Annotated in this window: 50 protein-coding genes, 1 tRNA gene and 1 pseudogene (1 of these 52 running past the window's edge); 32 read left to right on the top strand and 20 right to left on the bottom strand. The window is 71.9% G+C overall.

The window, feature by feature from the left end:
• Positions 1–301, bottom strand: partial view of a hypothetical protein gene (locus tag AF1_RS11320; RefSeq protein ID WP_067796284.1) — the 5' portion only. It extends 128 nt beyond the left edge of the window; the window shows 301 of its 429 coding nt (coding positions 1–301); the start codon lies at positions 299–301; its stop codon lies off the left edge, out of view.
• Positions 298–846 carry a DUF2231 domain-containing protein gene (locus AF1_RS11315; RefSeq protein WP_067796281.1) on the bottom strand — a complete coding sequence of 183 codons (549 nt, stop codon included), beginning with the start codon at positions 844–846 and terminating at the stop codon, positions 298–300. The genes AF1_RS11320 and AF1_RS11315 overlap by 4 nt, the downstream gene beginning before the upstream one ends.
• Before the next feature lie 136 nt (positions 847–982).
• Between AF1_RS11315 and AF1_RS11310 the strand changes: the two genes are divergently transcribed.
• Complete coding sequence (locus AF1_RS11310; protein ID WP_174548845.1) at positions 983–1,681, top strand: helix-turn-helix transcriptional regulator; 699 nt, start codon at positions 983–985, stop codon at positions 1,679–1,681.
• 46 nt (positions 1,682–1,727) lie between these two features.
• Here the strand turns inward: AF1_RS11310 and AF1_RS11305 are convergent, their stop codons facing one another.
• From AF1_RS11305 to AF1_RS11295, 3 genes and pseudogenes are all read right to left on the bottom strand, one after another.
• Positions 1,728–2,156 carry a MarR family winged helix-turn-helix transcriptional regulator gene (locus AF1_RS11305; protein WP_067796276.1) on the bottom strand — a complete coding sequence of 143 codons (429 nt, stop codon included), beginning with the start codon at positions 2,154–2,156 and terminating at the stop codon, positions 1,728–1,730.
• A 9-nt stretch (positions 2,157–2,165) separates the two neighbouring features.
• Positions 2,166–2,681 carry a hypothetical protein gene (locus tag AF1_RS11300; RefSeq protein ID WP_131732505.1) on the bottom strand — a complete coding sequence of 172 codons (516 nt, stop codon included), beginning with the start codon at positions 2,679–2,681 and terminating at the stop codon, positions 2,166–2,168.
• A gap of 307 nt (positions 2,682–2,988) precedes the next feature.
• A pseudogene (locus tag AF1_RS11295) lies at positions 2,989–6,474 on the bottom strand (indolepyruvate ferredoxin oxidoreductase family protein); the annotation flags it as partial.
• Between the two features lie 99 nt (positions 6,475–6,573).
• On the opposite strand from AF1_RS11295, the gene AF1_RS11290 reads away from it, so the two are divergent.
• Positions 6,574–7,056 carry an Lrp/AsnC family transcriptional regulator gene (locus AF1_RS11290; RefSeq protein ID WP_067796269.1) on the top strand — a complete coding sequence of 161 codons (483 nt, stop codon included), beginning with the start codon at positions 6,574–6,576 and terminating at the stop codon, positions 7,054–7,056.
• Here AF1_RS11290 and AF1_RS35640 read toward each other — a convergent pair whose 3' ends face one another.
• From AF1_RS35640 to AF1_RS11270, 4 genes are all read right to left on the bottom strand, one after another.
• On the bottom strand, positions 7,057–7,854 hold the full coding sequence (locus tag AF1_RS35640) for a N,N-dimethylformamidase beta subunit family domain-containing protein (RefSeq protein WP_308417536.1): 798 nt from the start codon (positions 7,852–7,854) through the stop codon (positions 7,057–7,059).
• Positions 7,748–8,575: a N,N-dimethylformamidase beta subunit family domain-containing protein gene (locus AF1_RS35635; protein WP_174548844.1), complete on the bottom strand. Its 828-nt coding sequence runs from the start codon at positions 8,573–8,575 to the stop codon at positions 7,748–7,750. Before AF1_RS35635 ends, AF1_RS35640 begins: the two co-directional genes overlap by 107 nt.
• Positions 8,576–8,792: 217 nt before the next feature.
• Positions 8,793–9,860: an acetate/propionate family kinase gene (locus tag AF1_RS11275; protein WP_067796260.1), complete on the bottom strand. Its 1,068-nt coding sequence runs from the start codon at positions 9,858–9,860 to the stop codon at positions 8,793–8,795.
• Between the two features lie 16 nt (positions 9,861–9,876).
• Positions 9,877–12,234 (bottom strand): phosphoketolase family protein, encoded by a 2,358-nt coding sequence (locus AF1_RS11270; protein WP_067796256.1) that lies wholly within the window; start codon positions 12,232–12,234, stop codon positions 9,877–9,879.
• A 484-nt stretch (positions 12,235–12,718) separates the two neighbouring features.
• On the opposite strand from AF1_RS11270, the gene AF1_RS11265 reads away from it, so the two are divergent.
• Complete coding sequence (locus tag AF1_RS11265; RefSeq protein WP_067796252.1) at positions 12,719–14,026, top strand: amidase; 1,308 nt, start codon at positions 12,719–12,721, stop codon at positions 14,024–14,026.
• Here AF1_RS11265 and AF1_RS11260 read toward each other — a convergent pair.
• From AF1_RS11260 to AF1_RS11245, 4 genes are all read right to left on the bottom strand, one after another.
• Positions 14,023–16,719, bottom strand: coding sequence for an AAA family ATPase (locus AF1_RS11260; protein ID WP_067796249.1), 2,697 nt, complete (start codon positions 16,717–16,719; stop codon positions 14,023–14,025). The two genes, AF1_RS11265 and AF1_RS11260, sit on opposite strands and share 4 nt — an antisense overlap.
• A 90-nt stretch (positions 16,720–16,809) precedes the next feature.
• On the bottom strand, positions 16,810–17,076 hold the full coding sequence (locus AF1_RS11255) for a serine hydrolase (RefSeq protein ID WP_067796246.1): 267 nt from the start codon (positions 17,074–17,076) through the stop codon (positions 16,810–16,812).
• Between the two features lie 59 nt (positions 17,077–17,135).
• A complete protein-coding gene (locus AF1_RS11250) occupies positions 17,136–18,170 on the bottom strand; it encodes a magnesium transporter CorA family protein (RefSeq protein ID WP_084262778.1) in 1,035 nt (344 codons plus the stop codon).
• A gap of 79 nt (positions 18,171–18,249) precedes the next feature.
• Complete coding sequence (locus tag AF1_RS11245; RefSeq protein WP_207393990.1) at positions 18,250–19,257, bottom strand: LacI family DNA-binding transcriptional regulator; 1,008 nt, start codon at positions 19,255–19,257, stop codon at positions 18,250–18,252.
• Between the two features lie 88 nt (positions 19,258–19,345).
• On the opposite strand from AF1_RS11245, the gene AF1_RS11240 reads away from it, so the two are divergent.
• Positions 19,346–20,563: an MFS transporter gene (locus tag AF1_RS11240; protein WP_242608714.1), complete on the top strand. Its 1,218-nt coding sequence runs from the start codon at positions 19,346–19,348 to the stop codon at positions 20,561–20,563.
• 7 nt (positions 20,564–20,570) lie between these two features.
• On the opposite strand, the gene AF1_RS11235 is transcribed toward AF1_RS11240, so the two are convergent.
• Positions 20,571–22,256, bottom strand: a complete 1,686-nt coding sequence (locus tag AF1_RS11235; protein WP_067796240.1) for a dolichyl-phosphate-mannose--protein mannosyltransferase — start codon at positions 22,254–22,256, stop codon at positions 20,571–20,573.
• Positions 22,257–22,354: 98 nt separating this feature from the next.
• On the opposite strand from AF1_RS11235, the gene rsmI reads away from it, so the two are divergent.
• Together rsmI and AF1_RS11225 are read left to right on the top strand one after the other, a co-directional pair.
• The gene (gene rsmI / locus AF1_RS11230; RefSeq protein ID WP_067796237.1) at positions 22,355–23,191 is read left to right on the top strand and encodes a 16S rRNA (cytidine(1402)-2'-O)-methyltransferase; all 837 of its coding nucleotides are present in this window, start codon (positions 22,355–22,357) and stop codon (positions 23,189–23,191) included.
• 155 nt (positions 23,192–23,346) lie between these two features.
• A complete protein-coding gene (locus AF1_RS11225; RefSeq protein WP_067796234.1) occupies positions 23,347–23,649 on the top strand; it encodes a hypothetical protein in 303 nt (100 codons plus the stop codon).
• A gap of 31 nt (positions 23,650–23,680) precedes the next feature.
• Here AF1_RS11225 and AF1_RS11220 read toward each other — a convergent pair whose 3' ends face one another.
• Positions 23,681–25,492 (bottom strand): glycosyltransferase family 39 protein, encoded by a 1,812-nt coding sequence (locus tag AF1_RS11220; RefSeq protein WP_242608715.1) that lies wholly within the window; start codon positions 25,490–25,492, stop codon positions 23,681–23,683.
• A 311-nt stretch (positions 25,493–25,803) separates the two neighbouring features.
• Between AF1_RS11220 and AF1_RS11215 the strand changes: the two genes are divergently transcribed.
• The gene (locus AF1_RS11215; RefSeq protein WP_242608716.1) at positions 25,804–27,108 is read left to right on the top strand and encodes a glycosyltransferase family 2 protein; all 1,305 of its coding nucleotides are present in this window, start codon (positions 25,804–25,806) and stop codon (positions 27,106–27,108) included.
• A gap of 94 nt (positions 27,109–27,202) precedes the next feature.
• A complete protein-coding gene (locus tag AF1_RS11210; protein ID WP_067796228.1) occupies positions 27,203–29,059 on the top strand; it encodes a hypothetical protein in 1,857 nt (618 codons plus the stop codon).
• On the opposite strand, the gene AF1_RS11205 is transcribed toward AF1_RS11210, so the two are convergent.
• Positions 29,056–30,672 carry an ArnT family glycosyltransferase gene (locus AF1_RS11205; RefSeq protein WP_131732506.1) on the bottom strand — a complete coding sequence of 539 codons (1,617 nt, stop codon included), beginning with the start codon at positions 30,670–30,672 and terminating at the stop codon, positions 29,056–29,058. The genes AF1_RS11210 and AF1_RS11205 overlap by 4 nt on opposite strands.
• A gap of 134 nt (positions 30,673–30,806) precedes the next feature.
• On the opposite strand from AF1_RS11205, the gene metG reads away from it, so the two are divergent.
• From metG to AF1_RS11160, 10 genes are all read left to right on the top strand, one after another.
• Positions 30,807–32,600 (top strand): methionine--tRNA ligase, encoded by a 1,794-nt coding sequence (gene metG, locus AF1_RS11200; RefSeq protein WP_067796225.1) that lies wholly within the window; start codon positions 30,807–30,809, stop codon positions 32,598–32,600.
• The gene (locus tag AF1_RS11195) at positions 32,597–33,421 is read left to right on the top strand and encodes a TatD family hydrolase (protein WP_067796222.1); all 825 of its coding nucleotides are present in this window, start codon (positions 32,597–32,599) and stop codon (positions 33,419–33,421) included. The genes metG and AF1_RS11195 overlap by 4 nt, the downstream gene beginning before the upstream one ends.
• 192 nt (positions 33,422–33,613) lie before the next feature.
• Positions 33,614–34,414 (top strand): transglycosylase family protein, encoded by an 801-nt coding sequence (locus AF1_RS11190; protein ID WP_242608717.1) that lies wholly within the window; start codon positions 33,614–33,616, stop codon positions 34,412–34,414.
• Between the two features lie 17 nt (positions 34,415–34,431).
• Positions 34,432–35,313, top strand: coding sequence for a 16S rRNA (adenine(1518)-N(6)/adenine(1519)-N(6))-dimethyltransferase RsmA (rsmA, locus tag AF1_RS11185; RefSeq protein WP_067796217.1), 882 nt, complete (start codon positions 34,432–34,434; stop codon positions 35,311–35,313).
• Between the two features lie 69 nt (positions 35,314–35,382).
• Positions 35,383–36,495 (top strand): glycoside hydrolase family 26 protein, encoded by a 1,113-nt coding sequence (locus AF1_RS11180; protein ID WP_242608718.1) that lies wholly within the window; start codon positions 35,383–35,385, stop codon positions 36,493–36,495.
• Positions 36,496–36,570: 75 nt separating this feature from the next.
• Positions 36,571–37,491: a 4-(cytidine 5'-diphospho)-2-C-methyl-D-erythritol kinase gene (locus tag AF1_RS11175; protein ID WP_131732509.1), complete on the top strand. Its 921-nt coding sequence runs from the start codon at positions 36,571–36,573 to the stop codon at positions 37,489–37,491.
• Between the two features lie 121 nt (positions 37,492–37,612).
• Positions 37,613–37,753 carry a hypothetical protein gene (locus AF1_RS34240; protein ID WP_157419168.1) on the top strand — a complete coding sequence of 47 codons (141 nt, stop codon included), beginning with the start codon at positions 37,613–37,615 and terminating at the stop codon, positions 37,751–37,753.
• Positions 37,754–37,803: 50 nt separating this feature from the next.
• On the top strand, positions 37,804–38,058 hold the full coding sequence (locus AF1_RS11170; RefSeq protein ID WP_067796211.1) for a hypothetical protein: 255 nt from the start codon (positions 37,804–37,806) through the stop codon (positions 38,056–38,058).
• A gap of 61 nt (positions 38,059–38,119) precedes the next feature.
• Entirely contained in the window at positions 38,120–39,877 is a 1,758-nt protein-coding gene (locus AF1_RS11165) for an ABC-F family ATP-binding cassette domain-containing protein (RefSeq protein ID WP_067796208.1), read from the top strand.
• 48 nt (positions 39,878–39,925) lie between these two features.
• Entirely contained in the window at positions 39,926–41,041 is a 1,116-nt protein-coding gene (locus tag AF1_RS11160; RefSeq protein ID WP_067796204.1) for an amidase, read from the top strand.
• Here the strand turns inward: AF1_RS11160 and AF1_RS11155 are convergent.
• Complete coding sequence (locus tag AF1_RS11155) at positions 41,038–41,529, bottom strand: MarR family winged helix-turn-helix transcriptional regulator (protein ID WP_067796201.1); 492 nt, start codon at positions 41,527–41,529, stop codon at positions 41,038–41,040. The two genes, AF1_RS11160 and AF1_RS11155, sit on opposite strands and share 4 nt — an antisense overlap.
• 207 nt (positions 41,530–41,736) lie before the next feature.
• Between AF1_RS11155 and AF1_RS11150 the strand changes: the two genes are divergently transcribed.
• A complete protein-coding gene (locus tag AF1_RS11150; RefSeq protein ID WP_067796198.1) occupies positions 41,737–42,531 on the top strand; it encodes a trans-aconitate 2-methyltransferase in 795 nt (264 codons plus the stop codon).
• Between the two features lie 310 nt (positions 42,532–42,841).
• Positions 42,842–43,204: a VOC family protein gene (locus tag AF1_RS11145; RefSeq protein WP_067796195.1), complete on the top strand. Its 363-nt coding sequence runs from the start codon at positions 42,842–42,844 to the stop codon at positions 43,202–43,204.
• Here AF1_RS11145 and AF1_RS11140 read toward each other — a convergent pair.
• Positions 43,196–43,942: a TetR/AcrR family transcriptional regulator gene (locus tag AF1_RS11140; protein WP_067796193.1), complete on the bottom strand. Its 747-nt coding sequence runs from the start codon at positions 43,940–43,942 to the stop codon at positions 43,196–43,198. The genes AF1_RS11145 and AF1_RS11140 overlap by 9 nt on opposite strands.
• A 53-nt stretch (positions 43,943–43,995) precedes the next feature.
• Positions 43,996–44,949 carry an acyl-CoA desaturase gene (locus AF1_RS11135; protein ID WP_067796189.1) on the bottom strand — a complete coding sequence of 318 codons (954 nt, stop codon included), beginning with the start codon at positions 44,947–44,949 and terminating at the stop codon, positions 43,996–43,998.
• A 529-nt stretch (positions 44,950–45,478) separates the two neighbouring features.
• Between AF1_RS11135 and AF1_RS11130 the strand changes: the two genes are divergently transcribed.
• Complete coding sequence (locus AF1_RS11130) at positions 45,479–46,108, top strand: hypothetical protein (RefSeq protein WP_131732507.1); 630 nt, start codon at positions 45,479–45,481, stop codon at positions 46,106–46,108.
• A gap of 3 nt (positions 46,109–46,111) precedes the next feature.
• Positions 46,112–46,345 (top strand): hypothetical protein, encoded by a 234-nt coding sequence (locus AF1_RS33165; protein WP_084262774.1) that lies wholly within the window; start codon positions 46,112–46,114, stop codon positions 46,343–46,345.
• Here the strand turns inward: AF1_RS33165 and AF1_RS11125 are convergent.
• A tRNA-Gln gene (locus AF1_RS11125) sits at positions 46,316–46,386 on the bottom strand. The two genes, AF1_RS33165 and AF1_RS11125, sit on opposite strands and share 30 nt — an antisense overlap.
• Before the next feature lie 237 nt (positions 46,387–46,623).
• Between AF1_RS11125 and glmU the strand changes: the two genes are divergently transcribed.
• The 10 genes from glmU to AF1_RS11075 all read left to right on the top strand — a co-directional run.
• Complete coding sequence (gene glmU / locus AF1_RS11120; RefSeq protein WP_255218795.1) at positions 46,624–48,075, top strand: bifunctional UDP-N-acetylglucosamine diphosphorylase/glucosamine-1-phosphate N-acetyltransferase GlmU; 1,452 nt, start codon at positions 46,624–46,626, stop codon at positions 48,073–48,075.
• Positions 48,076–48,239: 164 nt separating this feature from the next.
• Complete coding sequence (locus AF1_RS11115) at positions 48,240–49,220, top strand: ribose-phosphate diphosphokinase (RefSeq protein WP_084262773.1); 981 nt, start codon at positions 48,240–48,242, stop codon at positions 49,218–49,220.
• A 241-nt stretch (positions 49,221–49,461) separates the two neighbouring features.
• Positions 49,462–50,088 (top strand): 50S ribosomal protein L25/general stress protein Ctc, encoded by a 627-nt coding sequence (locus tag AF1_RS11110; protein ID WP_067796178.1) that lies wholly within the window; start codon positions 49,462–49,464, stop codon positions 50,086–50,088.
• A gap of 95 nt (positions 50,089–50,183) precedes the next feature.
• Entirely contained in the window at positions 50,184–50,759 is a 576-nt protein-coding gene (pth, locus tag AF1_RS11105; RefSeq protein WP_067796174.1) for an aminoacyl-tRNA hydrolase, read from the top strand.
• A gap of 253 nt (positions 50,760–51,012) precedes the next feature.
• Positions 51,013–52,491: a sugar transferase gene (locus AF1_RS11100; RefSeq protein ID WP_067796171.1), complete on the top strand. Its 1,479-nt coding sequence runs from the start codon at positions 51,013–51,015 to the stop codon at positions 52,489–52,491.
• An 84-nt stretch (positions 52,492–52,575) separates the two neighbouring features.
• The gene (locus AF1_RS11095; RefSeq protein WP_067796168.1) at positions 52,576–53,559 is read left to right on the top strand and encodes an inositol monophosphatase family protein; all 984 of its coding nucleotides are present in this window, start codon (positions 52,576–52,578) and stop codon (positions 53,557–53,559) included.
• A gap of 108 nt (positions 53,560–53,667) precedes the next feature.
• Entirely contained in the window at positions 53,668–54,585 is a 918-nt protein-coding gene (gene cysD / locus AF1_RS11090) for a sulfate adenylyltransferase subunit CysD (RefSeq protein WP_067796165.1), read from the top strand.
• 29 nt (positions 54,586–54,614) lie between these two features.
• The gene (locus AF1_RS11085) at positions 54,615–55,877 is read left to right on the top strand and encodes a sulfate adenylyltransferase subunit 1 (protein WP_067796289.1); all 1,263 of its coding nucleotides are present in this window, start codon (positions 54,615–54,617) and stop codon (positions 55,875–55,877) included.
• Positions 55,878–55,945: 68 nt separating this feature from the next.
• Complete coding sequence (locus AF1_RS11080) at positions 55,946–56,842, top strand: glycosyltransferase family 2 protein (protein WP_067796162.1); 897 nt, start codon at positions 55,946–55,948, stop codon at positions 56,840–56,842.
• Positions 56,843–56,935: 93 nt separating this feature from the next.
• Positions 56,936–57,671 (top strand): hypothetical protein (locus AF1_RS11075; RefSeq protein WP_217999813.1); only part of this gene is annotated, 736 nt, incomplete at its 3' end.

The following is a 57,671-nucleotide window of genomic DNA, read 5'->3' as shown; positions in this document are numbered from 1 at the left end:
CCTCGGGGCGGACGGACGGGGTGCGCGTCACGGCCAGCCAGCGGAAGAACATCACGAAGCCGAGCAGCGCGACCGGCAGCAGGATGCCGAACGCCGTCCAGGCGAGGGCGCCCGCGTCGGTGAACACGTAGATCACCCAGACGACGAGCCCGGCGGCGGCGAGCAGGAAGTGGCCGAAGATCACCGGGACGGGGAGGCGGGAGGTCCCGCCCCGCACGCCACCGCGGGCGATCCAGGTGCCGAGCATGTAGAAGCCGCCCAGGGCGGTGATCAGCCAGGTGGCGAGTGCGGCGATGGTCATGGTGTCTCTCCTTGGTCGGCGGTGGGACGGGGTGCGGGCCGGTTCGTGGTGAAGCCTTCGGCCTGGGTGTTCTCGTCGGCGACGCGGACGCCGTAGCGGTAGGCGAGCCTCCCGCCCAGGAACCCCGACACCGCGAGGCCCGCGAGGGCCACGGCCGACAGGGCGATGCGGCCCGGGGCGACCGGTCCGGTGACGTCCCCGAGCCGCCAGCCGAAGCCGCCCACGTAGGCGAGGGTCACGGTGAGGTTCAGGGACATGTGGACGAGCGCGGTGCGGAAGGCGCGCGTCCCCGGCGGGACGGCGAGCAGGTCGAGGAACCCGGTCGCGGCGGCGGCGAGCGCGCCCGCGACGCCGAGGCCGATGAGCCACAGCGAGCCCTTGGCCAGGAAGTCCGGGTCGTGGGCCACGTGCGAGGCGATGTCGAACACGAGGCTGCCCACCCATGCCCCGATCGGCACCGTCACGAGGATCGGGTGCAGGGGGTGGCCGTAGCCGCCGGCGAGCGCGCTCACCGGCCGTTTCGACTGCTGCTGCGGATCGTCCATGACGACCTCCTATTTCACCAACAAGTATTGGTTTTATAGCAGTGTCACGTCAACGATGGGAAGGCAAGATGGGGTCTTGTCTTGTTTGGACCAGATTTTTTGGGTGTTATGGTGATCGCACGCTAGGGTGGGTGGCGTGACTTCGGACTCCGCCGGGCTGGAGGCGGCCGCGATCCTCAGCGACGACCTGCGGCGCCGGATGTACGCGTTCATCCGCGCGGCGAAGGCGCCGGTGACCCGGGACGAGGCCGCCGCGAGCGTCGGCATCTCGCGCAAGCTGGCCGCGTTCCATCTCGACAAGCTCGTGGACGCGGGGCTGCTGTGCGCCCGCTATGCCAACCCGTCCGGTGTCCGGCGGGTCGGCCGGGCGCCCAAGGTGTACGAGCCGTCCGGGGTCGACGTGCGGGTCAGCATCCCGCAGCGCGAGCACGGGCTGCTCGCGAGCATCCTGCTGGACGCCGTCCGCGGGCAGGAGCCGGGGGAGAGCGCACGGGACGCGGCACTGCGGGCCGCCGGGGAACGCGGGCGGGCGCTCGGCGCGGCGCGGAGCCGTCCCGTCCGGGGCGGGCGGCTCGGCACCGAACGCGCGCTCACCTGCGCGGCGGAGATCCTGGAACGGCACGGGTTCGAGCCCGACCGGGAGGGCCCGGCGCGGCTGCGGCTGCGCAACTGCCCGTTCCACCCGATGGCCGAGGACGACCCCGACCTGGTCTGCGGCGTCAACCACGCCTTCCTGGCGGGGATGGTGGACGGCCTGGGAGCGCCCTCCGTCGAGGCCGTGCTCGCCCCTCACACCGGCTACTGCTGCGTCGAGTTCGGCCCGCGCGACGAGTGATCCGTCCGATCACCGCGCTGGGCGCGATCGCCGCCGCGGCGGCCGGTCAGCCGCCCGGCCGGTCCTCCAGGGTTTTCAGCTCGGCGCTCAGGCGCTCCAGGATCGGCGCGAGGCTGCGCAGTTCGGCCAGGTGGACGCGGGTCAGGCCGGCGAGGACGCGGTCGGCCGCGGGCGTCAGCCGCACCCGCATCACCCGGTTGTCGTCGGGGTCGCGTTCGCGGGCGACGAGGCCCGCGTGCTCGGCCCGGTTGATCAGCTCGACCGTGCTGTGGTGGCGCAGGAGCAGGTACTCCGCGAGTTCGCCGATGGTGGGCGCACGCTCGGCATCGTGGCCCCGGACGGCGAGGAGGAGCTGATGCTGGGCCGGCGTCAGCCCCGCCGCGCGCACCGCCTGCTCGCTCCAGCGCAGGTAGCGCCGCAGCCCGGTACGGAACGCCAGCAGAGCGGTGAAATCGTCCTGGCTGAGCTCCTGCACGCCCCGATGCTACTTCACCGGGTGCATCCGGGCCGGTGGGCGGCAGGTGGCGCGGTCGAGGATGAGGTGGAACAGCTCGGCGCGTCCGCCCGTGATGGCGCCCTCGCGGGCGCGGGTCGTGATCTTCATGTGGAGGTAGGCGACGTCGGCGCGGCGCCGGGCGAGCGGTGCCCGCGGTCGGCCGAGCATCCGCTCGATGGCCCTGGTGAGGTCCAGGCCGGCGTCGCCGCGGACGTCACCGGCGGCGACGCCCCGGCGGACCGAGGAGCGCAGCTGCAGCAGCGCGTCGCGAATGTGCCGTTCCGCCGGGCCCGGGTCCGGGTTCCCCGGCGGCTCGGCCTGTTCGCGCGTCCTGGCGCGGGACGGTTCGGGGGACGGTGTTCGCGAGGTGTCCGCCGGCGAGGGGGACGCCGCCTGGAGCGGGAGGAGACTGCCGGGGGAGGGGTCCCGGCTGGAGAGCGTGCCGCCGATCCCGGTGACGAGGAGGGCCGCCGCGATGATCGTGGTGGCGACCCCTGCGAACATGGGCCACGGGATACCGAACCCGTGCCGCGGGCGGCGGATCTCCTTGCGCCGCCACCTGTCAGGGTGCTGCCCGGGGCGGTGGCGGCCCGTCGGCCGCGGGCCCGATTCCAATGAACCTCACTTTCGCCGCAGGTCGGTGCCGGGCGCGGTGCCCGGTGTGCCAGGAGGTACGCGCGGTCCCGCGCACCCGGTTCGACGTAGGCCGGCGAAAATGAGAATCCCGGCGGGACCGGCCGCCGGGGAGCCGCCCGTCCCGCGGCCGGCGGTGATCGCGCTGGCCGGCGCGGTGACCAGCGCGATCACCTGATCATCGCACCCGGCTGGGAGACCGCTCGGCCCGCCACGTGGCGAGCAGCTCGCGGAGGCTCTCCTCGTAGCGGGCGATGTTCGCGGTCTTGACCTCCTCGTAGCCGCGGATCATGTCCGGCAGCTCCGCGATCTGGACGGCGACGTCGTGCCGTCCGGCGTCCAGCCCGGCGACCAGTTCGTTCACGACGGCGATGTAGCCGGTGACGAGGCGGCGTTCGGCGCGGCGCTGCGCGGTCGCGCCGAACGGGTCGAACGGGGTGCCGCGCAGCCGCCGCATGGCGCGCAGCGTGCGGAACGCCGGACGGGCCGACCGGCCGAGCGCGATCTTCCTGTCCAGCCCGACCGCCCGCAGCAGCGGCGGGTGCAGCAGGTACGCCACGGTGGAACCGGGCCCGAACCGCTCCTCGACCCGCCGGGTGAGCTCCGGGTCGAGATGCAGGCGCGCGACCTCGTACTCGTCCTTGTAGGCCATCAGCTTGTACAGGTTGCGCGCGACGGCGACCGCGAGCCGCTGCCCCCCGATCCCGGCCGCGCGCTCGGCGCGGGCGACGCGCAGGACGGCGTCCAGGTACCGCTTGGCGAGCGCGAGGTCCTGGTAGGCGGCGAGGTCGGGGACGCGGATCCGCAGCACGCGGGCCAGTTCGCCGGCCGCGTCCGCCGCCTCGACCAGGCTCATCGCGGCCGGCGCGGTCGCGTCCAGGGGCCTTCCGGTGACCCGTGCGGCCACGGCGGGCTCGGCGGCCCACCCCGGTTCGAGGACGAGCCGCCGCCCCGCCCGGAACGCCTGCACGTTCTGCTCCACCTGGACGCCGTTCAGCGCGAGCGCCTCCTCGATCGCCTTCGCCGGCAGCGGCAGCAGCCCCGCCTGGTACGCGGCGCCGACCACGACGAAGTTGGCGGTGGTCGTGCTCCCGAACCAGCGTTCGGCGAGCGCGAGGGCGTCGAGGGCGACGAGGCGGTCCCCGTCGGTCCGGTCGGCGATCTGCCGTACCAGTGCCGCGCTCGGCGGCAGCGACGCCGCCGTGTCGGTGATCATCTGCCCGGTGGGGACCTCGCTGGTCGACACTACCGCGGCGGTCCGGCCGGGCGCGCAGCGCCGCAGGTTCGGCTCCGCCGTCCCGGCGAGCGAGTCGAACACCAGGTAGGCGTCGGCGCCGCCCGCGCCGACCATGCCCGGACGGTCCCGGTCGGTGTCCCCGATCCGCAGGTGCGACACGACCGCGCCGGCCTTCTGGCTCAGCCCGGTCTGGTCGAGTGCGCGGGCGTGCCGCCCGTCGATGAGCGCCGCGGTCGCGAGGACCTGGTTGACGGTGACGACGCCGGTTCCGCCGATGCCGACGAGCAGGATGTCCGCCGAGCCGGGGCGGGTTTCGGGATCGTCCAGTTCACCGATCTCCGGCAGTGACGGCCGCGCCTTCCGCCCGCCCGGGACCACGGTGAGGAAGGAGGGGCAGTCGCCGTCCACGCAGGAGTAGTCCTTGTTGCAGGACGTCTGGTTGATCTGCGTCTTGCGGCCGAACTCGGTCTCGACGGGCTCGACGCTGAGGCAGTTCGACTTCACGCCGCAGTCGCCGCAGCCCTCGCAGACCGCCTCGTTGATCAGCACGCGGGTCCGCGGGTCGGGGACGAGCCCGCGCTTGCGCTTGCGCCGCGTCTCCGCCGCGCACGCCTGGTCGTACAGCAGCACGGTCACGCCGGGGATCTCCCGCAGCTCCCGCTGGACGGCGTCGAGGTCGTCGCGGTGCCGGACGCGGACGCCGGGCGCCCAGCCGGTGCCGCGCGGATAGCGGGACGGGTCGTCCGCCACCACGACGATCTTCGCGACGCCCTCGGCGTGCAGCATCCGGGTGATCGCGGCCGGGTCGGAGCCGCCGTCGGCGTGCTGCCCGCCGGTCATCGCGACGGCCGCGTTGTAGAGGATCTTGAAGGTGATGTGGGTGCCGGCCGCGACGGCCTGCCGGACGGCGAGGCTGCCCGAGTGGAAGAACGTCCCGTCGCCGAGGTTCTGGAACATGTGCCCGGTGTCGCTGAACGGCGCCGCGCCGACCCACATCGCGCCCTCGCCGCCCATCTGCGTGGTGCCGATGCTGCGGCCGGTGAACACGGTCATGACGTGGCAGCCGATGCCGCTCGCCGCGATCGACCCGTCCGGGACGACCGTCGACCGGTTGTGCGGGCACCCGGAGCAGAAGTACGGGGTGCGCGCGGACGTGAGCAGGTTGATCCGCGGCTTGCGGGGCCGCAGCACGGGGTCGCGCAGGTCGAGGTGCTCCTCGCCGACCCGGTCGGCGAGGAGCCCGGCGAGGGCCCGGGTGATGCGGTCCGCGTCCAGGCCCCCGTCGGGCGGGACGAGATCGGCGCCACCGGGCCCGGTCTTGCCGTACACGGCGGGACGTTCCGGCTGGTCGTAGAGGACGTCCCGGATCTGCGCCTCGATGAACGCGCGCTTGTCCTCCACGACGACGATCTCGCGCAGGCCCCGCGCGAACTCCTTCACCCGTCCCGCGTCCAGGGGGTGGATCAGGGCGAGGCGCAGCAGCCGGACACCGCGGCGGGCCAGCGCCTCGTCGTCCAGCCCGAGCCGGTCGAGTGCCTCGCGCAGTTCCAGGTAGGTGCGCCCGGCCGCGACGAGCCCGATCGCCGCGTCCCCGGCCGCCCCCTCGATCCGGTCGAGGCCGTTCGCTGCGGCGTACGCCGCGGCCGCCCGCAGCCGCCCGTGCAGGACCTCGCCCTCCAGGGCCGTCGTGCCCTTCAGGTCGACGCCCGGCCTGCGGGTCGGTTTCCACGGGCGCCCGCGCCAGCCGAACTCGGGGAGGACGGGGTCGGGCACGGGCTCGGCGGCCACGATCTCGTGCGAGTCGGCGACATCGGTCACGACCTTGAAACCGGTCCAGGCACCGCTGAACCGGGACATCTCGAACCCGTGCCGTCCGAGCCGCAGCACGTCCCCGACCGACGCCGGGACCAGCACCGGCATGAACGCCTCGGCGAGCGCGCCCTCCGTCGCCGACGGCAGCGTGGACGACTTGCAGGACGGGTCGTCGCCCACCACCGCGAGGACCCCGCCCCGCTCGGACGTGCCGAGCCAGTTGGCGTGCTTGAACGCGTCGAGCGACCGGTCCACGCCGGGCGCCTTGCCGTACCAGAGGCCGAAGACGCCCTGGTAGCGCGGCCCCGGCAGATGGTCGACGAGCTGCGACCCGTACACCGCCGTCGCCGCCAGCTCCTCGTTCACGCCCGGCACGAACCGGATGCCGCTGTCCTCCAGCAGTTTCGCGTCCCGCATCAGCTGCTGGTCGAGGCCGCCGAGCGGCGACCCCCGGTACCCGGACACGAACCCGGCGGTCCTCCAGCCGCGCCGCGCGTCCGCCCGCCGCTGGTCGAGCAGCAGCCGGACGAGCGCGTGCACGCCGCCGAGCGCGATCCGGCCGCGCTCCAGTTCCAGCCGGTCACGCAGCGGGGAGGAAGAGGTGGTGCTCATGCCTGCATTGACCCGTCTCGCTGAGCGGAGTGCAAGATGCCGGGTCGATAATTGAGCGGATTGCTCAAGTCAGAAACGAGTTACCCGGCGGAGCTGAGCATTGTGACGCGTACCACCCTCCTCGACCTGCAGATCCTGCGCCGCCTGGTGGAGCAGCCGCGCATCGGCGTCACCGAACTGGCCGCCAAGCTCGGCATCGCCCGCAACACCGCGCACGCGCGCGTCGAGCGCCTCGAACGCGAGGGCGTCATCGGGCACCGCGGCCGGGAGGTCGATCTCGGTGCGATCGGTTTCGAGCTGACCGCGTTCGTGACGCTGGAGGTGGCGCAGGGCCGGCTGCGCGAAGCGGCCCTCGCGCTCGCGAAGATCCCGCGGGTCCTGGAGGTCCTCGGCATCACCGGGCAGGGCGATCTGCTGGTGCGGGCCGTCGCCCCGAACGGCAAGCAGCTGCACGAGGTGATCGACTCGATCCTGGCCTGTCCCGGCGTCCGGCGGAGCACCACCTCGATCGTCCTGACCCACCAGGTCCCGTTCCGCCTGGGCCCCCTCCTGGAGGACGAGGAGAAACGCGCCCGCGCCACGTGATCACGGCGTGCCGGTGAACTCCCCGTGGTTGGGACGGGACGGATAACGGTTCCCGAGCGGCCCGGCCGCCATGGCCGTGATGAGCGTCGAACTCACCTGGGTGACGAACCTGCGTCCCGCCTCGGTGACCCCGTGCCCGCAGGAGGGGCCGCGCATGGAGCACACCCAGCGCATGGTCCCGGTGGCGAACACGCCCGCCCCGCTCCTGACGGTGTAGTACGAGGCGTCCGCGCCGGCCGCCCCGTTCCCGCACGCGATCGGGGAGTGCGCGACGATCTCCAGGGTGGACGGCGTGGGCCCGCCGCGGTTGAGCGCGTCCGCCTCCGGCCCGATGACACCCGGGAACCGCGTCCCCTTCCGCACCCCGGTGCCCCGGAACAGCCAGAAGTCCGGCCGGTGGACGGTGAAGGCCCCCTCCGCCGGAAAGCACACGTACTGGATGCCGATGAGGTCGCTCTCGGGCCGCGGCATCGGCGGCAGCCGCCAGTCCTGCGTGGACTCGGCCGGGTTCTTCCCGGACATCGGATCGGACCCGGCGTCCTTGTAGCAGACCACCAGCCGGTCGGCCCCCAGCGCCGTGCTCTGGAACCGGATGTGCCGGTTCACCGCGTTGGCGCCGAGGAACGCGATGTTGACCCCCCTGGCGCGGGCCTGCGTGGCGTGCTCCCGCATGGCGGACGACCAGTACTCGTCATGCCCCAGGGTCAGCAGCCCGCGGGCCCCGTCCAGCAGGCGGGGGTCGGCGTGCAGGTCGTTGTCGGTCGCGTACGCCAGCGGCACGCCGAGCTTCTCCGCCAGCGCGATCGCGGGCTGCTCGTACGCCAGGAACTTGCCCGCGCCGTTCCCGTCGTAGGGGCCGGTCGAAGCTGACCGCGGTGGCCCGGTCGTTCAGCCCGCCCGACGGCCCCTTGTACAGGTCGTAGCCGCCCCACATGTTGTACGCCTGCCAGGTGGTGGTCGCGTTCAGCACGACCACGCGTCCCTGCGCACCGGGCGACCGGACGGTGATCGGCACGAACCGCTGCGCCCCCGTCGCGGCGGTCAGCCGGATCAGATAGCTTCCCGCCGGCCACCCGGCCGTGGACACCGTCATCGACGGCCGCCACGCCGCCGACACCGTCCGCGTCCTCTGCTCGACCTTGGCGGGCGCCTGCCGGACTCCCGGCTGCCGCTCGGACCGCCACACGCTCCGCGCCTGCGCGCCCCCGTACCAGCCCATCCGGAACGCCTCGGCGGTGAAGCCGGGCGTCGTCGTGGACACGAACAGCCGGAAACTCCCGCCCGGCAGCACGCTCACGTGGTCGGCGTATCCCACGATCTCGTGCTCGGCGCCCTTGTGCCGGATCCGCCACCCCGGCGTCCCCGGCTGCTCGTTCTCGCTCTTCCGCACGGCGGCGCCGGCCGTCTTGGCGGCCACCGGCCGCTTCGCGTCCCGCTGACCGGACGCGGGCGAGCACGCCGCGACCAGAACGAGCATGGGAACGAGTACGGCCGCCACCCGGCGCACGCGACTTTTCACGACAATCTCCCCCCGTAAACCGACTGCCGCTTTACCGCGTGATCGACTGCCACCGCCGCTAATTCCCGCATGAGTATGCCAGGAATCGTAAAAACTGATCAAATCACTCAAAACACGTGGTCGGCAGCCCTTTGCAAAACCCTCGTCGGGGAGCGCGCCGGCCTTTCAGAGGCTTCCCGGAAGTGCGGCACATGCGTCCGGACATTCGGGGATGTTCTTACCCAGAGTTCAGTGCCCGCCTGACTCCGGCGGCTATTTCCAGGTCTTCGCGGGCCGTGATGACCAGGGTGCGGACGGGCGCGCCGCCGGATGTCAGGTCGCCGTCGCCGTCCACGGACGTGTTGCGGCCGGGATCGATGGAGACGCCCAGGTAAGCCAGGTCCTCCGCCAGGCGCATCCGGACGGACGGGTCGTGTTCGCCGATGCCGCCGGTGAAGACGAGGGTGTCCAGGCCGCCCAGGGACGCGGTCATGGCGGCGGCGCAGGCGCGAAGCCGGTGGTGGTAGACGTCCAGTGCGGCGAGGGCGGTGACGTCGCGCTCTTCGGCGAGTTCCCGGATGCGGCGCATGTCGCCGGTGCCGGCGAGGCCGCGCAGCCCGGATTCGCGTTCCAGCGCCCGGTTCACCTCGTCCGGCGGTACGCCGTGCCTGATCAGCCACAGCGGGATGCCCGGGTCGATGCTGCCCGCCCGGGAGGCCATGACCAGCCCTTCGAGGGGGGTGAAGCCCATCGTCGTGTCGATGGAGCGGCCGTCCGCGACGGCGCAGAGGGACGCGCCGGCGCCGAGGTGGCAGATCACCATCCGGGACGGGGCCGCGCCGAGCATCTCGCCCGCCCGCCGGGTGGCGTAGGAGAACGACAGGCCGTGGAAGCCGTAGCGGCGCAGGCCGTACCGCTCGCGCCATCCGGCGGGCAGCGCGTAGGTCGCGGCGGCGGGCGGCAGCGTCGCGTGGAACGCGGTGTCGAAGCACGCGACCACCGGGACGTCCGGCAGCGCCGAGGTGACCTCCTGCAGCGCCCGCAGGGACGCCGGCTGGTGCAGCGGCGCCAGGTCGGCGAGCTCGTGCAGCCGCTCGGCGACCTTGGCGTCGATGCGGACGGGCGTGGTGAAATCCGTGCCGCCATGGACGAAGCGGACACCGATCGCGTCCGGATGGGGCATGCCCGCGGCCATCGGCCCCGTCTCCCGGCTCGGGCCGGAGTCCCGCGCGAGGACGGTGTCGTCCGCGTCGAGCAGGCTCACCTTCAGGCTGCTCGACCCCGGGTTGACCGTGAGGACCCGCATCGGTACGGCTCCCTCCCTAGTACGACCACGTCCAGTCGCTGACCTCGGGGGCGTCCTCGCCGTGCTCGCGCGTGTAGGTGCGCATGGCGAGGCGCTGGTCCACCATCCGCTGCCGGATGTGGCCGACGCGCCCGCCGAGGGAGGGGACGCGGTCGATGACGTCCATGACCAGGTGGTAGCGGTCGAGGTCGTTCAGCATGACCATGTCGAACGGGGTGGTCGTCGTCCCCTCCTCCTTGTAGCCGCGGACGTGCAGGAGGGGGTGCCCGGTGCGGCGGTAGGTGAGCCGGTGGACGAGGTACGGGTAGCCGTGGAACGCGAAGATGACGGGCCGGTCGGTGGTGAACAGGGCGTCGTACTCGCGGTCCGTCAGGCCGTTCGGGTGTTCGCTGGACGGCTGGAGCCGCATCAGGTCGACCACGTTCACCACCCGGACGCGCAGGTCGGGGAAGAACCGGCGGAGCAGGTCGACGGCGGCGAGGGTCTCCAGGGTGGGGATGTCGCCCGCGCAGGCCAGCACGACGTCGGGATCGGCGCCGCCGTCCGTGGACGCCCATTCCCAGATGCCGATGCCGCGGGTGCAGTGCGCGATCGCGGCGTCCATCGGCAGCCAGTTCAGCGCGGGCTGCTTCCCGGCGACGACCACGTTGATGTGGTCGCGGGACCGCAGGCAGTGGTCGGCGACCGACAGCAGCGTGTTCGCGTCCGGCGGCAGGTACACCCGGATGATCTCCGACTTCTTGTTCATCACGACGTCGAGGAAGCCGGGGTCCTGGTGGGTGAAGCCGTTGTGGTCCTGCCGCCACACGTGCGAGGACAGCAGGTAGTTCAGCGAGGCGATCGGCCGCCGCCACGGCAGGTGCCGGGTCACCTTCAGCCATTTGGCGTGCTGGCCGAACATGGAGTCGACGATGTGGACGAACGCCTCGTAGCTGTTGAAGAGCCCGTGCCGCCCGGTGAGGAGATAGCCCTCCAGCCAGCCCTGGCACAGGTGCTCGCTCAGCACCTCCATGACCTGGCCGGACGCGGCCTGGTGCTCGTCGGTGGGCAGCCGTTCGCCCGTGAAGACGCGGTCGGTCACCTCGAACACGTCGCCGAGCCGGTTGGACGCCGTCTCGTCCGCGCCCATGATGCGGAAGTTGGACGGGTTGGCCGCCACGACGTCGCGGAGGAACGTGCCCAGCCGGCGGGTCGGTTCGGTGGTCGTCGTGCCGGGCTTGTCGACGGGCACGGCGTAGTCCCGGAAGTCCGGCAGGGCGAGCGGCTTCAGCAGCAGCCCGCCGTTCGCGTGCGGGTTGGCGCTCATCCGCCGCGCGCCCTCGGGAGCCAGGACCCGCAGCGCCTCGACGGGACGCCCGTCCTCGCCGAACAGCTCGTCCGGACGGTAGGAGAGCAGCCACCGCTCCAGTTGCGCGAGGTGGCCGGGGTCGTCGCGGACGCCCGCGAGCGGCACCTGGTGGGACCGCCAGGTGTTCTCGACCGGCAGCCCGTCCACCTCCTTCGGGCCGGTCCAGCCCTTGGGGGAGCGCAGGATGATCATGGGCCAGCGGCGCCGCTCGGACACGCCCTCCTCCCGGGCGCCGCGCTGGATGTCCGCGATCTCGTCGAGCGCCTGGTCGAGCGCGGCGGCCATCTTGCGGTGCATGGACTCCGGTTCGTCCCCGCTGACCAGCAGCGGGTGGTATCCGTACCCGTCGAACAGCTGGACGAGCTCCTCCTCGGGAATCCGCGCCAGCACCGTCGGGTTCGCGATCTTGTAGCCGTTCAGGTGCAGGATCGGCAGGACGGCGCCGTCCTTCACCGGGTCGAGGAACTTGTCGGAGTGCCAGCTCGCCGCGAGGGGCCCGGTCTCCGCCTCACCGTCCCCGACGATGCACGCGACGACCAGGCCGGGGTTGTCGAACGCCGCCCCGAACGCGTGCGCCAGCGAATACCCCAGCTCACCGCCCTCATGGATCGAACCGGGCGTCTCCGGCGCGACATGGGACGGGATGCCGCCCGGGAACGAGAACTGCCGGAACAGCCGGCGCATGCCCTCGGCGTCCTGCGAGACCTCCGGATACACCTCGCTGTAGGTGCCCTCCAGCCACGCGTTCGCGACCGCCGCCGGACCGCCGTGCCCCGGCCCCATGATGTAGATCATGTCGAGGTCGCGGGCCTTGATCGTCCGGTTGAGGTGCGCGTAGCAGAAGTTCAGGCCGGGGGAGGTGCCCCAGTGCCCGAGCAGCCGCGGCTTGATGTCCCGCCGCGAGAGCGGCTCGCGGAGCAGCGGGTTCGCGAGCAGGTAGATCTGCCCGACGGACAGGTAGTTGGCGGCTCTCCAGTACGCGTCGAGCGCCCGCACCTCGTCATCGGACATCACGGAGTCGGCCATGGCGCGTTCCCCCCGGTGTCGGTACCGCCTCATAGATGGATCACGTCCCCCGCTCCGGCGCCGTCAACCGTCGTGAAGAGCCCATCATGGGAGGGATCCTGCGCACAGGGGCCAAAGTCCCCGCGTGATCAACGAAGCGTCGCGCGGTGCCTTCGACGCCGGCGTCCGGCGTCGAAGGCACCGCGGTGAGCGGGCGGACGTCACCGATTACAGAGGCGGCACCGCGCCGGGCGGCGGGCTCCGCCTCGCCCCCCAGCAGAACCGGTGGGAACGTCACGGCCGAGTGCGTTGCAGCCTCCCCCGTACTCGCGCGTAGGTTCACGGCTCCGGGCGGACGGTCGCTCAGCGGTAGCACGTCTGCGACGAACGGTCCACGAAGAGCGACGGATCAGGCACGGAACGCCACGACCGGAATATCGGATTTGCCGTGGAGAGGGCCCGGTGTGCTACCCAGACCGGTAGGGCCAACCAGGCAGGAGGCGGTATGCGCGGGTTCTTCATCGGACGGACGCTGGCGGATCTCGGGGGCGCGCTGCGTTCGGGCGAGGAGACGGCGCAGGGGCTCCTCGCGCGGGCCCTGGAGTCGGTCGACCCGGACCTGAACGCCTTCGTCACCCTCGACCCGCAGGGCGCCGAGGCCGCCGCGAAGCAGGCGGACCGGGAACTGGCGTCCGGGATCGACCGCGGCCCGCTGCACGGTATCCCCGTCGCGGTGAAGGACATCATCGACGTCGGCGGCCTGCCGACCGGGATGGGGTCCGCGCACTTCGACGGGCACGTCGCCGAGAAGGACGCGGAGTGCGTGACGATGCTCCGCGACGCGGGCGCGGTGATCGTCGGCAAGACCGGCACGCAGGAGTTCGCGTTCGGCGCCACCGGCGACGTGTCGGTGACCGGGCCGGTCCGCAACCCCCGCGACCGGGAGCGGATGCCGGGCGGATCCAGCAGCGGCAGCGCCGCCGCCGTCGCCGCCGGGACGGTTCCGCTCGCGATCGGCACCGACACCGGCGGGTCGGTGCGCATCCCGGCCGCGTTCTGCGGGATCGCCGGGTTCAAGCCCGCCTACGGCGCCATCCCGGCCGGCGGCGTGTTCCCGCTGTCGCGTTCGCTCGACCACGTGGGCCTCCTCGCCGGGTCCGCCGCCGACTGCCGGACCGCCTACCGGGCGCTGACCGGGCCGGCCGGGGCCGTCCCGTCCCCGGCCGACGACGGCGCCCCGCACGCCCGCGTCGCCTGGATCGAGCCGCCCGCCGCCGACCCCGAGGTGACGCGGACCGTCCGGGCGCTGTTCCCGGACGCGCCCGCCGAGCGGCTCGACTTCGCCGGGCTGCGGCAGGTGTTCCTGGCGATCCAGTTCAGCGAGGCGTACGACGTGCACGCCGAACGGGTCGCGGAGGCACCCGGCCGGTACCAGCCGGTGACCCTGAAGCGGCTGGAGGAGTCCGCCCGCATGCCGGGGTGGCGTCTCGTCCGGGCGCTGCGCGAGCGGGAACGGTTCGCGCGAGAGATCGCGGAACTGCTGGACCGCTACGACTACCTGGCGATGCCGACCATGCCGATCACCGCGCCGAGGATCGGCGATACGCAGGCCGCGCAGGGCCCGCTCACGGCGCTGCTGGTCAGCCTCACCTTCCCGTGGAACGTGCTGGGGCTGCCCGCGCTGAGCGTCCCCGCCGGGACGGCCGGCGGCCTGCCCGTCGGCGCGCAGCTCATCGCCCGGCGCGGCGCGGAGAGCGTGCTGTTCGACGCCGCCGGACGGCTCGCCGGCCCCGCCCGGAGCCGGCCCGCCTAGAGGTAGAGGCCGAAGAACTCCTCCGGGTGCTCCAGGAGCGGCGGCAGGTCGTCGGCGGTGAGCGTGACCAGCTCCTCCCGCGTGGGCGGTTCGGCCGGCTCGCCGCCGCGCTCCTTCCCGGCGCCCACGGCGGCGGACGCGACCCGGTCCGCCTGGTTGGCGACCGCGATGTCCAGCATGTTGCGCATCAGCCGGCCGTTGCCGAAGGACGGGCCGCGCGGCGCGCGGCGCAGCATCGCCCGCAGCACCTCCTCGGTGCCGGGCGCCAGCTCGAACCCGTCCGCGGCGGCGAGCTGCCCGAACACGGTGATCAGCTCGTCGTCGGTGTAGTCGGGGAAGTGGATCTGCTTGGGGAACCGCGAGTCCAGGCCGGGGTTGGCGGCGAGGAACTCCGCCATCTCCTGCTGGTAGCCGGCGACGACCACCACGAGGTCGTCGCGGTGGTCCTCCATCAGCTTGACCAGCTCGGCGATCGCCTCGTGTCCGTAGTCGCCCTTCAGCGGCGACTGCGTCAGCGTGTACGCCTCGTCGATGAACAGGACACCGCCGATCGCGCGCTCCACCAGGCGGCGGGTGCGCGGCGCGGTCTGCCCGATGTACTCGCCGACGAGATGGGCCCGGGACGCCTCGACCAGATGCCCGGACGACAGGACCCCGAGCCGCTTGTAGATGCGCCCGAGCAGCCGCGCCACCATCGTCTTGCCGGTCCCCGGGTTGCCGGTGAACACCATGTGCCGGGTCGGCGGGGTGATCTTCAACCCGGACTCGCTGCGCAGCCGCGCCGCGTGCGTCCCGGCGACGAGCAGCGCGATCTCGTGCTTGACGGTGTCGAGGCCGGTGAGGTCGTGCAGCTCCTTCAGCGGGTTCCCGGAGGCCCGCGAGATGTCGAGCATGTCGGGGATGTCGCTCTTGCGGACGACGGGTTCGGCGTCCCCCGCCCGCTTGCGCACGGCGGCCACGACCTGGTCGGCGAGATGCGGGGCGAGCCGGGCGTGGCGGAGCGTCTGCATGGGCGGTGTCTCGGCCAGCAGCGCACCCGCCGCCGCGATCGCCGGCCGGGTGCCGCGGACGCCGCGCGCGTCCAGCGCCCGGCGGAACAGCTCGGCGTGGCCGTCGGCGCTGAACGGACGGGTCCGCGTGATCCGGAACCGGTGCGGCAGTACGGGATTGACCTCCCGGATGCGCTCCTCCCCGCCGATGTCGCACAGCGCCACCAGATGCAGGTCGGGATGGACGGCGAGGAGCCGGTGCAGCTCCGCGGCGAGGGCCTCCCCGTTGCCGGGATCGGTGACGATGCCGTCCAGGCCGTCGATGACGAGCAGCCGGTCGCCGGCGCAGTCGCGGGCGTCAGCGTGCAGCTTGGCGACGGCGTCCGGCAGCCGCTGCCCGGCGAACAGGTTGTCGGTGATCCAGTGTGGATCGCGGCCGAGCGCGAGCGCCCGGCCGAGCTCCTGCGCGGCGTCGCGCTTGCCGGTGCCGTCCGGCCCGCAGATCAGCAGGCGGACGGGCTCGGTGCCGCGGGTCAGCTCGTCCAGGACCGCGCTCACCTCGGGCTGCCCGACCAGCGACGTCGCGATCTGCGGCCGCGTCCCCGGCCGGTCCTCGGCCGCCCCGCCCGCCGCGGGCGCGCTCTGCAGCGTCTCGGTGAGCGGGTTCACGACGCGGCGGCGCGGCGCGTAGAGGCGCCGCAGGTCCGTCTGGAACTGGCCGACCGGGATCCACTCCGACTTCGGGAACCACGGGTCGCCCGGCAGCCCCTGGACGACCGCGACGAACCTCATGGCCATGTCGAGCCAGCCCCGGCACGCGTCCGCGGCCCCCGCGACCAGCGCCTGGACCAGCCACGTCCGCGTCCGCTCCTGCCACGCGCCCGCCTTGAACCCGCGGCGCTCCACCGCGAACCGCTGCTGCAGCTCGCCGTACCGGTCCTCGCCCAGCGCGACCGCCAGCTCCGGCGGGACGTGCTCCATGCTGCCCTGCAAGAGCAACTGGATCAGATGGACCTCGACGCTCTCGTCACGCGGCGCCACGTCCGTCAGATGCTCATAGGACGCGAGCAGCCCCGCGCACACCCACTCCAGATAGCCGACCGGGCCGAGCAGCTCCGGCACCGCCGCGACGATGTCGTCCCCGGCGTGCGCGTGCCAGTGCTCGCGCAACTCCATCTTGGGCAGGCTGATGTCGCATTCGGGCGGGTCGTCGTACAGCCGCAGCAGCGCCTTGCGGCGCTCCTCCAGCGGCTCGATGCCCTCCAGCAGCGCCAGGCAGTCGCGCGCCAGCTCGATCGCCGCGCCCCGGTCGGGCGCCTCGATCAGCCAGTCCACCGGCGGACGCCACCGCCCGCCCGGTGCGTCCCAACGCGTCATCCGCGTGCTGAGCGGCCCCGGATTCACCAGATGCCGGTACAGCAGCCGCTCCGGCAGCTGCGACCACGACCCCGCCTTGATCGCGCCGCCGCCCGGCAGGAACGCCAGCATGCCGAAGATCTCGGCGGTGACGAGCGACGCCGGCAACGTCAGCAGCTTGTGCTCGTCGGTGGTCAGGTCCACGGCCCGCGGATCGGCGGCCAGCCCGTCGATCCGCGCCGAGATCTCCTCGAACAGCCCGTCCGGCACACGCCACGGACCATGCGCGTAGACGTCGAGCACCGGCTCGTCGGTGAGCAGTAGCTCCAGATGCTCCGGCAGCCGCAAAGAACACTCCCAAGACAGGTAAAAACCGGGATACAGCCTACGTATTACAACGCCGTGGATGGGCTCATTCCGCCGCCCTCGGGCACCGGGTCAGCGGCCGGGGCGGCGGAGGAACTCTATGGCCTGCCGGGCGGTGGTGCCGATCACCGCGTCGGCCCGGGGAAGGACGGCCGCGGGCAGGAGCGCGCGGGTGAAGACGGCCACCGCGTAGCGGGCACCGTCCGGGTGCTCGACGGCGCCGACCTCGTTGCGGAGGGTCGGGAGGGTGCCGGTCTTGCCGCTGACCACGACATCGTCGTAGGGGAAACCGGACGCCAGCCGATGTGGCGGCACCGGCGCCGAGGCCGCCGCCCCCATCGTGGCGAAGTTCCCGCGCTCCCTCTAGCCCGCCGGACGCGGGGCACGGGGGGAGGCGGTCACAGCCAGTCGCGCAGCTTGAAGACGATGTAAAGGGCGGCGCTGCAGACGATGATGATGACGGTGCTCGCGATGAACCCCGCATACTGCGAGAAACCGGGATACGGGACGTTCTGCCCGTAGAACCCGGTGACGGCGGTCGGCACCGCGATGATCGCCGCCCAGCTCGTGACCTTCTTCATCACGTCGTTCATACGGTTGCCCTGCAGCGCCAGCCGCGTGTCGAGCAGGTCGGCGACGAGGTCGCGCAGGCTGTCGGTCCACTCCCCGACGCGCAGCGTGTGGTCGTAGACGTCCTGGAAGTAGGGCACCAGCGACACCGGGACGAACCGGAGGTCGCGGCGGAGCAGCGTGTTGAGCACCTCCCGCATCGGCAGCGCCACCCGCCGCAGCGCGGTCAGGTTCTTGCGCAGCCGGTAGCTGCGCCGCTGGATCTCCTTGACCGGGAACCTGTCGTCGAACACCAGGTCCTCGATCGCGTCGGCCTCGTCGTCGAGCGCCTGCACGGCCTCCAGTTGCAGGTCGACGACGAGGTCGAGCATCCCGTGCAGCAGGAGCGCGGTGGTCGGCTCGCCGGCGTCCATGTCGGGGCTGCCGTCCCAGCGCCGGATGAGCTCGTCGACGTCGACGCGCGTGTCCTGCCGGACCGTGACCAGCGCGCGTTCGGTGATGAACGCCGACAGTTCGTGGAGGGTCAGGCCGTCGTCGTCCACCCGCGGGATGTAGACGTTGAGGAACGCATACCCCTGGTACCGGTCGAGCTTGGTCCGCTCGTGCCGGGACACCGCGTCCTCCACCGCGACGGGGTCGAGGCCCAGCTCGTCGCTGACGACGCGCAGGTCCTCGTGGCGCGGCCCGCACAGATCGAGCCACACGACGACGTCCGGGCCGGCCAGGTGGTCCCTCACCTCGGCGACGGGAAACCCTTCCGCCACGACCTCGCCGTTGCGCCACGCCCGGGTCCGGGGCGGCGCGGTACCGAGGTGGTTCTCCGGATGTTCGTCGATATCGGTCTCGCACGGACGGGATCCCATGCGACTCTTATACCTGGCTTTTCCGGTTCACCGGGAAGCGCGGGGGTGTGACCTCGATTCTCCCCGTGGCAGGGGAGCCCTATCCCCGGGGCGGCGCCGTCGAGTCCCGCACGACCAGTTCGCCCGGCAGGACGCGGGGGGCCGGGCGGTGGCCGGCGAGCAGGTCGAGCAGAGCCGTCATGCCCTGCGCGCCCAGCTCCTCGGCGGGCAGCCGGACGGTCGTCAGCTCCGGCTCCAGCGCGGTCGCGAGCAGCACGTCGTCGAACCCGGTGACCGACAGGTCGGCCGGGACGTCCAGGCCGAGCGCCCGCGCCGCCTTGTAGGCGCCCGCCGCGATCAGGTCGTCGTCGCAGACCAGTGCGGTCGGCCGGGCCGGGCCGGTCAGCAGGCGGGCCGCGGCGTCCCTGGCGGACGTGACGTCGATCGCGCACCGCGCCCGGGTCAGTGCGCCGCCCGGCAGGCCGGCGACGGCGGCGGCGAGGGCCTCGGCGCGGGCGTGGAACGTCCACTGGTCGACGGCGGCGGCCACATGCCCGAAGCGGCGGTGGCCGAGCTCCGCGAGATGCCCGGCGATCGCCCGCATCCCGTCGGCGACGCCGAAGTCGACCGTGGGGACGCGGTCACCGGGCCGATCGTCCGGGCCGCTGTCGAGCATCACGGCGGGTGTGCCGCGGAACTCCGCCAGGGCGCCGGCGGCCATCGAGGAGGCGAGGACGCCGTCGATCGCCTCGTCCGACCCGAACGGGCTGTCGGCGGGACCGGCCGCGTCGTCCGGCCACGTCGACACGACCACGCCGAAGCCGTGCCGGGCCGCGACCCGCGCCGCGCCCGTGTAGACGGGCCCGAAGAACGGCGCGGACAGTGTCGGGACCATCAGCAGGACGGTCCGGGTGGTGCCGAGGCGCAGGTTGCGGGCCGCCTGGTTGGGCCGGTAGCCGAGCCGCTCGGCCGCGCTGCGCACGTTGCGCGCGGTGGCGGGGGAGACGCGCCCGCTCCACTTGCCGCCCAGCACCAGGGAGACCGTGGACTGCGAGACCCCGGCCTCCTGAGCCACGTCCTTGCTGGTCGGACGGCTCACTGCCGGCACCTGCACCTCCCCGGGCGGACATTGTGACGAAAACAGACTAGAGCCGAGGTCCCGGAAAGTGGTACGTATGACTGGTTCGGTAATACGTATGACGGCGATCCCGGGGGCTAGTGGCATGCACGGCTATGTCGTCTTCCTGCGCAGGCCGTACGCGGCACGGCTGCTCGGCGGCACGCTGCTCGGCCGGCTGCCCAACGGGATGGGCATGCTCGCCGTCGTGCTGCACGTCCGGGCGGACGGCGGCGGGTACCCCCTCGCCGGGACGCTCGCCGCGATCCTCGGCCTCGCGACCGCCGCCGGGCAGCCCGTCCTCGGCCGCGTCATGGACCGCTGCGGCCAGCCGCCCGTCCTGCTGCCCGCCGCCTGCGCCGCCGCCGCGGGCTTCGCGCTGCTCGCCGCCGCCGGCGCCGACCCCCTTCCGGTCGCCGTCGCCGCCGTGTTCGTCGCCGGGTTCGCCACCCCGCCGCTGGAGGCCGGGCTGCGCGCGCTCTGGCCCGACGTCCTGGACGGCCCCGAACAGGTCGAGGCCGCCTACGCCCTGGACGCCGCCGCCCAGGAGATCCTCTTCACCGTCGGGCCGCTGCTCGTCGTCGCCGCGGCCGCGGTCAACACCGAGACCGCGCTGCTGCTGACCGGCGTGCTCGGCATCGCCGGGACGCTCGTCGTGTCGCTGTCCGGGCCGTCCCGCCGGTGGCGCGGCGAGCCGCGCGCCGCCGGCTGGGCCGGGCCACTGCGCTCCCCGGGCCTGCGCGTCCTGCTGCTGTCCCTCGCCTGCGCCGGGATCGCGCTCGGCGTCTACGCCGTCGCCGTCGTCGCCTACGCCGAGGAACAGGGCAGCGGCCTCGCGTCCGGCCTGCTGCTGGCGTGCATGGCGGGCGGTGCTCTCACCGGCGGGATCTGCTACGGCGCGCGGCCGTGGGCGGGTGAGCCGCACCGCCGGCTGCCGTGGCTGCTGGCCGCCCTCGCCGCCGGCTACCTCCCGCTCGTCCTCGCGCCCGCGCTGCCCGTCATGTCGGTGCTCGCGTTCGTGTCCGGCGTCTTCCTCGCGCCCGTGCTGGCGTGCAGCTTCACCCTCGTCGACCGGCTCGCGCCCGCCGGGACCGTCACCGAGGCGTTCGCGTGGGTCGTCGCCGCGGTCGGTGCGGGCGGGTCGCTCGGCTCGTTCGTCGCCGGCGTCGGGCAGGACGCCGCGGGCGTCCCGGGCGCGTTCGCGGGCGCCGGGGCGGGCGGCGTCCTCGCACTGGCCCTCTGCCTGCTCGGCGGCCGGGCGCTGCGCCCCGGCACGGCCGCCGTGGCGACGGCCTAGCCGCGCGTCACACCCAGGACTGGAACCAGATCCGCGCGTGCCAGTCCTCGTACGGGATCGTCTGCGCCGACAGGATCGGATGGAAGTACGCGAAGTTCACCAGCACCACCAGCAGGAACGCGCCCGCGGCGGAGGCGCCGATCAGCCGCCGCAACCCCGTTCCCTGGACCGGCGCCGGCGACGCGTGGGCCCCGCCCTCCCCGTACGGGACGGGAGGATGCGCGAGGGTGTGGCCGTCCTCGGAACGGTCCTCGTCCGGACGGGCCGCGTGCGCCCCCGCCGCCCCGGCGGGCGCCGGCCCGATCAGATACCCGAGCACCAGGACGACCGCCAGCGCCATGAACGGGATCAGCGGCGTCGCGTAGAACAGGAACATCGTCCGGTTCGCGAACGCCGAGGGGAACCAGGTCAGCCAGCCCGCGAGGAACCCCAGCAGGATCGCGCCCGCCCGCCAGTCCCGCAGGAACAGCCAGATGAACACGATGACGACCAGGGCGACGAGCGCGCCCCACCACAGCGCGGGCGTGCCGATCCCGAGGATCTCCCGCGAGCAGCGGGCCGCGCCGCACGACTTCGGCTCGGTGTAGAAGAACGCCACCGGGCGCCGCAGGATCGGCCAGTCCCACGGCCACGACTGGTACGGGTGCTTGGCGTCCAGCCCCGTGTGGAACGAGAGCATCTCCGCGTGGTAGTGCCAGAGCTTCGGCATGGCCTCGAACGGCCGCCACAGCGGGGTGTCGGACGCCGTGCCCCGGCCCCAGCCGCCCGGCTTGAAGATCCACCCCCACCAGGTCGCCAGGTAGGTCACCACCCCCACCACCACGAGCTGCACGAACGCCGGGACGGCCTCCAGCACCAGCGTTCCGGCGAAGGGGGCCCGCACCCCGGCGGCGCGGCGGGCGCCGTAGTCCCACAGGACGACCATCAGCCCGAACGCGGCGACGTAGAAGATCCCGGTCCACTTGGTGGCGCAGGCAAGACCGAGGCAGACCCCGGCGCCCCAGCGCCAGCCGTGCGCGAGGAACGGCCCGTACACCGAGGCGTCCCCGTGCTCGATCCGCTCGGCGAGGACGCGGCGGGACCGGTCCCGGTCGTTCACCAGGCATGCGAACCCGGCGAGGACCCAGAACATCACGAAGATGTCCAGCAGCGCCGCCCGGCTGGTCACGAACGCCAGCCCGTCCACCGCGAGCAGCAGCCCGGCGGCGCAGCCGAGCAGCGTCGAGCCCGTCATCCGGCGGGCCACCCGGCACAGGATCAGCACCGACAGCGTCCCGATCAGCGCGGGCATGAACCGCCAGCCGAACGGCGTCGCGCCGAACATCCACTCGCCGATCGCGATCATCCACTTGCCGAACGGGGGATGTGCGACGAACGCGGGACCGTTTCCCCAGATGTGCGCGTCCGGATCGGCGATCAGCATCTTGTCGGCGTTCTCGACGGTGTTGTGCTCCCAGCCGAACTTCAGCAGGGCGAGCGCGTCCTTGGCGTAGTACGTCTCGTCGAACACCACCGCCTTCGGCGACCCGAGCCGGTCGAACCGCAGGTAGGCGGCCAGCGCGGTGACCAGCAGGGCGCCCAGCCAGGACAGCGCCGGGCTGCCCGGGACCGCCGGGGCCAGCCACTCCCGGAGCGGGGGCGGCCGGCGCCGTGACGCGGAGGCCGGGGCGGGGACCAGATCCGTCGTCGCCATCCTGCGAGTTTATTTGCATTCCCCTCCTCCTTCGGGTCCTTGGGCACTTTCAGCGCCGGGTGGGGTCGCCCGGCCGGGCTTCCTGCGAGAATGAGGGCGTGACGGGAACCCTGCTGCTGGCGGCGGCGCCGATCGGGCGCCCGCAGGACGCTTCGGAGCGGCTGCGGGCCGCGCTCGCGGACGTCCCGGTGATCGCCGCGGAGGACACCCGGCGGCTGCGCCGGCTGGCGGGGGACCTCGGCGTGGAGCCGGTCGCGCGCGTCGTGTCGTACCACGACCAGAACGAGCGGACGCGGGCGGCGGGGCTGATGGAGGAACTGCTCGCCGGGCGGGACGTCCTGGTGATCACCGACGCGGGGATGCCGGGCGTGTCCGATCCCGGCTACCGGCTGGTGCGGGCCGCCGTCGCCGCGGGCGTGCCGATCTCGGTGCTGCCGGGGCCGTCCGCCGTCACGACCGCGCTGGTGGTGTCGGGCCTGCCGACCGACCGGTTCTGCTTCGAGGGCTTCCCGCCGCGCAAGCCCGGCGAGCGGGCCCGGCGGCTCGCCGCCCTCGCCGCCGAGCCCCGGACGATGGTGTTCTTCGAGTCGCCGCGCCGGCTGCCGGCCACCCTCGCGGCGATGGCGGACGCGTTCGGCGCGGACCGCCCGGCCGCCGTGTGCCGTGAGCTGACCAAGACCTACGAGGAGGTCCGGCGGGGGACGCTCGGCGAACTGGCCGCGTGGGCGAAGGACGGCGTGCTCGGCGAGATCACGCTGGTGGTCGGCGGCGCGCCCGAGCCGGCGGGGCTGACCGAGCCGGCCGACCTGGCCGCGGCCGTCGCCGCCCTGGAGGAGGCCGGGACGCCCCGCAAGCAGGCCATCGCGGAGGTCGCCAAGGCGAACGGCGCCCCGAAGCGCGCGGTTTACGACGCCGTTGTCAAGGCCAGGAAATAGTCACCGGCACAGGACCGCTCGACCCGCTTCTTCGTGGGAATAACCCGATCGGTGGTGGGCGACGGGGGCCGGAACGGGCCCGGTGGAGCCACCATGGAACTGAACGCGGGTGACTTGGGACGCGCGCGAGACGGTCGCCGAAGGGGGTGAATGCCGTGCAGGATGCATGGACGAGCCACGAAACATGGGTCTTCGAGTGCCTCAGCTGCGCGACGACCTGGAACGAGGAGTACGAGGTCCGCCACACCGGGGACGGGCACGGCAACGAGGCCGTCCTGTACGAGCGCGGCGGCCAGCCCTGCATGACGCCCTGGATGGACCGCTGCTGCTCGACCTGCCAGAGCCAGAACGTCAAGGCGCTGTCCGCGATGCGCGGCAAGGAGGGCGAGGTCCCGAAGGTCCGCGGCGGCAGCGACGTCGCGATGGTCTTCCACCTGCGCCGCATGCACGCCTGGTAGCCCGGCCCGACCGGGCCGGGCCACCGCGAGGTCAGTCGACCGCGGGCTCGGCGGCCTTGGCGGCCTTGGCATCGGCCGGGGCCGCGGCGCGCCGGAACCGGCGCCCCCATCCGGCGATGGTCCCGCGGGCCTCGGCGGTGAACGCCATCCCGGCGGCGAGCGCCGCCAGCGGCACGGCCGGCAGTACGTACCGGTAGTCGAACTCGGCGGTCGCCGCGGGCGCGAGCAGCAGCCCGGTCGCGAGCGTCCACGGCAGCAGCGCGGCGCCGCCGAACCGGCGCCACAGCGGGACCAGCCCGGCCAGGCCGATCAGCAGGATGCCGCCGAGCATCGTCCCGCGCAGGTAGACGACGTCCTGGTAGCCGCGGGCGACCCCGGCGAACGGCTCGACGATCTGCGTCTGGGCGTTGCCGCGCTCGTAGGACCTGGCCTCGCCGGAGGCGATCGAGTCGGCGTCCATGTGCCAGTCGGGCAGCGGGCGGCCCGTCCTGCCGAACTCGTACTGCGAGTACGTGGCCGGGTCGGGGAAGACCGAGCGCTTCCACTGGAAGACGCGGAAGAAGTCGTGCGCGACGACCTGCAGGTAGTCGCCGGGCTGCGCGGTGATCGCCCGCTTGGCGAAGTCGTTGCCGAGCGCGTTGTTGTCGGGGCTGAACCGGGTGCCGGTGTAGCGGTTGAGCGGGGACCGGGCGTTCCAGATGCCGTCCTGCGAGTTGGGCAGCCGGTTCGCCGGCTCGGTGCACAGCGGGTACTCGCGGACCGGCAGGTCCTTCATCCGGTGGCAGTCGGCGAACTTGTAGACCCGCGCGTACAGGAAGATCCCGTTGCTCTCGGTGATCGCGAACTTGCCGCCGGCGGCCTTGTACCAGCCCATGTAGCCGAGCACCGGGAGCATGCACGCCGCCAGCGTGATCGCCATGGTCTTCCAGCCGCTGCGCCGGATGAGCAGGTAGACCAGCACGCCGAGCAGCACCGGCATCCCGACCGAGCGGGTCAGCCACGCCGCCCCGACGATCAGCCCGACCGCCGCGGCGATCTTCCAGGACGGGCGGTCGTGCCACAGCAGCAGCGTGACCGCGCTCAGCACCAGGAACGTGAACATCGTGTCCGACAGGACGAGGTGCTCCAGCTGGAGCTGGTAGGCGTCCAGCAGGACCGGCGCGGCGGCGAGCGCGGCGCCCCAGCCGGGCAGGCCGAACCTGCGCCGCAGCAGCGCGTAGATCATCACGCCCATGGCCAGGCCCATCAGGTGCTGGACGGCGGCGACGAGCGCGAAGCTGTGGAACGGCTTGAGCAGGAGCAGCAGGAACGCGTACCCGTCGGGACGCAGCGGGTGCGGGTACGGGTCGGTCGCGACGTGCAGGTAGTCGAAACTGTCGTTGAAGAACATCACCGGCTGGTAGCCGAGCATCGCGATCAGCCGGAGCAGCGCCGCTGTGGCAATGATCACACTGAACGCCGGGTTGCGGCGCGCCAGCGTCCACAGCCCGCGCGCCCGCCGCCGACCACCGGAAACGGCCCGGTCGGCGGAGGCCGCACCAACCGTCCGTGCGGCTCCGGTCCTTTTTCCGCCGAGTACGCGGCCGTTCTTAAGGTCGGCCCCAGAAGCGGTTTCCGGATCGTCCTCGATAACTTTGCCGGGTTTTGTCGCGATGCCCGGGCCGCCGGGCGCGTCGGCCCCATTCGCGGCATCCGCCGCCTTCGTCCCGGTTCCGCTGTCAACCGCGTTGACCTCGGCGGACGCGTCATCGACCGCTCGTGCGGCCTCGTCGAGCACGGCCTCGTCGAGCGCGGTGCCGAGCCCCGCGTCCAGCGCGGCGCCCCGCGGCGTTTCCCCCGCCACTGCCGCACCTCCCCTTCGGTGTCCGGCCCCCGCTCCGGTGGCACTGCGTTCTCCCGCACGCGTCACAGCCGACCTACCCCTTCCGGGCCGCCGTGCCCGTATGCTTGACGTCCTAGCCTGCCGCCCGCGACCGTGGCGGAGAGGGTTTTTTCGGTTGCAAGTGGGCAACACGATACGGGTGCTCTTGATGAGAGCGGCCATCATTACCCGTCCTCGGCAGGCATCATGAACGACGACGGGCCGCCCCGTGGAACAACTGAGATTAGTGGAAACCGCCGCAGACGGTCACCAGGGGTAACGAAGGAGATCGCGTGGAACTCTCCGTAGTGATGCCATGTCTGAACGAGGCCGAAACGGTCGAGACCTGCGTCCGTAAGACCATCGGCTTCTTTGCAGAGAACGGCATCGACGGCGAGGTGGTCATCGCCGACAACGGCAGCACGGACGGCAGCCAGCAGCTCGCCAGGGACGCGGGAGCGCGTGTCGTGCCGGTGATCGACAAGGGCTACGGCAACGCGCTGATGGGCGGGATCCGGTCCGCGCGCGGCCGGTACGTCGCGATGGGCGACGCCGACGACTCCTACGACTTCACGACCCTCGGCCCGTTCCTGGACGAGCTGCGGGACGGCGCCGACCTCGTCATGGGCAACCGGTTCAAGGGCGGCATCGCCGACGGCGCCATGCCGCCGCTGCACCGCTACCTCGGCAACCCGGTGCTGAGCTTCGTCGGCCGGCTGTTCTTCGGCAGCAAGATCGGCGACTTCCACTGCGGGCTGCGCGCCTTCGACCGGGAGGCCATCCTGCGGCTCGGGCTGCAGACCGGCGGCATGGAGTTCGCCAGCGAGATGGTCGTCAAGGCGACCCTGCAGGGCTACGACATCCGCGAGGTGCCGACGACGCTGTCGCCGGACGGGCGGACCCGCGCCCCGCATCTCAACACCTGGCGGGACGGCTGGCGCCATCTGCGCTTCCTCATGCTCTACAGCCCCCGCTGGCTGTTCCTCATCCCCGGGCTGGTCTTCATGACCCTCGGCCTGCTCGCCGGGATCGCGCTGTCCACCGGTCCGGTCACCGTCGGGGAGATCGCCTTCGACGTCGACACCCTGGTCGGGGCGTCCGCGGCGGTGGTGATCGGCTTCCAGGCGGTGCTGTTCGCGCTGCTCACGAAGGTCTACGCGATGCAGGAGGGATTCCTGCCGCACGACCGCCGGGTCCAGAAGATCATCGACTGGTGGAGCCTGGAGCGCGGCCTGCTGATCGGCGGGCTGCTCGCGGTCGCCGGTCTCGGCGGCCTCATCGCGTCGCTGCTGCACTGGCGGGTCAACAGCTTCGGCGAATTGGACCCGCGGCACTCGCTGCGCATCGTCGTGCCCGCCGCGACCGCGCTGGTGGTGAGCTTCCAGGCCATCTTCGCCTCGCTGTTCGTCAGCATCCTCGGCATCCGCCGCCGCCAGCACCCGCCGCTCACCGACCCGGCGGAGGAGGCCGCGGGCGTGGTGGACGCCGCGCACCGGGCCGCCAAGCGCAAGGCCGAGCCGGCGGGGGAGAAGGTCGCCGCGGCCAAGGCCGAGCAGGCGGCCGAGGCCGACGGCGAGGACGGCACGTCCGAGCGCTGACGGCCGCCGATGCCGGCGAGCCGCTGAGCGCCGCCGGCCCCGGGGCCGCTGTCCCGGTCGCACTATGACAGGCTTGACCTGCGATGGATCTTCGTTGTCCGACCGTCCGCGCCCGGCGCGCCGCGCGCCGGTGAGCGCCCGTCCACCGGCGGGCGCCCGGGCCGTCTCCCGGGTCGTCGCGCGTCCCCCGGCCACGCCGGCGCAACCGGACGCCGCCCCGTCCCGGAGGGGCCGCCGCTGGGCCTGGGTGTTCCTGCTCGGCTGGGCCGCGCAGGTCGCGGTGCGGCTGTGGCTCGGCGCGGGGCAGACGATCCCGGTCGCGACGCCGGACGAGTCCGGATACCTGTTCGCCGCCCGCGTCCTCACCGGCGGACCCGACGCCGACATGTCGTTCGGGACCGTCTACCGGGGCGGCTACCCGCTGCTGCTGACCCCGGCGTTCTGGTTCGCCGACGGTCCGGTCGGCGTCTACCGGGGCGCCCTGGTCATCAACGCGCTGATCAGCGCCGCGATGCTGCCGCTGGCCTACCTGCTGCTGCGCCGCCTGCGGGTGCGGCGCCGCCTGTCGTATGTGTTCGCGCACGTGATCGCGCTGCTGCCGTGCGTGCTGTTCTACTCCGAGTTCGCGCTGACGGACGCGATCCTGCCGGTCATCGTCGTCGGCTGGCTGCTGCTCGTCCACACCTGGCTGACCGCGCCCGCGCGGTGGACCGGCCGCCGCGCGCCGGGTCGGCCACTGCTGTGCGGGGCGGGCGCGTCGCTGCTGGTCGCCTACGCCTACACCTGCCACACGCGCGGCGCGATCCTGCTGGCCGTGCACGCGGCGCTGCTGCTCGCCGCGCCGGTCCTCCGGTGGCGGGCATGGCGGGACGCGTCGGCCGCCGGGCTCGTCCTCGCCGCCGCGACGGCCGCGGGGATGCTGCTGAACCGGTCGCTGCTGCCGCACATGTACCCGTCCGGCGACAACGACCTGGGAGGCAACGTCGTCCGGCGGCTCACCACGCCCGACGGGTGGGGCTGGACGCTGTCGCTCGGCACCGGCCAGGTCTGGTACCAGGCCGTCGCGACCGGCGGGATGGCGGCGGTGGGGCTGCTCGCGGTGGTGTTCGCCGCCGTCCGGCCGCCGCGCACGCTGCCGGGCGGCCCCGGGCGGACGCGGGCGCTCGCCCTCGCGGTCCTCGCGATCGTCGCGGGCATCGCGTTCGCGACCTCGGCGGCGCTGCCGGTCGAGTACCGCATCGGCAACTACGTCTACGGCCGCTATCTCGCCTGCATCGCCCCCGTGCTGTTCGCCGCCGGGGTCGCGGTGCTGGTGCACGCCCCGCGGCGGACGCTGCTGCGGGCGTCGGCGGCGGCGGCGGTCATGACGGTCGCGGCGGCGGGCGTCGTCCAGTGGTACGCGGGCGACCTGCTCGGCCGGTACACCTACACGGCCTACGACTTCCCGGAGACGTCGCTCCTGACCTGGGACTGGACGGCGTTCCGCCTCTGGCGCGCCACGGCGGCCGGGCTCGTCCTGCTGGGGCTGTCCGTGGCGGCCGTCCGGGTGCGCCGGCACGGCCCGCTGCTGCTCGGGGGGCTGCTCGCCGCCGCCGCGGTCGCCATGTGCGCCACCGCGATCGACCGGATCGCGCAGCCGCTGGCACGCGCCGAGACCGCGCACACCGACCTGCGCGGCAGCGTCGACCTGCGCGCGCAGCGCTCCATCGCCGTCGACTGGAACGTCTGGTGGACGATCCGGCTCTCGCAGTACTACTGGGCCTGGTGGAGCGAGGGCAGCGTCTTCGACGCCCGGTGGACCGCGCCGCCGCAGAACGTCGACATGGTCGTGCTGGCGTGGCCGAAGGACGTTCCCGCCACCGCGTCCTGGCCGAAGGGCGCCCCGCCCGGCTGGCAGGTCGCCGACAGCCGCCGCACCATCGAAGGCGACTGGGTCGCCTGGACCCGCTAGTCCTCCGGCGGGAGGGGAGGCGGGTTCCACAACTGCAGGACGCCGTCGGACGAGCGCCACATCAGCGTCCAGCCCTCGGCGGGGGAGGGGCGCCAGCCGGCGGCGATCTGCGACTCCATCCCGCGCCAGCGCGTGTAGAGCATCGGGCCCTCCATCGCGTTCCGCGGGATCTGCGGCATGTAGTGCGGGAAGTCGCGGATCTCGCCCCGCCAGATCCGGTCGCCCCACATGTCGCGCGTGTAGAACGTGAGGGTCTGCGCGAGCCGCCGGTCGGCGCAGATCAGCGTGATGTCGCGGTGCCCGCGCAGGTAGCCGCGCAGTTCGTGCCACGCCTTGTCGCGCGGCAGGTCGGGGACGGCGCGGACGGCCGCGACCGTGTACGTCCCGCCGAGCGCGACCGCGAGGACGGGCACGGCGACGGCCCGCAGCCGGGACACCCGCCCGGCGGGCAGCATCCGGAACATCAGGATCAGCGACCCGAACCCGCCGGCGAGCAGCGCGGGCAGCACCGAGAACCAGTACCGCTGGAGCCATGCCCGCAGCTTGATGTCGTCGGGGTCGAGGACCCCGGAGAAGACCGTCAGCGGGACGGCGAGGGCGAGGAACCACACCAGCACCAGCGCGAGGCGCCGGTCACGGGTGACGACCCAGCCGACGATCGTCAGGGCGAGCGCGGCGGTGAAGACGACCCCGAGCGGGTTCCAGTCGTGCATCGCGCGCAGGAACGACAGGGCGGCGAGCGTGCGGGTCACGTAGTCGCGGGACTGGCCGCCGTGCGTGGCCGCCGACATCAGCCCGGCGAGCGGGCTGCCCCACACCAGCTGGTTGTGGACGAAGTTGAGCACCAGGATCGCGAGCATCGGCGCGCCGACCGTGATGTTGCGCCGCCACGGGATCCGCAGCAGCGCCAGGTAGGCGGGGATCGCGAGGAACAGGAACGCCAGGAACTCGCGGACCAGGAACGACGTGCCGAGGAACGCCCCGGCGGCGAGCAGCATCCGGGTCTGGGCGCGTCCGGTGCGGCGGCTCGCGACGACGAGGCCCGCCATCCCGATGGCGAACAGCCCGGCGCCCGGCATGTCCGGCAGCATCACCCCGGTCGACCAGGTGGTCTCGTGGCCGAACGGGTTCGTCATCGTGAAGAACGGGTGGACCAGCAGGATCGCCGCGGACGCCACGCCCGCCACGTCCCCGAACAGCGACCGGACGACCAGGTACGTCCCGGTGAAGAACGCGATCCCGCCGAGCGCCGCGACGGTGAAGTAGGCGGCCTGGCCGGGCCCGAGAACCTCCTGGACGAGCCGCGCCGGCAGCACCAGGCCGATCCGGGTGACCTGGTGGGGGACCTCGTCGAACGGCCACTGGGCGAGCGGGATGTCGGGCCAGTCGCGGGCGGCGAGCCACACGTAGTACGGGTCGAAGTACAGCGGCGGCGGCATGACCGCCCACTGGGCGAGCACCGCGGACACCGCGACCAGCAGGGACAGCCACACCACGCGCCGCGTCCGCCGGGCCCGCCCGATCAGCCGCGCGGGCAGGCTCCGGGGCCGCCCGTCCGGCTCGGTGCCGGTCGCCGCCCGTTCGGCGGCCTGGTCGGACGTGGTCTGGGCCATGCCTGGGTTCCCGCCTCCGCGAAAGATGGTGCGCGCATGGAAGAGAAGGGTGCGCCGCCGAATGTCCTGCCCCCGGGACCCGGACCAGGTTACTCGCGTGCCGCGGCCACCGTGACGCGACTACCCTTGACTTCATGTCCTCGTCAAGCCGCCATATCTTGACCGCGCCCGCATGGCCGTACGCCAACGGGCCCCGTCACATCGGGCACGTCTCCGGTTTCGCGCTGCCCGCCGACATGTTCAGCCGCTACCAGCGGATGGCGGGCAACAAGGTCCTGATGGTCAGCGGCACCGACGAGCACGGCACGCCGATCCAGGTGCAGGCCGACAAGGAGGGCGTGACCGCCCGCGAGCTGGCCGACCGCTACAGCGGCGTGATCGCCGAGGACCTGTACCGCCTCGGCATGTCGTACGACCTGTTCACCCGCACGACGACGCGCAACCACTACGCGGTCGTGCAGGAGGTCTTCAAGGGCCTGTATGACAACGGGTACATCTTCCCGACGAAGACGATGGGCGCGATCTCGCCGTCCACCGGGCGGACCCTCCCGGACCGCTACATCGAGGGCACCTGCCCGATCTGCGGGTACGACGGCGCGCGCGGCGACCAGTGCGACAACTGCGGCAACCAGCTCGACCCGATCGACCTGATCAACCCGGTGTCGCGGATCAACGGCGAGACGCCGAAGTTCGTGGAGACCGAGCACTTCATGCTCGACCTGCCCGCGTTCACCGAGGTCCTCGGCCGCTACCTGCGCGGCAAGGAGGGCCACTGGCGCACGAACGTCGTGAAGTTCTCGCTGAACCTGCTGAACGACCTGCAGCCGCGGGCGATCAGCCGGGACCTCGACTGGGGCGTGCCGATCCCGCTGGACGGCTGGCGCGACAACCCGGCGAAGAAGCTGTACGTGTGGTTCGACGCGGTCATCGGCTACTTTTCCGCGTCCGTGGAGTGGGCGAAGCGGTCCGGCGACCCGGAGGCGTGGCGCGCCTGGTGGCAGGACCCGGACGCCCTGTCGTACTACTTCATGGGCAAGGACAACATCGTCTTCCACACCGAGATCTGGCCGGCGATGCTGCTCGGCTACGGCGGCCAGGGCGACAGGGGCGGCACGCCCGGCTCGCTGGGCGCGCTGAACGTCCCGACCGAGGTCGTGTCGTCGGAGTTCCTGACGATGGAGGGCCGAAAGTTCTCCTCGTCCCGCAACGTCGTCATCTACGTGAAGGACTTCCTGGAGCGCTACGACGTGGACGCGCTGCGCTACTACGTCGCGGTCGCCGGTCCCGAGAACCAGGACACCGACTTCACCTGGGCGGAGTTCGTCCGCCGCAACAACGACGAACTGGTCGCCGCGTGGGGCAACCTCGTCAACCGGTCGGTGAACATGGCGGCGAAGAACTTCGGCGCGATCCCGGAGGCGGGCGACCTCACCGACGCCGACCGGGCACTGCTGGAGCGCAGCCGGGGCGCGTTCGCGAAGGTGGGCGCGGAACTCCAGCGGTCCCGGTTCAAGAGCTCGATCACCGAGGCGCTGGAGGTCGTCCGCGACGCCAACAGGTACCTGTCGGACCAGGCGCCGTGGAAGCTGAAGGACGACCCGGCCCGCGTCCAGTCGATCCTGCACACCGCGCTCCAGGTCGTGGACGACGCGAAGACGCTGCTGACGCCGTTCCTGCCGAACTCGTCGCAGAAGGTCTACGAGATGCTCGGCGGCGAGGGCGTGTGGAGCGGCATGCCGGAGCTTGAGACCGTGTCGGAGGAGGGCGGCCCCGACTACCGCGTCCTGACCGGCGACTACGCGACCGAGGCGCGCTGGGAGTCCACGCCGGTCAAGCCGGGCGTGCCGCTGGCCAAGCCGACACCGCTGTTCAAGAAGCTGGACGCGTCCGTGGTGGACGAGGAGCTCGCGCGGCTGGAGAGCTCGTGACCCGGGACGAGGACGGGCAGGTCGCACGGTCCTACCCGCCGCTTCCCGAGCGCCTGCCCGTGGACGTCTTCGACAGCCACTGCCATCTCGACATCGTCGGGACGCCGCTGGAGGAGCAGTTGAAGGCGGCGAGCGCGGCGGGCGTCACCCGGATCGTCACGATCGGCTGCGACCTGCCGTCGTCCCGGTTCGCGGTGGACGCCGCCGCCGAGTTCGACGACGTGTACGCGGCGGTCGCGATCCACCCGAACGAGACCACGGGGATCTCCGACGCGGTCCTGGAGGACGTGGCGCGGCTGGCGGCGCACCCGAAGGTCCGCGCGATCGGCGAGACGGGCCTCGACTACTACCGGGACTGGGCGCCGAAGGACGACCAGCACCGCTCGTTCCGCGGCCACATCGAGATCGCCAAGCGGACCGGGAGGGCGCTGGTCATCCACGACCGCGACGCCCACGACGACGTGCTCGCGATCCTGGCCGAGGAGGGCGCGCCGGAGAAGGTGGTGTTCCACTGCTTCTCCGGTGACGCCCGCATGGCCGGGATCTGCGCCGAGCACGGCTACCTGATGAGTTTCGCCGGGAACGTCACGTTCAAGAACGCGGAGCCGCTGCGGGACGCGCTGCGGGCGGCGCCGCTCGATCTGCTGCTGGTGGAGACCGACGCGCCCTTCCTGACGCCGATCCCGCACCGGGGCAAGCCGAACGCCTCCTATCTGATCCCGCACACCGTGCGGGCGATGGCCGAGGTCAAGGGCGTGGACGTGGCGGAACTGTGCACGGCGATCGCCGCGAACGGAGAACGCGTCTTCGGCCCCTGGTGACGGCCCCGGCGGCCACCGGGACGGTACCGCGGAAAGGTGACGGCCCGGCCCGCGTCCCCATGGGTGAAATCCGGGACGTATCGCCTCAGGCGGTGCTTTTGGGGGTGATGAGGTGGCGGAGGACGTCCGGGTGGCTCTACTCTCTGGCCCGGTGAGCGGGCGCCTTCGAGCCCGGCCCCCTGGAGGAGCACAGTGCGTCGACCCCCTGCGGCCCCTGCCGTCCCCGTTCTGCTGGTCACGGCGATGCTGGCCGCGGCGTGCGGCGGCGGCGGATCGGCGGGCCCGAAGAACACCGCCCCCGTCGCGGATGCGCCGCGGACCAGCGCCCCCGCGCCGCGCAAGGTCGTCATCGTGGTCGACGGCAAGAAGGCCGAGACGATGACGACGGGCGCGACCGTCCAGCAGGTCCTCGACCAGGCGAAGATCGCGCTCGGCCCGCACGACCTGGTCAAGCCGGCTCCCGACCGGCCCGCCGGGGAGATCATCAAGATCATGAGGCTGCTGTCCGCGCCGGTCGTCCAGGTCGTGAAGACGCCGGCGCCGACGATCCGCAAGAACAGCTCGTCCGTCCCGCCGTGGAGCGAGAAGGAACTGCGCAAGGGCCGCCCCGGCATCAAGATCATCAAGGTGGCGTACGTCAAGCGCAAGGGCAAGAAGGTCAAGAAGGTCATCGCGCAGCAGGTCAAGCGCAGGCCGGTCGCGCGGATCGTGGCGGTCGGCCCGAAGTCGGCGGGGACCGGCTCGGCGGCGCGGCTGAACTGGGCGGGGCTCGCCAAGTGCGAGTCGGGCGGCAACCCGAAGTCGGTGAACCCGGCCGGCTACTACGGCCTCTACCAGTTCTCCATGGCCACCTGGACGTCGGTCGGCGGCACGGGCAAGCCGTCCGATGCCAGCGCGGGTGAGCAGACCTACCGCGCCCAGCTCCTCTACAACAAGGTCAACGGCCGCTGGCAGGGGCAATGGCCCAACTGCGGTAAGTACCTGTTCTCCTGAGCTGAAACAATCACCGGATGGGGGAGACACGGGGGCTGCTCGGGCCGGCGGACGTGCGCGAGCTGGCCGCACGGCTCGGCATCAGGCCGACGAAGGCGCTGGGGCAGAACTTCGTCATCGACGCCAACACCGTCCGGCGGATCGTCCGGACGGCCGGAACGTCCGCCGATGACGTCGTCATCGAGGTCGGACCGGGGCTGGGGTCGCTGACGCTCGCGCTGCTGCCCGAGGTGCGGCGTGTCGTCGCGGTGGAGATCGACCCGGTGCTGGCCGCCGAGCTGCCCGCCACGGTCGCGGCGCGCGAACCCGGCCTCGCGGGACGGCTGGAGGTCGTGCGCGCCGACGCGATGAAGATCACACACGTGCCGGGGCCGGCCCCGACCGCGCTGGTCGCGAACCTGCCCTACAACGTCGCCGTCCCGGTCGTCCTGCACCTGCTGGCCACCCTGCCGGCGCTGCGGACCGCGCTGGTCATGGTGCAGGCCGAGGTCGCCGACCGGATGACCGCGGCGCCCGGCTCCAGGGTCTACGGGGTGCCGTCGGTGAAGCTCGCCTGGTACGGGGACGCGCGCCGCGCCGGCGCCGTCGGGCGGGCGGTGTTCTGGCCCGCGCCGAACGTGGATTCCGGGCTGGTCGCGTTCACCCGCCGCGACCCGCCGCCGACCACGGCGTCCCGCGGCGAGGTGTTCGCGGTGGTCGACGCCGCGTTCGCGCAGCGCCGCAAGACGCTGCGCGCCGCGCTGGCGGGCTGGGCGGGCTCCGCGGCCGCCGCCGAGGACGCCCTGCGCGCCGCGGGCGTCGACCCGCGAGCCAGAGGCGAAGCGCTGGACGTGGCCGCCTTCGCCCGCATTGCCGAGTATGGTCCTTCACGCCGGGGAGATCACTCCCCGAACCCCTAGGCGGGCGCTTCCCCCGGGGGCGGCCCCCGCATCAGGGGCACCAATCATCAGCACGAGCCGGAGGTCGATGTGAAGGCGCGTTCGCGGACGGCGCGGACCAGCTGGCCCCTCGTGGGGACGGCGCTGCTCGCGACCGCGGCCATGGTCGCGACGGTCGCGGCCGGCTGCGGGGACGGTGCGGACGCGGTACCGAAGATCACGACGACGGCGCGGGCCGGTGTCGCGCCCGTCCCGCCGCCGAAGGGCGCCTACTTCGGCGCCTGGGTGCCGCCGGAGGGCGCCGGCGGGCCGGCGCCGTCCGCGAGCTCGTCCCCCACCTCGTCCCCGTCCGGGATGCCGCCGGGGGCGCCGTCCGCGAAGGACGCCGGCAAGCCCGGAATGGCGCCCATCGCCGGCTTCGAGCAGCGGCTCGGACGGCGGCTCGACATCGTGCAGAGCTACCGCACCTGGAAGAGCGACTTCCCTGGCGGCCTGGAGAAGTCCGTCACCGACAGCGACCGCTACCTCCTGCTGACCTGGGGCGGTGCCGACACCCGGGAGATCGTCCAGGGCAAGCACGACGCCCTCATCAAGCGCCGCGCCCGCGCCGTGAAGGACCTCGGCAAGCCGGTGTTCCTGCGCTGGTCCCGGGACATGGACAAGTCGTCCGCCGAGAAGCGCGTCCACACCCCGGCCGACTTCGTCGCCGCGTGGAAGCACCTGCGGACGATCTTCGAACGGGAGAAGGTCGACAACGTCGCCTGGGTGTGGTGCCCCACCGCCCGCGGCTTCGGCCGCGGCAACGCCGACGCCTACTACCCCGGAGACGACCAGGTCGACTGGATCTGCGCCGACGCCCAGCCCGGCGGCGACTACGACTACCGCGACCTGTCCGAGGCCGTGAAGCTGTTCATGGGGTGGGCCCGCGAGCGGCACAAACCCATCATGATCGCCGAGTTCGGGGTGCCGAAGTCCTACGGCACGCGCCGCGCCCAGTGGCTTCGCGAGGCCGCCAAGACCCTGCAGGACCCCCAGGTCAAGGCCGTCGTGTACTTCGACACCGACGAGCAGGCCGAGGACGCCCGCGACAAGCGCCGCGCCTACTCGCTGACGGGCGACAAGCCCGCGATGTCCGCGCTGCGCGAACTGGCGACCACCCCCTACTTCAACCCCCGCAACCTCCCCGTCACCAGCGGCGGCTGAGCCGTTCGAGTCCATGGGGGGCGCCCCCCGCCCCCCGGCGGCCGCTTTACCCGTAGGGTTTCGATCGTGAGCGCAGTGACCGTACGCGTCCCCGCCAAGGTCAACCTCCAGCTCGGCGTGGGGCCGATCCGAGACGACGGCTATCACGACCTCGTCAACGTGTTCCACGCCGTGTCCCTGTTCGACATGGTCACGGCCGAGCCCGCGCGGCGGCTGGAGGTCCGTGTCCAGGCCGCACCCCACTCGCGGGTGGCGATCGACGGCGTCCCCACCGGCGAGGACAACCTCGCGGCGAAGGCCGCCCGGCTCGTCGCGGACCGGCTCGGCGTCGACCCCCACGTCACGCTGAGGATCCGCAAGGCGATCCCGGTCGCGGGCGGCATGGCGGGCGGCAGCGCCGACGCCGCCGCCGCGCTGGTCGCCTGCGCCCGGCTGTGGGACGACCGGGAGCGGCCCGTCCTGACCCGGGACGACCTGATGGAGATCGGCGCGGGCCTCGGCAGCGACGTGCCGTTCGCCGTCCTCGGCGGTACCGCCGTCGGCGTCGGACGCGGCGAGCGGCTCACCCCCGCCCTCACCCGCGGCACCTTCCACTGGGTGTTCGCGACCGCCGACGGCGGCCTGTCCACCCCCGCCGTCTACGGCGAATGCGACCGGCTCCGCCAGGAGGCGGGGCAGCCGGCCGCGCGTCCGGCCGTGGCCGCCGAGCTGATGACCGCGCTCGCCACCGGCGACGCCAAGGGCCTCGGCGCCGCGCTGTCCAACGACCTGCAGCCCGCCGCGCTGTCGCTGCGCCCGTCGCTGCGCCGCACCCTCGACGCCGGCCGCGACCTGGGCGCGATCGGCGCGCTCGTCTCCGGTTCCGGCCCCACCTGCGCGTTCCTCGCCGAGACCGGCGAGGACGCCGCCGACCTCGCCGACGCGCTGGACGGCGCCGACGTCGCCCGGCAGATCGTCCGGGCTTCCGGGCCCGTCCCCGGCGCGACGCTTATCTGACGCGGGGTGACGGAGGGGTTACCGTACCGGACATATGAGCGAACTTTCCGTGCGCGACGGGCGTCCTACTCTCCGTGACGACGATTCCCTGCCGAACCGCTCCCCCTGGTGAGGTGAAGCGATGACGTTGCTGTCCGTCCTGCTGGGCCTCGTGGCCGTCGCGATGATGGCGACGCTCGCCCTGCGCGCCGTGCGCCGCGAGCGGAACCTCCGCCGCAACGCACCCGACAAAGTCATGTCAAGCGAAACCGGCGGGCGTTAGGCTCCTGTCGAGTCTCCCCTTTCCCGGATAGAACACATGGAATGGCGCACATGAGCCTGCTCTCCCTCCTGCTCGTTGCGATCATCGTCTTCGCCGTGGTCGGCGCCGTGGTCCTCGTGGTGGTCATCGCCGTGAGCTCCCGGAAGCGCACGGGCACGGCCTACCGGCCGCCCGGCGCCCCCTACCCGCCGCCCGGCCAGCCCGGTCAGCCCGGTCAGCCCGGCCAGCCCGGCCAGCCCGGTCAGCCCGGGCCGCCCGGCCAGCCGGGCCCCGCCGGCCAGCCGGGACCGCCGCCGGGTTACTGAACGTCCGGGCCCGGACGGGCCGCACGAGCGGTCCGCGGAGGGCAATAGGGTTGATGGCGTCGTGAATCTGATCAACCTTGAGAACGTCGCCAAGGCCTACGGGCCCACGCCGCTGCTCGACGCCGTCTCCCTCGGCCTGGACGAGGGCGACCGCGTCGGCGTCGTCGGCCGCAACGGCGGCGGCAAGAGCACCCTCGTGTCCGTCCTCGCCCGCGAGACCGAACCCGACGCCGGGCGCGTCACCCACGCCCGCGGCCTGCGGCTCGGCTACCTGATCCAGCGGGACGTCTTCCCGGACGGCGCGACCGTCCGGTCCGTGGTGCTGGGCGACCGCGCCGAGCACGAGTGGGCGGGCGACGTCCGCGTCCGCGAGATCCTCGCCGGGCTGCTCGCCGGCCTCGACCTGGACGCGCCGCTCGCCGGCATGTCGGGCGGGGAACGGCGCCGGGTCGCGCTGGCCCGGCTCCTCGTCCCCGAGTCCGACCTGCTGATTCTGGACGAACCCACCAACCACCTCGACATCGAGGCGATCGACTGGCTCGCCCGGCACCTGAAGGGCCGCAAGGTCGCGCTGCTCGCCGTCACCCACGACCGCTGGTTCCTCGACGAGGTCACCGACCGGACGTGGGAGGTCGTCGACGGCCGCGTCGAACGCTACGAGGGGGGCTACTCCTCCTACGTCCTCGCCAAGGCCGAACGCGCCCGGATCGCCGCGGCCACCGAGGCCAAACGGCAGAACCTCCTGCGCAAGGAACTCGCGTGGCTGCGCCGCGGCCCGCAGGCCCGCACCTCCAAGCCGAAGTTCCGGGTCGACGCCGCGCAGGCCCTCATCGCCGACGAGCCGCCGCTGCGCGACGCGGTCGAGCTGACCCGGTTCGCGACCGCGCGGCTCGGCAAGACCGTCTACGACATCGAGGGCGTGACCGTCGAGGTCGGCGACCGGGAGCTGTTCCACCGGATGACCTGGCGGCTCGGCCCCGGCGACCGGGTCGGTCTCGTCGGTGTCAACGGCAGCGGCAAGAGCACGCTGCTGCGCCTGCTGGACGGCTCCGTCCGGCCGGTCGCGGGCGAGGTGGTGCAGGGCAAGACCGTCCAGCTCGCGCATCTGTCGCAGAACCTGGAGGAACTCGACCCGTCCCGGCGCGTCCTGGAGTCGGTGGAGGAGATCCGGCGCCGCATCACGGTCGGCAAACGCGAATGGACGGCGAGCCAGCTGCTGGAGCGGCTCGGCTTCTCCGGTGACCGGCAGTGGACGCCCGTCGGTGACCTGTCCGGCGGCGAAAGGCGCCGCCTGCAGCTTCTCCGGCTGCTCATGGGGGAACCCAACGTCCTCCTCCTGGACGAACCCACCAACGACCTCGACATCGAGACGCTCACCGAAGTCGAAGACCTCCTGGACGGATGGCCCGGCACGCTCGTCGTCGTCAGCCACGACCGGTACTTCCTGGAGCGCATCACCGACCACGTCGTGGCGCTGCTCGGCGACGGACGCGTGTCGATGCTGCCCGGCGGCGTCGACGAGTACCTCGAACGCCGCGCCGCCGGAACCGCCCCCCAACCGGGCGCGGCGCCCGCCGAGAAGCCCGCACCGCCGAAACCCAAGGGCGGGCAGGACTGGAAGGCCCGCAAGGAACTCGACCGGATCGAACGCCGCCTGGAGAAACTCGCCGGGCAGGAGAGCGACCTCCACGAGCAGCTCGCCGCGCACGCCACCGACTACGCCAAGCTCCAGGAACTGGACGCCCGGCTCAAGGAGATCCAGGCGGAGGCCGCCCGTATCGAGGAGGAATGGCTGATGCTCGCCGAGGATCTCGGCTAGCAGAACCTCCGGTGGAGAATCCCGTTCGGTGCGGGGCATGATCCCCCAATGACGACTTGGATCATCCAGACGGACGCGCCCGGGGACGGCCCGCGCCTCGCCGTCAAGGACGCCATGGACGTGGCCGGCCTGCCCACCACCGCGGGCTGCGAGGCCATCGCCGAACACGCGCGGCCCGCCGCCGTGGACGCCGCCGTCGTCGCGTCCGCCCGCGCGCAGGGCGCCCGCATCGCCGGCAAGGCCAACCTGAACGAGCTGTGCATGGCCGCCGACGGCGTCAACCCGTGGTCCGGTACGCCGGTGAACCCGCTCGACCCGTCCCGCGTGCCGGGCGGCTCCTCCAGCGGCTCCGCCGTCGCCGTCGCCACCGGCGAGGTCGACGTCGCGCTCGGCACCGACACGTCCGGATCGATCCGCATCCCGGCGGCATGCTGCGGCATCGCGGGGCTGAAGACCACCAACGGACGCGTGCCCCTCGACGGGGTGTATCCGCTGTCACCGACCCTGGACGTGGTCGGGCCGATGGGACGCGACGTCGCCGCCGTCGTCCTCGGCATGGGGCTCATCGAACCCGGGTTCACACCCGTCCCGTACGAGCCGTCCCAGCCGATCGCGCGGCTCCGCGTGCCCGGCGTCGACCCCGCGATCGACGCGGCCGTCGACGACGCGCTGCGCCGTCTCGCCCCCCTCACCGACGTCACGTCCGCGCACTACGAGGAGGCGGCCACCGCCAACGGCGTCATCGTCAGCGTCGAAGGGTGGCGGCAGAACGGGCACCTGCTCGGCGACCCGGCCAAGCTGAGCGGACGCATCCACCGGCGCCTCCAGCAGATGAAGGACGTGTCCGAGGCCGGGATGCTCGACTGGGCGATCGGCGTCCAGGAGGCGCTCCGGGCCGAACTGGGCGCGCTCCTGGGCCGCCATCCGGCGATCGCCCTGCCCGTGCTGACCGGCGTCGCCCCCGAACCCGATGAGGCGGACGAGTCCGACCTGCTGCTCACCACGCTGACCGGCCAGATCAACGTCGCCGGGTTCCCCGCGTTCGCGCTGCCCGTCCCGCTGCCCGGCTCGCACCTGCCCGCGTCCGTCCAGCTCATCGGCCCCCCGGGCGGTGAAGAGGAACTCTGCGGCCTGGCCGCCGCCCTGGAGGCCGCCCTCGCCTAGTCGCGGTCGAAGGGGATCAGGAGGGTACGGAGCAGATCGGCCAGGACGCCGCGCTGCTCGGGGCTGAGGCCCTCCAGGATCGCCTGCTCCCGGTCGAGCAGATCGGCGAACGCCGCGTCCACGCGCGTCAGGCCCGCCTCGGTGAGGCGGACCTGCACGCCGCGCTTGTCCTGCGGGTCCGGATGCCGCTCGACCAGGCCCGCCGCCGTCAGCCGGTCGATGCGGTTCGTCATCGTCCCCGACGTCACCAGCGTCGCACGCAGCAGCCGTCCCGGGCTCAGCTGGTACGGGGCGCCCGCCCGGCGCAGCGCGGTCAGGACGTCGAACTCCCACGACTCCATATCGTGCGCCGCGAACACCGCGCGCCGGGCGCGGTCGAGATGCCGGGCGAGCCGGGACACGCGGCTGAGGACCTGCAGCGGCCGGACGTCCAGATCCGGACGCTCGGCCTTCCACGCCTCGACCAGCCGGTCGACCTCATCGCCCATGCGGTCACCCTACCTGTCTTGATATCGAGAAACACGCCCCGATCGCCGCCCGGCCAGTGCGGCGGCGATCGGCCGCGCCGCGTCCGGAGCCTGCCGGTGGACCGGTGCCCAGCGGGTGATGTCGCCGGTGTTCTCCCCGAACGGTGTCCGGGCGGCACACGCCAGAACTCTTGACATCAAGATATAGGCCGGGCAGGCTGTGACCCGATGCCGAGAGAGAACACCACCGTGTGGGACCCCGCGCAGTACGGGATCTTCGGCGGCGAACGGGCCCGCCCCTTCGCCGAACTCGTCGCACGCCTCGGGAGAACCGAACCCGCGCGCGTCACCGACCTCGGCTGCGGCAGCGGCGAACTCACCGCCACCCTCGCCGCCCGCTGGCCGCACGCCGTCATCGACGCCCTCGACGGCTCACCCGAAATGATCGCCGCGGCCCGCGAACACGAAATCCCCGGACGGCTCACCTTCCGCGTCGGGGACGTCACCGACTGGGAACCCGACCGGCCCGTCGACCTCATCGTGTCCAACGCCGTCCTGCAATGGATCCCCGAACACCCCGACCTGCTGCCCCGATGGGCAGGCGCACTCGCACCCGGCGGACGGCTCGCCTTCCAGGTCCCCGGCAACTTCGACGCGCCCAGCCACGCCATCCTGCGCGAACTCGGCCGCTCCGACCGATGGCGCGCCGAACTCGGTGAATTCCAGCGGGACGCACCCGTCCTCGACCCCGCCGGCTACCTCGACCTCCTCACCCGCCACGGATACGCGGTCGACGCCTGGGAGACCACCTACGCACAGGTTCTGCAGGGCGAGGACCCCGTCCTCGAATGGGTCAAGGGCACCACGCTGCGGCCCGCCCTGTCCGCCCTCGACCCGGACGAGACCGACGAATTCCTCGACACCTACCGGGAAAGGCTCCGGCGGGCCTACCCCGCCGCGCCCTACGGCACCGTGTTCCCCTTCCGGCGGATCTTCGTGATCGCCACGCGCGACGCCCGTTAGGCGGGGACGCCACCCGTCCTCCCCTCGCGGCGGCCCATGGAATTCTTGACATCAAGATACGAGTTGGGCATCATCTGTCTTGACGTCGAGAGATGAACCATGGGGTTCCACATGCTCGAGACGGCCCGAAGACGGGATGCCGCCCGGCCCCCAGAGTGAAGCAACCTGTTCCCCTGCGGTGTGCCATCACCGACGGGAACGGGCGGCGTCCGCACATCCCGGCCTCGCGACCCGAGGCCGGCGACCCCTGGCCGGTGGCCGCCCAGACGAACTCAGGGCGGCCACCGGTTGCCACCCTCCGGAGGCAACCATGATCACCGGCGTTCACCACGTCCAGCTCGCCGCCCCGCCCGGCAGCGAGAACCGGCTCCGCGCCTTCTACACCGGCGTCCTCGGACTCGACGAAGTCCCCAAACCACCCGAACTCGCCGGACGCGGCGGAGCCTGGTTCCGCGGCAACGGCACCGAACTCCACCTCGGCATCGAGCAGGACTTCCACCCCGCCCGCAAAGCCCACCCCGGACTCCTCGTCCACGACCTCGACGCCCTCGCCGCACGCCTCCGCGCCGCAGGCCACGACACCAGGCCGGACGACCTCCTCCCCGGATACCGGCGCCTCTACGCCCACGACCCCGTCGGGAACCGCCTCGAATTCCTGCAGCCGTCACGCTGACGCGTCGGGAATCTCCTCGACATCACGCTGCGCCTTGCGCTGCGCCTTCTCCGCCTTCGCAGCCGCCTTCCCCTCCGCTCTCTCCGCCTTCGCCGCCGCCTTCTCGGCCAACCTCTCCCGGCGCTCCATCTCCTTGCGGCGGCGACGCGGATCCAGCGACGGCCTCGGCTCCAGCCCCGACAGGCCGTTCCACGCGAGATTCACCACATGCGCCGCCACATCCTCCCGGCGCGGCTTGCGGACGTCCAGCCACCACTGGCCCGTCAACGCCACCATGCCGACCAGACTCTGCGCATACAGCGGAGCGAACTTGTCGTCATAGCCGTGCCGGTCGAACTCCTGCGCGAGGATGTGCTCGACCTCACCGGCGATCTCACTCAGCAGGCTGGCATAGGTGCCGGTACCCGTACCGCCGTGCGAATCGCGAACCAGAATCCGGAACCCGTCCGGATGACCCTCGATGTACTCCAGCAGCGCCAGCGCGGCCTTCTCCAGCTTGCTCCGGTAGTGGACCACCGAGTTCAGCGCGTCCGTCACCAGCTTCAGCAGCCGCTCGAACTCCCGGTCGACGACGACCGCGTAAAGCCCTTCCTTGCCACCGAAGTGCTCGTACACCACGGGCTTCGACACCCCGGCCGCCGAGGCGATCTCCTCCACCGAGGTGCCGTCCAGACCGCGCCCGGCGAACAGCGAACGGCCGACGTCGAGAAGCTGCTCGCGGCGTTCCTTGCCGGTCATCCGCTTTCTGCGGGTCCTCGGAGCGGGTTCTGTCACAGGATCAATTGTGGCGGTCAAACCGCCTGCTTTGTGCGCTTCGCCGCCAGCCTGTCGCTGTTCGGCCACCGGACGCCGTACGCCCAGCCCGCCTTCTCGAACGCCTGGATGATCCGGGCGCTGATGTCGACCTGCCCCTTCAGCACGCCGTGCCGCGCGCACGTCGGATCCGAATGATGCAGGTTGTGCCAGGACTCGCCGAGGGACGGGATGGCCAGCCACCACACGTTGCGGGACTTGTCCCGCACCTCGAACTCCTCCTTGCCGAACGTGTGGCAGATCGAGTTGATCGACCACGTCACATGGTGCACCAGCGTGATCCGGACGAACCCCGCCCAGAACAGCGCGGTCAGGAAACCAGCCCACGACATCGTGACCAGCCCGCCGATCACCGCCGGCAGCAGGAACGACACCGCCACCAGCCCCGGGAACGCGGCATGGACGCGCCGGACGTCCCGGTCGTTGAGCAGATCCTTCGCGAACCGCTGCTTGGACGTCCGGTTCGCGTCGAACAGCCACCCGTAGTGGGCCCAGGCCAGCCCCTTCGCCAGCGCCTTCCAGTCGTCACCGAACCGCCACGGCGAATGCGGATCGAACTCCTTGTCCGAGTGCTTGTGGTGGCGCCGGTGATCGGCGACCCACGTGATGACCGGCCCCTCGATGGCCATGCTCCCGGCCAGCGCCATGGCGATCTTCAAGCCCCGCTTCGCCTTGAACGACCCGTGTGTGAAGTACCGGTGGTACCCGACCGTGATGCCCCCCGCGGACAGCACGTAGAACACCGCCGTGAGCACGACGTCCGTCCAGCCGAGGAACCGGCCCCACGCCAGCGGAACCGCCGCGAACAGCGCGAGGAGCGGCACCCCGGTGAACACGGCGATGAGCACCCGTTCGGCTGTGCCGCGCGCCTCCGGCACGATCTCGGGCCGCGGCTGCGGACGAGGTGGATCGACGGTCGGAGCTGTTGTCATGCGTCACCACTTTCTGTGACTCGGGGGCGGTCTTACCTACGCCAACGTAAGCTACGCATCCGTAAGTTGGACAGTGTTGAAAGGTAAAATCGGTGAGAAACCACCTCTCGGGCCACAAACCCCTCTTGGGAAACACCGTCGCGAGGCGATGGCGAGGTGCCCCCTCGTCCCGCGAGAACGCCCCACCCACGCCGCGAGCCCGCTCCTCGACCTGTGCATGTCCGTGGTGATCGTCGCGCCATCCGCCCCTGGACGCAGCCGACCCGCACAGAAAGGAACTTGCCTGCAGCGGGTGCACTAAACCGATCCGGACAAACGACTCACTCATGACATTACGGAAAGCAACAATGCGGCAACGTAGAGTTAAAGCGGTAGTAGGTTTCCGTCATGAGTGGACCAATGCCGGACGAGATCCGAGACAAACTCAAGCCCAAGGCCATCGAACTCCGCCGCCAGGGCTTGGACCTACCGCGAGATCGCGGGCTCCCTGAATATCGCCATAAGTACCTGCTCGCTCTGGTTACGGGACGTGCCCTACGAGCGTCGGCCAGGCTACGAGCAGGAACGAGTCGCGGCGATGTGGAAGGCCCGTTGGGAGCCCTACCACATCGAGGCCGAGCAGCGGCGGCAGGAGATCAAGCTGGGCGCCTGCCGTGAGCTGGGCGGTCTAAGCGAGCGCGAGGTGGTGATCGCCGGTGCGCTCGTGTACTGGTGTGAGGGGACCAAGGACAAGATCTACCGGCGTACCGAGAAGGTGTCGTTCATCAACAGCGACCCGGCGCTGGTGGTCTTCTTCCTGCGCTTCCTCGGCGTCGTCGGGGTGCCGCGCGACCACGTACAAGTGCGTCTGCACATCCACGAGACGGGTGACGTCGAGGCCGCGACGAAGTGGTGGAGCGATCTGGTCGGGACGCCGGTCGAGCGCTTTGAAAATCCGGTGATCAAGAAACACAACCCCAAGACCACCAGGAAGAACCTCCTCGATGAGTACCGAGGATGTCTACAGATCACCATCAGGAAGGGCGCGGACCTCTACCGGCGCATCGAGGGGTGGGCCTACGGTGCGATGCTGGGCGGTGACCCTGCCGAGGCTCGTCTGATCAGCCGTTCCGACGAGGTCCTCAGCAAGATCCTCAACGATCGCGGCAGGCAAGGGTAATAGGTGTGGTGGGGCGATCTGGTCGGGACGCCGGTCGAGGGGTTCGAAAAGCTGGTGATCAAGAAGCGCAAGCCGAAGAACACCGTCGACGCCTACAAAGGGTGCCCTCTTGTCACGGTCAGGCAGAGCGCGGACCTCTACCGAAGGATCGAGGGTTGGGCCTTCGGTACCATGCTCGCCCCTCGCCAGGAAATCCGGACAAACGTGCTCCCGGGGGAGGATTCGAACCTCCGTTGACTGAACCAAAATCAGTAGTCATGCCCCTAGACCACCCGGGATTGGGTGAAATCGGACACCAGTCAGGTGCTGGTACCGAGCTTGCCGGGCCAACGATACCGAGTCGGAGCCAACGGCCCCACATCTTTGATGTAGGGCGGGGGTGGCGTCGGGTGGGCGGCGGGGTGACTGGGTGCGGGCGGGCGGTATCCTGCCCGTGTCGGGTGTGCTCTGGCCTGCCGTCTCGCAGGTGGGCGCGTCCGTGACCGATCCCGTCCGCGATGCCGAGGAGCCTCCTTGTGAGCGCTGCGAGCCGACCGGCCGCCGTCATCGTTCTCGCCGCGGGCGAGGGCACCCGGATGAAGTCCCGTAAGTCGAAGGTCCTGCACGAGCTGTGCGGGCGCAGCATGCTCGGCCATGTGCTGGCCGCCGCGCGCCGGCTGGAGCCGGAGCGGCTCGTCGTGGTGGTCGGGCACCGGCGCGAGCAGGTCGTCGCGCATCTCGCCGAGCACGCGCCGGACGCCGAGGCGGCCGTCCAGGAGCGGCAGGGCGGGACGGGGCACGCCGTGCGGATGGCGCTGGAGCAGACCGGCGCGCTGGAGGGGACCGTCGTGGTCACCAACGGCGATCATCCGCTGCTGCGGGGGGAGACGTTGCAGGCGCTCGTCCGGGCCCATGAGGACGAGGGCAATGCCGCCACCGTGCTGACGACCGAGATGCCGGACGCGACCGGGTACGGGCGGATGGTGCGGGCGGCGGACGGCAGCGTCGAGGCGATCGTCGAGCACAAGGACGCCACCGCGGAGCAGCGCGAGATCACCGAGATCAACGTCGGCATGTACGCCTTCGACGGGGCGTTGCTGGCGGACGCGCTCAAGCGGGTGACCACCGACAACGCCAATGGCGAGGAGTACCTCACCGACGTGGTCGCGATCCTGCGCGGGGACGGTCACCGGGCGGGCGCGCATCTGGCGGCCGACTGGGTGGAGACCCAGGGCGTGAACGACAGGGTCCAGCTCGCGCAGGCGCGGCGGCAGTTGAACGACCGGATCGTCGAGGCGCACATGCGGGCGGGGGTCACGATCGTCGACCCGGCGTCCACCTGGATCGATGTGGACGTGACCGCCGATGAGGACGCCGAGGTCCACCCGGGGACGCAGTTGCATGGAAGGACGCATCTGGGTGCGGGCTCGCGGGTCGGGCCGGGGTGCACGCTGACCGATACGAGGGTCGGCGAGGGTGCGTCCGTGGTCAACGCCGTGTGCGTGGAGGCGGAGGTCGGGCCGGAGGCGTCGGTGGGGCCCTACGCCTATCTGCGGCCTGGGACGAGGCTGGCGCGCAAGGCCAAGGTCGGGACGTATGTCGAGACGAAGAACGCCGACATCGGTGAGGGCTCGAAGGTGCCGCATCTGACCTATGTGGGCGATGCCGAGATCGGTGAGCACTCGAACATCGGCGCCAGTTCGGTGTTCGTCAACTATGACGGTGTGCAGAAGCGTCGCAGTGTCATCGGGTCCCATGTGAAGGTCGGCAGCGACAACATGATCGTGGCGCCGGTGACGGTGGGTGATGGCGCTTATACGGCGGCCGGGTCGGTGATCATCCAGGATGTCCCGCCGGGGGCGTTGGGGGTCGCGCGGGCGCGGCAGCGCAACGTCGAGGGCTGGGTGGAGCGGACGCGGCCGGGTACGGCGGCGGCGGAGGCGGCCCGCCGGGCGAAGGGCGAAGGCGAGGGCGCGGGCGCGCCGTAGCCCGGTGCCGAGGTGACGACGGTCCCGCTCCAGGGGCGGGGAGGTGGAGGACGGCGGTGTCCTTCGACAACAGAGCAACCCGCGGGCCGCACTCTTGTGGTGCGCGGGGAGTGGGGACAACACCCCACATGTAAGGCACATCCATTGAGGGGGAGTTGTCAGAGGTGAGTGGGATCAAAGCGAGTGGTCAGAAGAAGTTGATGCTCTTCACTGGCCGAGCCCACCCGGACCTGGCCAAGGAAGTAGCCGACAACCTCCACATCGAGCTGACACCGACGTCCGCGTATGACTTCGCCAACGGCGAGACGTTCGTGCGGTTCCTGGAGTCGGTCCGTGGCTCCGACGCTTTCGTGATCCAGAGCCACACGGCTCCCATCAATCAGTGGATCATGGAGCAGTTGATCATGGTGGATGCGCTGAAGCGCGCGTCGGCCAATCGGATCACCGTGGTGGCGCCGTTCTTCGGGTACGCGCGGCAGGACAAGAAGCACCGGGGCCGTGAGCCGATTTCGGCGCGGCTGATGGCGGATCTGTTCAAGACGGCGGGCGCCGACCGGCTCCTCACCGTGGACCTGCACACCGCGCAGATCCAGGGTTTCTTCGATGGCCCGGTGGATCACCTGTTCGCGCTGGATCTGCTGGCCGGGCATTTCGAGAGCCGGCTGGACACCTCGCAGGTGACGGTGGTGGCGCCGGACGCGGGCCGGGTGCGGGTGACCGAGCGCTGGTCGGACCGGCTGGGCGGTGTGCCGATGGCGATCATCCACAAGAAGCGCGACCCGGATGTGGCGAACGAGGTCAAGGTCTTCGATGTGGTCGGCGAGGTCAAGGGCCGCACCTGCGTGGTGGTCGACGACATGATCGATACCGGTGGGACGATCGTGAAGGCCGCGGACGCGCTGTTCGAGAACGGTGCCACGAAGGTCGTGGTGGCGGCGACGCACGGTGTGCTGTCGGGTCCGGCGGTGGACCGGCTGAAGAACTCCCGTATCTCCGAGGTGGTGTTGACGAACACGCTGCCGATTCCGGAGGAGAAGCAGTTCGACAAGCTGACCGTCCTGTCGATCGCTCCTCTCGTCGCCCATGCGATCAACCAGGTCTTCAGTGACGGCTCGGTGACGAGCCTGTTCGGGGGGCACAGTTAGCTCTTGGGCGGCGGTTTCTCGGCGGGCGCTGGCGTTGGGCGTGGCGGCGATCGGCTAGACTTGGTTAATCCGCGTATGCCCCGGGTCGTTCAGTGTGGTGCCGGTGCTGGGGTCGCACTCCCCGGGGAACGCAAAGAATCTTCGAGGCGCCTGACGCATCGAGCATCGCCTGAGACGCACTGTCCGCAGCGGACGTCCGATGGCGGACGGCCGTGGATCGCAACAACGAGGAGTTTTCGCCGTGTCCGAGGTACGCATTGCCGCCGAGCCGCGCACCGAGTTCGGTAAGGGTGCCGCGCGGCGCACCCGCCGGGCCGGCAAGGTGCCCGCCGTCCTCTACGGTCACGGCACCGACCCGGAGCACATCTCGCTGCCGGGGCATGATCTGATGCTCGCGCTCAAGACGCCGAACGTGCTGCTGACCATCGAGGGGCTCGGTAACGGCACCGCGCTGGCGCTGCCGAAGGACGTGCAGCGCGACCCGATCAAGGGGTTCCTGGAGCACGTTGACCTGCTGCTGGTGAAGCGCGGTGAGAAGGTCGTCGTCGACCTGCCGGTGAACGTGGTCGGTGACGTGGTCCCGGGCGGTCAGGTGGCACAGCAGGTGGTGGAGATCTCCGTGGAGGCGGAGGCGACGCACATTCCCGAGTCCGTGGATGTGGATGTCTCCGGGCTGGAGATCGACTCGCAGGTGCTGGCGAAGGACCTGAGGCTTCCGTCGGGGACGACGCTGGTGGCGGACGATGAGACGCTGATCCTGCAGATCCAGGACGCGTCGGCGGCGACGGCGCCGGAGGCCGCGGCGGAGGCCGCCGAGGCCGCCGGGGGTGAGGCCGCCGCGGCCGAGGGTGAGGCCGCCGCGGAGTGACGCGTGGCCGGGTGGCCGGCCGCATCGTTCTTTCTTTCATGGCCCCCGCGGGTGTGCGCACCGGCGGGGGCCATGGACGTCTGTGAGGAGTTCGGGTGAGCGCGGATCCGTGGCTGGTGGTGGGGCTGGGTAATCCGGGGCCGTCGTATGCGGGGAACCGGCATAACGCGGGGTTCATGGTGCTGGACGTCCTGGCGGCGCGGGCCGGGGGCCGGTTCAGGTCGCATCGGGCGCGGGCGGATGTGCTGGAGGGGCGGCTGGCGGGTGCGCGGGCGGTGCTGGCGAAGCCGCGGTCGTTCATGAACGAGTCGGGCGGTCCGGTGAAGGGGCTGCGGGATTTCTACAAGGTGCCGGTGGAGCGGCTGATCGTCGTCCATGACGAGCTGGACGTCCCGTTCGGTGCGGTGCGGCTGAAGCTGGGCGGTGGTGACAATGGCCACAACGGGCTGCGGTCGATCACGAAGTCGCTGGGGTCGGGGGAGTACCTGCGGGTGCGGTTCGGGGTGGGGCGCCCGCCGGGCCGGATGGACGCGGCGGCGTTCGTGCTGAGGGACTTCTCCGCGGCGGAGCGCAAGGATCTCGAGCTTGAGGTGGACCGGGCGGCGGATGCGGTGGAGGCGCTGGTGTCGCAGGGGTTGGCGGCGGCGCAGAACGTGTTCCACGCGGGGTGACCGTATCCGGCCGTCCGTTCGGTGGCCGGTCGGTGATCATGCGGGTGCGGCCGTTGTTTCGCCGGTGGGCGCCGCGGGGCGCTGATGTTGCGGGTGTGATGTGGGCATTCACGCGATGACCATGGTAAACCGGTCGTAGGATGCTGCATGAATGAGGTGCGGGGTCCATGTGAACCTCGGGCGGCGTTCAACCGTCTTCGGTGTGAATCGCGCGCTGACGGGGCGCCCGTTACAGGGGATTGGTGAGATCTTTATGGCCGTCGTTGACAAGGTCCAGGCCAAGTCATCGATCCGCCATGAGCAGGGACGCGTCCGGTCACAGAACTGGAGTGGATCTTACCGCCGGTTGGCGCGGTGGCTCGACTTCGTCAGCATGTTGATGGCCGGCGTCATCGCGTTCGTGCTCAGGTTCCCGGGGGTGCCGACCGAGCTGGACGCGCCGTACGTGGTGTTGACCATCGTTCTTCCTCTCGTGTGGGTGCCGACGCTGATGCTGTGCCGGGCGTACCAGCCCAAGTACGTCGGCGTCGGGTCCGAGGAGTTCCACCGGGTGCTGCGCGCCGGGTTCATCCTGACCGCGACGGTCGCGATCGTGGCGTATGCGACGAAGACCGAGGTGGCGCGCGGCTATGTGGTGATGGCGCTGCCGCTCGGGACGCTGCTCGCGCTCGTCGCCCGCTACCGGCTGCGCAAGTGGCTGCACAAGAAGCGGTGGAACGGCGAGTGCATGCGGCGTGTGGTCGCGGTGGGGCACCGGACGGCGGTGGCCGACCTGATCCGGCTGCTGCGGCAGAAGCGGTACCACGGTATGGACATCGTGGCGGTGTGCCTGCCGCCCGCGCTGGCGTCGGGTGACGACGCGGTGGCCGAGGTCGAGGGCGTGCCGGTGCTGGGCGACTTCGCGCAGGCGGCGACGGTCGCGGACCGGCTCGGCGCCGACTCGGTGGCGGTGCTGGCCTGTCCGGAGATGGACGGGGTGGCGCTGCGCCGGCTGGCGTGGCAGATCGAGCGCGATGACGTCGAGCTGGTGGTGGCGCCGGCGCTGATGGACGTGGCCGGTCCGCGGATCTCGATCCGCCCGGTGTCGGGGCTGCCGCTGCTGCACGTGGAGCACCCGGAGCTGGACGGGGGCCGCAAGGTCTTCAAGGGTCTGTTCGACCGGGTCGCGGCGCTCGCCGGGATCGTGGCGCTGAGCCCGCTGCTGGCGCTGGTCGCGCTTTTGATCAAGTTCGACGGGGACGGCGGCCCGGTGCTGTTCCGGCAGACCCGGGTCGGTCGCGGCGGCCGGGAGTTCACCGTGCTGAAGTTCCGCACGATGGTGCGGGACGCGGAGGCGCGGCGGGTGGAGCTGCTGGCGGCCAACGAGAACGACGGGGTGCTGTTCAAGATCCGGGAGGACCCGCGGGTGACCCGGGTGGGGCGGTGGCTGCGCCGCTACTCGCTGGACGAGCTGCCGCAGATGTTCAATGTGCTGCGCGGGGACATGTCGCTGGTGGGTCCGCGTCCGCCGCTGCCGGAGGAGGTCGCCCAGTACGGCGGCGACGTGTACCGGCGGCTGGTGGTGAAGCCGGGGTTGACGGGCCTGTGGCAGGTGTCGGGCCGCTCGGACCTGACGTGGGAGGAGTCGGTGCGGCTCGACCTGCGCTACGTCGACAACTGGACGCTCGCGCTCGACCTGCAGATCATGTGGAGGACCTGGTCGGCGGTGTTCCGCGGCTCCGGCGCCTACTGATCGGGCCCCGGGTCCCGGGGGTGCTCGGGGACGCATGAGAAAGTAGACCGAACAGACCATTCGAGTCGGGAATGTGAGCACGGGATGACCGAGGGAGCGGCGGTGGACGACCACGTGCTGGCGGCGGAGCTCGCCGGTGCGGCGGGGCGGCTGCTGCTGGGCGTGCGGGACGAGGTGGGGTTCGCGGACGCGCGGGCCTTGAAGGACACGGGCGACCTGCGGGCGCACGAGTACCTCATGGCGGCGCTGGCGGAGCGCTGTCCCGGCGACGCCGTGCTGTCGGAGGAGGGCCGTTCCTCGGCGGCGGGGAAACGCTCGAAGGGCGATGGCCGCGCCCCGACCCGCAACACCGCCGACGCCGAGCGGCGCACCGCCCGGCGGGTGTGGATCGTCGACCCGCTGGACGGGACCCGCGAGTTCTCCGAGGAGGGCCGCCGCGACTGGGCCGTCCATGTGGCGCTGTGGGAGCGCGACGCGTCCGGGAGGGGGCGGCTGGCCGCCGGGGCGGTGGCGCTGCCGGCGCAGGGCCTGACGCTCCGCACGGACGCGACGGGCGGTGCCTCGCTCGTCCGGGCGGAGCCGGGGGAGCGGGGCCCCGTCCCGGCCGGTCCGGACGTGGTGCGCCGGACGCAGCCGCGTGAGGTGCCGCTGCACGTCCCGGCACCGGACGCGGGCAAGCTCCGCATCGCGGTCAGCCGGACGCGTCCGCCGGAGTTCGTGCGGCACCTGGCCGAGCGCCTGGCGAAGGCGCGGGCGGGGGATGGTTCCGGTTCGGACGGCATCGATGTGGAGCTGGTGCCGATCGGGTCGGCGGGGGCGAAGATCTCCGCGGTGCTGCTCGGCGAGGTCGACGCGTATGTGCACGCGGGCGGCCAGTACGAGTGGGACTCGGCGGCCCCGGCGGCGGTGGCGCTCGGTGCGGGCGCGCACGCGTCCCGGATCGACGGGGCGCCGCTGGAGTACAACCGGGAGGATCCGCGGCTGCCGGATATCCTGGTGTGCCATCCCGTGTCGGCACCGGCGCTGCTGACCGGCATCGAGGACGTGAGCGGCGTCCTGCCCGGCTGACCCGCCGGCCGGGCGGAGCGAGTCGCGTAGGCCGGAGTTCGATCCGGTGGGACGTCCGTCCCGTCGCCACCGGTTGCATCTGCCAGAACGTGGAGAGAACCCCAGACCATGCAGCGTTCCGATTATCTGCTGTCGCAGCTAGACGTCCTCGAAGCCGAGTCGATCCATATCTTCCGGGAGGTGGCGGCCGAGTTCGAGCGGCCGGTGCTGCTGTTCTCGGGCGGCAAGGACAGCCTGGTGATGCTGCGCCTCGCCGAGAAGGCGTTCTGGCCCGCGCCGATCCCGTTCCCCGTGCTGCATGTCGACACCGGCCACAACTTCCCCGAGGTGATCGAGTTCCGGGACCGGCGGGTCGCGGAGCTGGGGGTCCGGCTGGTGGTGGCGTCGGTGCAGGACGCGATCGACGCCGGCACGGTGGTGGAGCAGAAGGGCCGCCGGGCGTCCCGGAACCGGCTGCAGATCGCGCCGCTGCTGGAGGCGATCGAGGAGCACCGGTTCGACGCCGCGTTCGGCGGGGCGCGGCGGGACGAGGAGAAGGCCCGCGCGAAGGAGCGGGTCGTGTCGTTCCGGGACGAGTTCGGGCAGTGGGATCCGAAGAACCAGCGTCCGGAGCTGTGGAACCTGTTCAACACCAGGATCGAGCAGGGGGAGCACGTCCGGGTGTTCCCGCTGTCGAACTGGACGGAACTCGACATCTGGGACTACGTGCGGCGGGAGGACCTCGCCCTCCCCTCGATCTACTTCGCGCATTCCCGCCGGGTGTTCGAGCGTGACGGGCTGCTGCTGGACGCCGAGACGGGTTTTGCGAACCGCGGTGACGACGAGCCGGAGTTCGCGGCGACGGTCCGGTACCGGACGGTGGGGGACGCGTCCTGCACCGGCGCGGTGAAGTCGTCGGCGGTGACGCTGGACGAAGTGATCGAGGAGATCGCGGCGACCCGGATCACCGAGCGCGGCCAGACCCGCGCCGACGACCGGACGAGCGAGGCCGCGATGGAGGACCGCAAGAAGGAGGGGTACTTCTGATGGCCGGGACCGAACCCGCGGGCAAGCCGATGGACCTTCTGCGGTTCGCCACCGCCGGCAGCGTCGACGACGGCAAGTCGACCCTGATCGGCCGGCTGCTGTTCGACTCCAAGTCGATCTTCGAGGATCAGCTGGAGTCGGTGGAGCGCACGAGCACCGAGCGGGGCGAGGAGTACACCAACCTGGCGCTGCTGACCGACGGGCTGCGCGCCGAACGCGAGCAGGGCATCACGATCGATGTGGCGTACCGCTACTTCGCGACGCCGCGCCGCAAGTTCATCATCGCCGACACGCCGGGCCACATCCAGTACACCCGGAACATGGTGACGGGCGCGTCGACGGCCGATCTGGCGATCATTCTGGTGGACGCCCGCAAGGGCATCCTGGAGCAGTCGCGGCGGCACGCGTTCCTGACCACGCTGCTGCAGGTCCCGCACCTGGTCGTGGCGATCAACAAGATGGACCTGGTCGGCTACGACCGGGCCGTCTACGAGCAGATCGTGGACGAGTTCACCGCGTTCGCCTCCAAGCTGGAGGTGACGGACCTGACGTTCATCCCGATCTCGGCGCTGCACGGCGACAACGTCGTCGAGCGCAGCGTGAACATGTCGTGGTACGAGGGGTCGTCGCTGCTGCACCATCTGGAGCACGTCCACATCGCCTCCGACCGCAACCTCATCGACGTGCGGTTCCCGGTGCAGTACGTGATCCGCCCGCACGCCTCCACCGATCCCGACCTGCACGACTACCGCGGTTACGCGGGGCAGGTCGCGGGCGGCGTCCTCAAGCCGGGCGACGAGGTCGTGCACCTGCCGTCCGGCCTGACCACGACGATCACGCACATCGACGGCCCGAACGGGCCGGTGGACGCGGCGTTCTCGCCGATGTCGGTGACGCTGCGCCTCGCCGACGACATCGACATCTCCCGCGGCGACATGATCGCGCGTCCGAACAACCGTCCCGAGGTCGCGCAGGACCTCGACGCGATGGTCTGCTGGATGACCCCGGACCGCACCCTCGCGCCGCGCACCAGGCTGGTCATCAAGCACACGACCCGCACCGCGAAGACGATGGTGAAGGACCTGCACTACCGGCTGGACGTCAACACCCTGCACCGTGACGAGCAGGCGGCGTCCCTCGGCCTGAACGAGATCGGCCGGGTCTCGCTCCGCGTGACGCAGCCGCTGTTCGTGGACGACTACGGACGCAACCGCCTCACCGGCGGCTTCATCCTGATCGACGAGGCCACGGGCAACACCGTCGCCGCCGGCATGATCCTCGGCGCGCGCTGACCGCACGCCGCGGGGCCGGCCCGGGTCCCGCGGTCCTCCCTTCCGACCCTCGACAAGGCAGGCCCTCGATGCCCCCATCCGTCGGAGTCGTCCTCCCGACGCACAACCGGCCGGAACTGCTGCGCCGCGCGCTGGAATCGGTGCTCGCACAGGACTACGAAGGCGAGCTGCGCGCCGTCGTCGTGTTCGACCGGGCGGAGCCGGACGTGTCGCTCGCCGGTGACCGCGTCGAGGTCATCGTCAACACCCGGGAGCCGGGTCTCGCGGGCGCCCGCAACTCCGGCATCCTGGCCCTGGACACCGATCTCGTCGCGTTCTGCGACGACGACGACCAGTGGCTGCCCGGCAAGCTCACCGCGCAGGTGAAGGCCCTCGAAGGCGAACCGGACGCGGTGCTGTGCAGCTCCGGCATCCTCATCGACTTCGACGGGCGGGAACTGCCCCGGCTGGCCGGAACCGGCCGCGTCACCTATGCCGCGCTGATCCGCGACCGGATGATGAGCGTCCACTCGTCCACGTATGTGGCGCGCCGCGAGCCGCTGATCGAGATCGGCATGGTGGACGAGACGATCCCCGGCAGCCAGGGCGAGGACTGGGACCTCGCGCTGCGCGCCGCCCGCCGCCACCCCGTCGTGAACGTCGACGAGCCGTACGTCCGCGTCCTGTGGGGGCTGACGTCGTACTACGCGCAGGCGTGGGAGACGAAGGTGGCCGCGCTGGAGTGGTTCCTGGAGCACTACCCGGAGATCGGGAAGGAGCCGGGCGCGGCCGGACGCGTATACGGGCAGCTCGCGTTCGGCTGCGCGACCGTCGGCCGCCGCAAGGACGCGCTGCGCTGGTCGGCGCGCGCGCTGAAGGCGAACCCGGCCGAACGCCGTGTCCCGTTCGCGCTGGCGGTGGCGTCCGGGGTCGTGTCCGGCAAACGCGTCCTGCTCGCCCTGCACACCCGGGGCCGCGGCATCTGACGCGAGCCGCGCCGAGTCCCGGGCTTCCACCACCTTTCCCCATGTCGCGCCGCTACTGTCAATGCCCGTCGCCGTGCTAGAAGGAGCCTGTCCGTGAACATCTCTTCCCGCCGCATCGTCGCGTCCGGGACGCTGGCGCTGGCCCTGGCGCCGGCGCTCGCGCTGACCGCCACTCCCGCGTTCGCGGGCGTGGACCTCGACGCGGTCGCCGAGGGCATCACCGAGAGCGGCTACTACGTCGACTCGCACGCCAAGTACTACCGGTCGGACGGGGCGCAGGAGCTGCTCCGCACGGCGCAGGGCCGGTCCGTGCCGGTGTTCATCGCGATCCTCCCGGCCGGGGAGGACGCGGGGCAGGTCCTCCAGCGGCTGCCGGGGCTGATGAACCGGAAGGGCACCTACGTGGTGCTGGCGGGGGACCAGCTCAAGGCGACGTCCAACACGCTGCCGGCGGGCCAGGTGAAGGCCGCCTACACCAAGGCCGTGCAGGGCGGCAAGGGCAAGCCCGACCTGGCGCTGCTGAAGTTCGTCCAGACGCTGCCGGAGTCGAAGTACGCGCCGCCGAAGTCCGGCAAGCCCGGCAACAACGGCAAGCCCGCGCCGCAGTCCACGAAGCAGACCGAAGAGCAGGAGGTGCGGACGCTCGCGCAGGCGCAGCCGACCGGGCCGGCGGCGGGCGCCGAGGACACCGCGGCGAACAAGGACGACGGCGGCTCCATGACCCCGGTCCTGCTCGGCGGCGGCGGACTGGTCGTCGTGGCCGCCGCCGGGGCCGGGTTCCTGCTGTGGCGCCGCCGTTCGGCGAAGCCCGCACCCGCCGGTGCCGCCG

The sequence above is a fragment of the Actinomadura formosensis NBRC 14204 genome, from assembly GCF_001552155.1.
Taxonomy (GTDB): Bacteria; Actinomycetota; Actinomycetes; order Streptosporangiales; family Streptosporangiaceae; genus Spirillospora; species Spirillospora formosensis.
Note: the sequence above shows the minus strand (reverse complement) of the source record. Positions and strands in the feature narration are given on the sequence as shown.

Coding starts and splice junctions, on each gene's coding strand:
- AF1_RS11140 (WP_067796193.1), bottom strand. CDS start 43,942: ATGACCGGCAAGGAACGCCGCGAGCAGCTTCTCGACGTCGGCCGTTCG.
- AF1_RS11135 (WP_067796189.1), bottom strand. CDS start 44,949: ATGACAACAGCTCCGACCGTCGATCCACCTCGTCCGCAGCCGCGGCCC.
- AF1_RS11170 (WP_067796211.1), top strand. CDS start 37,804: ATGAGCCTGCTCTCCCTCCTGCTCGTTGCGATCATCGTCTTCGCCGTG.
- AF1_RS11160 (WP_067796204.1), top strand. CDS start 39,926: ATGACGACTTGGATCATCCAGACGGACGCGCCCGGGGACGGCCCGCGC.
- metG (WP_067796225.1), top strand. CDS start 30,807: ATGTCCTCGTCAAGCCGCCATATCTTGACCGCGCCCGCATGGCCGTAC.
- AF1_RS11265 (WP_067796252.1), top strand. CDS start 12,719: ATGCGCGGGTTCTTCATCGGACGGACGCTGGCGGATCTCGGGGGCGCG.
- AF1_RS11235 (WP_067796240.1), bottom strand. CDS start 22,256: ATGGCGACGACGGATCTGGTCCCCGCCCCGGCCTCCGCGTCACGGCGC.
- AF1_RS11315 (WP_067796281.1), bottom strand. CDS start 846: ATGGACGATCCGCAGCAGCAGTCGAAACGGCCGGTGAGCGCGCTCGCC.
- AF1_RS11085 (WP_067796289.1), top strand. CDS start 54,615: ATGGACCTTCTGCGGTTCGCCACCGCCGGCAGCGTCGACGACGGCAAG.
- AF1_RS11080 (WP_067796162.1), top strand. CDS start 55,946: ATGCCCCCATCCGTCGGAGTCGTCCTCCCGACGCACAACCGGCCGGAA.
- AF1_RS11150 (WP_067796198.1), top strand. CDS start 41,737: ATGCCGAGAGAGAACACCACCGTGTGGGACCCCGCGCAGTACGGGATC.
- AF1_RS11240 (WP_242608714.1), top strand. CDS start 19,346: ATGACGGCGATCCCGGGGGCTAGTGGCATGCACGGCTATGTCGTCTTC.
- AF1_RS11300 (WP_131732505.1), bottom strand. CDS start 2,681: ATGTTCGCAGGGGTCGCCACCACGATCATCGCGGCGGCCCTCCTCGTC.
- AF1_RS11155 (WP_067796201.1), bottom strand. CDS start 41,529: ATGGGCGATGAGGTCGACCGGCTGGTCGAGGCGTGGAAGGCCGAGCGT.
- AF1_RS11100 (WP_067796171.1), top strand. CDS start 51,013: ATGGCCGTCGTTGACAAGGTCCAGGCCAAGTCATCGATCCGCCATGAG.
- AF1_RS11275 (WP_067796260.1), bottom strand. CDS start 9,860: ATGCGGGTCCTCACGGTCAACCCGGGGTCGAGCAGCCTGAAGGTGAGC.
- AF1_RS11270 (WP_067796256.1), bottom strand. CDS start 12,234: ATGGCCGACTCCGTGATGTCCGATGACGAGGTGCGGGCGCTCGACGCG.
- AF1_RS11255 (WP_067796246.1), bottom strand. CDS start 17,076: ATGGGGGCGGCGGCCTCGGCGCCGGTGCCGCCACATCGGCTGGCGTCC.
- cysD (WP_067796165.1), top strand. CDS start 53,668: ATGCAGCGTTCCGATTATCTGCTGTCGCAGCTAGACGTCCTCGAAGCC.
- rsmA (WP_067796217.1), top strand. CDS start 34,432: ATGGGGGAGACACGGGGGCTGCTCGGGCCGGCGGACGTGCGCGAGCTG.
- AF1_RS11145 (WP_067796195.1), top strand. CDS start 42,842: ATGATCACCGGCGTTCACCACGTCCAGCTCGCCGCCCCGCCCGGCAGC.
- AF1_RS11250 (WP_084262778.1), bottom strand. CDS start 18,170: ATGGGATCCCGTCCGTGCGAGACCGATATCGACGAACATCCGGAGAAC.
- AF1_RS11095 (WP_067796168.1), top strand. CDS start 52,576: ATGACCGAGGGAGCGGCGGTGGACGACCACGTGCTGGCGGCGGAGCTC.
- AF1_RS11205 (WP_131732506.1), bottom strand. CDS start 30,672: ATGGCCCAGACCACGTCCGACCAGGCCGCCGAACGGGCGGCGACCGGC.
- AF1_RS34240 (WP_157419168.1), top strand. CDS start 37,613: ATGACGTTGCTGTCCGTCCTGCTGGGCCTCGTGGCCGTCGCGATGATG.